Genomic DNA, 41,285 nt, shown 5'->3' on the forward strand with positions numbered 1-41,285 from the left:
CGATGACCTGCGGTTCCTGCCAGAAGCCCATGTGAGTGTAGCGACCGGCGACCATGCAGGCGTCGTAGCCGGCAAACTTGTCAGACAGCCACCCGATCTTGTTCCAGTTCATGATGCCGTCCCACCACAGGCGGTACTTCTCCACCGGCACCGAGCCGATGCCCTGGGCGATGCGCGATTCGATCTCGGCCTTCTTCTGCTCGAAGTAGTGCACGATCTCCGGCCCGCCGGGCAGGAAGTTGACCGGCGCGATGCTGTTGGTCCACTCGAAGAAACTGGCCGGCGACGGCCGGGCCTTGCACAGGCGCATGGCCTCCAGGCGCAGCTCGGCGGCCCGCTTGGTGTATTTCATGATGTCGGACAGTCGGTCCCAATCGTAGGGCTTGCCGGTGATGCCCTCGATGAATCGCACGCAGTCCTGCAGCTGCTTCTTCAGGAACGCCACTTTTTCGCGGAACTCCGGCCCGCTCATGTACTTCGCTGAGGACTTGTTGCCCCACACCCAGTCCATCGAGATATTGAAGATCGGCACCTTCTTGCCGAAGGTGCGGTACAGCTCGTTGTCCCATTGCTGGCCGGTGCTGCAGAAGGGGTAGGCGCTGATGATCATGTCCGGCGCCGGAATGCGCGAGCCCAGTGTGCGTGCGTCGACGTTCAGCAGTGTCTGGGCCTCAACAGTGGAACTCTGATTCATCACACCGCAGCCAATGTGCGTGCGGGCATAGGAACAGAGCTCGCGGTCATAGCCGAGCGTTTCCATGTGGGCCTGCGGCGCGGCCGATTCCTTGCGCGCGGCCAGCAGGGCAGCAGCGGCCTCGCCGTGGCACCAGGCGATGTCAGCGGCCTGCAGGATCGGGTTGAGCTGGATGCCTTCGGTCCAGCACACCAGCCGGCCCTCCTCCTTAGCGCGGAAGAGGTCTTCCCAGTAGGCATTGACCATCTGGTTGTTCAGCTTGGTCGCCTGCAGACGGTTTGCCTTCTTGGCGATGGGCGGCTCGGCACCCAGTATTCTCTGTTCGGGGGTAATGATCGCGCTCATGTCTATTTCTCCGGATCTCGCTCGTTGGGGGTCAGGCTGCGACGGCTCTTGCAGCGCGCTGTACCTTGATCATCTCGACGAAGGACTCGACCTTCGTACGCACGTTTTCCATCGCCACGCCATCGTGCTCGGTCTCGATCATGAGGTGCGGCACCTCGTTGCGTTCGAAGGCTGCCTTGATGCGGGGATAGGCGAAGTAGTGCGGTTCGCAGAACTTGACCAGCAGGACCACCAGTCCTTGCGCACCGCACCGATCCACGGCGCCAAGCAGCCATTCCTCCCAATCGACCTCCGGATCGATCCGGGTCGGACACGGGACGTTGTCGTTCTTGCGGATGTAGGCCGTCGCAAGGGCGACGATCGGGTCACCGATCCCCGCGTCTACATCGGTGGAAACATATCGATAGCCGGTGTAGAGGTCATCGTCGACGATCGTCGCGCCACAGTCCTCGATCAGATCGAGAATCTCGGGTCGCGGGGCGTGGCACAAGTGCCCCGACACGAAGATCGCCACCTCGTCCGAGCGGGGCGCCGTCGACGTCTTGAGGGAAGCGATCAGCTCGCGCAACAACGCGTTGTGCGTTTCCTTATCCATCACCATGCTCGACTTGACGATGTGCTGCATCTGCGAGGCACGGAGCTGAATCTGACCCGTCCTGCGCATCTGGTACAGGTCACGGATCAGGCGACGGTTTTCGTTGAATACGCTGATGCTGTGACGCAGTGCCTCCTCGGTCACGACGACGCCGAGCACCTCTTCGAGGTCGGCGACGAGCTCACGCAAGGTCTTGACCGAGCTTTCGAGTGACCAGGGCTGGCGCAGGGAGGCGATCAACTGATGAAAATGGATCGTGGTCTCCGGCCGCGAAATCCGGATCACGTCGGCGGCACTCAGCAACTGGACGCAGTGGTCGGTAAACATGATCGCATCAAGAAAGCCGAGCTGATCCTCAGTGACCTGGTCCACGATGCTGCGGGTGTAGCCGCAGAAGAATGGGTACATCGCGCCGCCACCGCTCGTGATCGCGTCGGGCATTTCCTGGACGATTACCGGCAAGGCGCCGGTGGCGTGAATGATCTCCGCCGGGAAATGCATCGGAAGAGTCCCCACCGCCTTGACGCCGCGCTCCTGCTTCCACGCCTTGACGTGTTCGTAAGGCCGTTGCGCCGCTTGCGCAAATTTATCCAGAACCGTGTTCATCAGTTTTCTCCTGCTCTCGACAGTCAAACGGGCACGCCCCTCACACCCCTGCGCAGCGTGTTTCGACATGCGGGGCGCTAGTGAGTTACGCTCATTAACTCCAGATTAGTGAGCATTACTCATTAAGTCAACATAGCGGAGCCAAAAGTTTGTTCAGCGAAAGGCGTCACCATCTCGTAACACTACATATCACCCAATAAGAGGCTTCCGAGTGCAGCGATCCCAGCAGATGGCACGCCCGTGCTGCATGCGTCACCCGCAGACAGCCAGGGCACAGATTGCTTGACATATATGGTATCCATGCTTACTGTTCGCTATAGAACAGCTTTTCGCCTGCGGACAGCGCGGCAGCCCCGGCTACGCGCGACTCACTGCGAAACGACTGACTGCAACCACGAATCAGGCAAAAGGAGAAGGTGATGGGATACAGGTCCGTGTTCCGTGAAGGCGTGTTCGACGGTCAGGTTGTAATCATCACAGGCGGAGGCAGCGGCATCGGACGCTGCACCGCTCATGAGCTGAGTGCCTTGGGCGCGACGGTTGCGATCGTAGGTCGCGACCCGGAGAAACTCGCAACGGTGAAGGGTGAAATCGAGGCGGAAGGCGGACGTGTGAGCACGCATGTCTGCGACATCCGCGAGGAGTCGCAAGTCATCGAAGCGATCGATGCGGTGCTGGCGACCCACGGCCGCATCGATGCGCTGGTGAACAACGCCGGCGGTCAATACCGAAAGGCCTTGAAAGAGATCAGTACAAAAGGCTTCGAGGCAGTGGTGCGCAATAACCTGACGGGGGGCTTCATCTTCATGCGGGAAACCTACAACCGCTGGATGGAGAACCATGGCGGAGCCATCGTCAACATCATCGCCGACATGTGGAACGGCTGGCCGAACTACGCCCACTCCGGCGCAGCGCGGGCGGGGATGTGGAATCTGACTGAAAGTGCGGCGTCCGAATGGGCCCCTTCCGGTGTGCGCATCAATGCGGTGGCGGTCGGCGGCGTCGCAAGCAGCGGCTTTGATACCTACACACCCGAAGCGCAAAAGGAAATCCTAAAATTCCCCACCAAGATCCCGATGCAACGCTACGGGACCGTTTCCGAAATCTCCGCCGCCATTGTCTATCTGCTCTCCCCCGCTGCAGCATTCATTACAGGCAGTTGCATCCGTGTTGACGGCGGCGCGCCAAACGCACGCGTCTGTTACAACGATTTCACGCCCCACCACAAATCCAGACCGTTCAACGGATTCCATCTCGACGCTGAACCGAAGCTGCTTGTCGACGGCCCGAAAACGGAGACGGACACCGACAGGCGCTAGATACGGCCACACAGGCACGGCCGCGGGCGCGCGTGCCCACGCCACAGGACACGCAATGCCACCTCAAGAAACGAAACGGAAAGGAAGTGAACATGCTCGCTCAGCGCCCCATTTACGATCAGGAACACAATCTCTTTCGCGACACGGTTCGCCGTTTCGCTGCGGAGGAAATTGCGCCCCATTTCGCACGCTGGGAGGAGGCAGGCATCGTCGATCGTTCTTACTGGGCGAAAGGCGCCGAAACCGGACTCCTCTGCCCTCAGGTACCTGAAAGCTATGGCGGACTCGGCGGTGACTTCCGTTTCAATGCGGTGATCATCGAAGAGCTTTGGTACGCCGGCTTCGCGGGACCGGCTGCCGATTTTTCCGTGCATAACGACGTCTGTTGCGGCTATCTCATGTCCTACGGGACGGAGGAACAGAAGCAAAAGTGGCTACCGCGGATGATCTCCGGCGAGACCGTTTGCGCCATCGCGATGACCGAGCCGGGCACCGGCAGCGATCTGCAAGGCATTCGCACCCGGGCCATGCGTGAGGGCGACGAATATGTCATTTCCGGACAGAAAACCTTCATTTCCAACGGCCAGATGTGCGATCTGGTGATCGTCGTGACCCGAACGAACCGCGAAGGCGGCTCGCGCGGCATGAGCCTGATCCTCGTGGAAACGGACCGTCCCGGTTTCCGTCGCGGCCGCAATCTGGACAAACTCGGGCACCTGTCTGCCGATACGTCGGAATTGTTTTTCGACGACGTCCGCGTCCCGGTCGAGAATCTGCTCGGTGCCGAGGGTGGGGCGATGGCTCAGTTGATGACCGAGTTGCCGCAGGAGCGCCTGACCATCGCGGTCCAGTCTATGGCGGCGGCGCAAAAGGCCTACGACATTACCGTGGATTACGTCCGTCAGCGTACGGCCTTCGGCAAGGCGATCGCCGAAATGCAGAATACCCGCTTCAAGCTCGCCGACATCAAGGCGGAACTCGCCGTCGGCTGGGCTTTCATCGACCAGTGTCTGGCGAAGCACGTGAAGCACGAGCTGACCCAAGTTGATGCATCGATGGCGAAACTGTGGGCGACCGAGATGCAGGGGCGGATGGTTGATCAGTGCGTGCAGTTTTTTGGTGGGTACGGCTTCATGCGCGAGTACGAGATCTGCCGGCTCTATGCCGACGCCCGGGTCATGCGGATTTACGGCGGGGCCTCTGAAATCATGCGCGAACTCATCTCGCGCAGCCTGTAAGCAAGGACAAGGAAGCCGTCCGACACCGCTTCCTTGCCCTCACGACGATCGTCGGATCGTTTCCGACGGCCGGAGCCATGACCCGTCCGCTCTTGACTTGCATCGACAGCCTTGTCGTCGGCGTTGATACCTTGTTACGCTAATCGACGATCCGCTGCCCGCACAAACCTTTAGCGCATCATGGGCAAGCCGATTGCCTTGACCCGATCATGGCCGTTGCTGCGTGATCCGCGCTGGGCGATGAAAGCCCACCCACGGTTTCGCCACATCCCCACCTCCTTGGCAGTACTCACTGTGCAAAACAGACCTTCGACCCGCTGACCACACGCGGCGGAGTCCCCAAAACACGAAAGGCGGCATCGACAATGACACTACCTGACGCACAACCCCGCACACGCCTCCACACGCGAAAGTTTGTCTATCAGTGCTACCTCCGCGATGACGGTCTATGGGATATCGACGGCGAACTCAGCGACGTGAAGGATTACCCATATATGCTTCACTCCGGCGAGATTCCGCCACACGAACCCGTGCACAACATGCACATACGCCTGACTGTCGATGATTCGCTGACGATCAAGGAAATCGTCGCCAGGACAGCACATGCTCCATTTCCGGACTGCATGCAGACCGCCGGTCCGATGCAGGCGATGGTCGGCGTTACGATCGGGCCAGGCTGGCGCAAGGAAATCGAACAACGCATCGGCGGCGTGAAAGGATGCACTCATCTCCGCGACCTGCTATCCAATGCAGCGACCGCAGCGTACCAGTCGGTTTCCGCACATGCGCTGCATGCGCACCTCAATGACAGGAACTCGGCCATGACCCAAGGCGAGAGACCGCATTTTCTCGACAAGTGCATGGTGTGGGCACTCGATGGGCCGGTGGTCAAGGAATACGAGCCGCATTTCTACGTCTCGCCTTCGTCAGAGCAAGGAAAATAGCGCAGGCAGGCGACCGATCCAGCGCTCGGCAAACCTCCCCGCTTGTCTGAAGCGGCGGCGCGCATCGAATGGTTCCGATGCGCGTCCGGAGCCTCATCCGCGCTCGCACTTCAAGCCCGTCGCTCCGTCATGCCACTAGCCGCTCCGCCTCTCCGTCAAAAATCGGCGTCGCTACCGGCTTTGTTGAAAGCAGGAAGTACGACAGTGCGGGAACCAGTACCAGTGCGCCAAACATGTTCACGATGAACATGAAGGTCAGCAGGATTCCCATGTCGGCTTGGAACTTGATCGGAGACCACGCCCAGGTTACGACCCCTGCACCGAGCGTGACACCCACCAGTGCGACGATGCGGCCGGTGAATTGCAGTGTCTTCTTGTAGGCCATCGCGAGACTGAGCCCGCTGCGCTGATACGCAAGCTGCGCGGAAAGCAGGTACAGCGCGTAATCGACGCCGATCCCCACGCCCAATGCGATAACGGGCAAGGTCGCAACCTTGATGCCCATGCCCAGCAAGACCATCAGGGCCTCGCAAAGAATCGACGTAAGGACCAGCGGAACGACTGCGACCAGCACCGCACGCCAGCTGCGGAACGCGATGTAGCACAGGGCCATGACCGCCACATAGACGTAGAGCAGCATCGTGCGGTTGGCCTCCCTGACGGTAATGTTGGTGGCAGCCTCGATGCCGGAATTTCCCGCCGCGAGCAGGAACTGGCGTTCATCGACGCTGTGCTCGGCCGCAAATTCACTCGCCGCCTGCACGACGCGCTCCAGCGTCTCGGCCCGATGGTCTGCCAGATAGGCAACCACCGGCATGATCGAGCATTCCTTGTTTGCGAGATCGGGATTGTTGATCAGGGACTGATTGCCGGCGAAATTGACGGTCTCCTGATTGCGCGCGACGGTCAGCCACTTGGAACTGCCGTCGTACAGGCCGGCGGTGACCACGCGCACGGAATCGGCCAGCGACACGGTGGTCTGCACGCCGGGAACCTGCCGCAGTTGCCAGCCGAGACGATCGGCCTCGGTGAGAGCTTTGTAATCGACACAGCCATTGGGCGGCGTTTTCAGGATCACTGCGAATTGGTCGCTGGATAGCGAGTAGTTGCCCGTGATGTAGGCATTGTCGCGGTTGTAGCGGGATTCGGGCCTGAGTTCGGGGGCCCCCGCGTCGAGATCGCCGATCTTCAGGTTAAGACTGACGACAAATCCGCCCACCGCAAGCACTGCGGCGACCAGGATCACCTTTGACGCCCAGCGCCGCTCGGTAAAGTGTTCGAGAAACAGCCAGAACTTGCCGAACCCCTTGCCGCGCGACTCCTCCCGCTCGAGGCGCAGGCTGCGCTCGGCCGCCGTACTGCTGACGCCGACATAGGAGAGCAGCACCGGCAGCAGCACCAGGTTGGTCACGATCAGGATCGCCACGCCGATGCTCGCCGTGATCGCCAAGTCCTTGATGACCGGAAAGTCGATCACCATCAGCACCGCAAACCCCACGGCGTCCGCCAACAGCGCCGTCAGGCCCGCCAGAAACAGCCGCCGGAACGTATATCGAGCGGCCACCAGCCGGTGTGTCCCCCGCCCCACGTCCTGCAGGATCCCGTTCATCTTCTGTGCGCCGTGGGATACGCCGATGGCGAAAACGAGGAAGGGCACGAGGACCGAGAACGGATCGATTTCGAAGCCGAGCGCCGACACCAGCCCGAGTTGCCACAGCACGGCAATCAGCGAGCAGACCACCACCACAAGCGTACTGCGCACACAACGCGTATAGGCAAAGATGATTGCCGTGGCAATCAGGGCCGAAGCGACAAAATATGTCGCCATCTGGGCGAGGCCATCCATCAGATCCCCGACCAGCTTCGCGAACCCGATGATATGGATCTTGAGCTTCGGACCATCCATCGCATTTTCGTACTTGGTCCGGATGCTCTCTTCCAGTGTGTGCGAAAAGCTGCGGTAATCGAGCCGCGCCATGGTTTGCGGATCGCGATCGAGCAGCGGGACGACGATCATGCTCGATTTTTCATTATTCCCGACCAGATTCTGGGCGGTGCTCGAACGGGCGATGTTCTGGCGCAGCTGCGCGATGCTCTGCGGCGATCCATCATAGTCGTCGGCCATCACCGGGTCGCCCTGAAACCCCTCCTCGGTGACTTCGACCCAGCGCACAGCCGGCGTCCACAGGGACTTCACCCCCGCCCGGTCCACCCCGGGGGTCAGAATCAGTTCGTCGCTGATCTCGCGCAGCGTCGCGAGGTACTTGGGATCGTAGATATCCCCCTCAGTATTCTCCACCACCACCCGGATGGCATTGCCGAGACCGCGCAGGTCGGCCTGGTTGGCCAAGTAGTTCTTAACGAACGGATGATTCTGCGGAATCATCTTCTCGAAGCTGGCATTCAGCACCAGTTGGGTAGCGAGAAAATATCCCAGCACCGCCGTAGCGATCAGGCAAACCAGCATGACCGCCAAGCGGTTGTTGAAGAGAAGTCGTTCCAGCCAGCTCCCCGAGCTCGAATCGAAATCCTTCAAGCTCGGCACAACCGGCATTACGTCAGGGTTATTCGTTCCAACGGCCATGGCGGATTCTCTATCTCGTGTTCGGGGGGACAGCGCCTACTTCTTGAGCGGCTGAATGTTGACGCCGCGGGTTCCGACGAGCACCAATGCATGTGTACCGACCGGGGCCACGGCGCTTGCCGGCAGCGCCTGTGCCATTGGCGAGGACGTAAAGGACCGACCGTTATCGGCAGACATGAGCACGTCGCCGCGCTGACTCACGAGAGCGATGCGGCCGTCTTCGGTCAGCGTCGCCCCGGTGATCGTCACGTTCAAACCGGTCGTCACCTTGTGCCACTGCGCACCGCCGTCCTCGCTCCGAAACACATTGCCGCGCAAGCCGAACACGACAACCGACTGTTCGCTTCCGGTCAGCCCGAAGAAGGTTCCGGGGTAGTCGACCGACACCGAACGAAAACGCTGCGCTTCCTTGTCAAGCTTGAGCACCATGCCGCGCTCGCCTGCGATGTACAGGCCCTCTCCGGTACGCTGGATCGAGGAGAAATGAAGTTGCTCCGGATTTTCGGTGCGATCGAACCACGGGGTCCAGGTCTTGCCGCCGTCGCTCGTCTGGAAAATCAGGTTGAACACGCCCACCGCATATCCGTCGGTCTCACTGTCGAACCACACGGACAGGAAGGGCTTGTCAGCCCCCTCCTCGGCAAAACGCAGCGCCGCCGCCCGCAGTTCTTCCAGCTGCCTGGCATCGATACCCTTACCCTCAAAGCTGGCGTAGTACTCTTGCATGACTTGCCCGAGCGCTCGTCCGTCGAGTTGCTTGACCCAGCTTTCTCCGCCATCGGTTGTCGCCAGCACCACACCGTCGTGTCCAACCGCCCACCCTTTTTGCGACGTCGGAAAGTGCACCGCCGTCAGGTCCGAACTTACCGGCACCTCGGCCTGCATCCAGGTCTTGCCCGCATCATCAGAATAAAGAATGTGGCCGCGCTGACCTGCGACGACCAGCCGCGCGCCCGCACGGGCCACCGCATTCAGCAAGCTTCGTTGCGCAAGCGCGCTTTTCGTTGCCGGTCGGTCCAGTGGATCCTGAAACGCCCATGATGGACACGCGACGGTCATCAATACGAGCACGCTCGACAGCGTCCGGATTCGCTCACGAAATTTCATTGCATTCCCTCCGGGCACCGATGTCCTCGCCACCCCGACTCATTCGTGCCCCCGACGACTAGCGAGACGCCGCCGGGAGCCCATTCCGGAAAATCAGCGGATTCCGCCACCAGCCAGGGCTTCCGGCGCCCATTCGCGGTCGGGAAGCGGTTGCACCTGGCGCATACCGTTGGTTTCGGCAGTGTAGAAATTTACCGCGTAGATACCTGAGATCAGGTCATAGAAACCATGCATATCAGCCGTCGGCGCGGGGATTTCATAGCTCGGCGTCATGTAGGCGAAGCCGGCGCGGTAAAGCTGACCGCGCAAGTCGTATTGATCGCTTGCGACCGCTACCCACGAGTCCTCGTCGAGGTAGAGCACGCGCTTGCTGTAGATATGACGTTTACCTTCGGCGAGCGTCGCTTCAACGACCCACACCCGATGCAGCTCCCAGCGAACCTCATCGGGATTCAGGTGCATCGGCTTGAAGAGATCATCCGCCTTCGACTGGTAGGCCATCTTGTAGGTGTTGTAAGGAACGTAAATTTCCTTCTTGCCCACGAGCTTGAAGTTGAAACGCTCCATCGAACCGAAGAACAGCCAGGTGTCGTCATACGTGGCGCTGCCGCCCATAGAGGGGTTGGGCGTATCGAATGCGAGCGACGGCGCCAGCTTGGTGCGACGCTGCCCCGGCAGGTAGGCCCAGGCCCGGCGCCCCTTCTCCGCGGCATTAATGGCGTCATGAATCATGATGACTTCGCCACTGCGCCGTACAGGCTCCTTGTACTCGCTCTTCACGCGCAGCAGCAGATCGGACGGTTTGCCGTCCTCCCAGTAAGGGTAGTCGGCCGAATACGTTCCGCCGGATGTCAGCGTCGGTCGGCCGGACGAATCGACGTAGAGTCCCTTGTAGTCGTACACCAGGCTACGGCCGCCGAAGCGGGTGAGGTGGTTCCACATCGCCTCGAAGCCGTCCTTGGGAATCGGGAACGGAATGCCGGCGTGGCAGCCTTCCAGCGACAAACCGCCATTTGTGGCCTTTGCCGTCGTCGCGCATTTCAAGGTGTTATCGGTGACGTACTTTGGAAAAGCCGCGGTACGATGGGTCGGATACACGTCGATGCGATACGACGGATACTTCTTCATCAACGCCTTGGTTCCATCCGTCAGCTTGTCGGCGTGCTGATCCATGTTCTTGGCGTCGATGGAAACGGTCGGCTTCTCATTCGCAAACGGATCGGGGCGAATGCCGCTGCCCTTCTGGTAGCCCTGCGGAGCGCTCGTGAGCCCTCCCCCATACGCGGGAATCGTGCCACCCGCATTACCGTTTTTTTCGGCCCCCACCAGCGTTAGCGTGCTGCCGAGCTTGGCCGCTTCGTCCGCAGTGACTGCCGCCGCCGCTACACCCACATATGTGGCTGCCGCGGCACCCATCAGCATGTATTTGATGTTCATCTGTCGTCTCCTGCGGAAATCAGAATGTTGTCTTGAAGGTGAAGCTCACCCAGCCACGATCTCGTAGCAGGGTGCTCAAGCCGTTGGCCGAGGTGACCTGGGTGGTGCCGGGAACGATGCCGGCCCTTTGTTTCACCTTGCCGAAATAGTCCACAAACTTCAGGTCGAAGCGGTACTTGGAATAGACGTCCGCACCGATCCCGATGCTGTAGTTGCCGTTGCCTTCATTGCCGCCCAGCTGCGTAGGGGCATTGCCGCTCAACGTTCCGGAGACGGACATCGGCAGCGACAGGTCTACACCGGGCAGTGCCTGGAGCCAGGACGGTGTGAAATTGAGCGCGAGCGCAAACACTTCCCGGGTTGCGCACTGATCCCACTTGTCCCGGAAGCGAGCCCCCAGCGCCGCTCGCCGACCTTCGTCGCACACGCCATAGCCTTCGCCGAAGAACATGTCGCGGTTGTCGGTTACCTTCTGCAGACGGGCATAGCTCAATTCCGCCGACCAGCTCGCGCTATCGAATAGTGCCGTGTCCGAGATCACGCCCAAAGCATTAACCACGGCATGCAGAGTCTCGCCACGCGCCTGGTAGGTATTGCCCTTCAACGAGGGGGCACCGTTCGGATACAGCACTGAAGCCAACGCGCCCGATGCCGTGGCGGAGCCGAGCGTCTGCGCAGTCAAGGGCATGTTCTTGCGATACGAGATCTCGGTACTGACGCTGATGCCCGCGATCTGCTTCGACAAGCTTATGCCGAACAGGTCGATATCCTCACCGAAGTATTCACGGTACTGCGATCCCGTGACGAAGATCGAGGGAATCTTGTCGGTGAAATTCCGATAATAGAGACCCATGCTGCCATCAAGCCACTCGGGGCTCCAGCTTGCACTGACACCCCAGTCACCCTGCCGCTTTGGCTTATTCACGCCCCCATTGATCAAGGCAGCGCTCGCACGGTCCGATCCGTACATAAGGAAATCGGCCGGCCCCAGATAGGTACCGCCCTCTGGAATGCGGGTGGGATCCCAGTCGAGAAAATACTGACCGGCGACTGCCAGGTCGTCCGTGACCACGAGCTGCGCGGAAACGTTGTTGAGCGGCAGGAACAGCTCCTTCGCTTCCACGCCCGGCGTTGCGAAGGCCTTGCGCAGATCGAGGGGCATCTGCGAATAGGAAACGCCGTGCAGCGCGCCGCTCAGTCCCAGCGACTCACCCCAGAACACAGTATGCTGGCCAGCCTTCAGCGTAAGCGGCATGTCCCCGAGGTCGAAGCGCCCGAAAACGAATGCGTCGAGGAATTCGCCCGACGGCCCGCGATAAAAGCGCTTGGTGAAACTGCTGTATTTGTCGTTGACATAGCTGCCAGCGATGGAAGACGGTAGATGCGAATTACGCTCGGACTCGCCATTCTGATACGCATTGTCGTACCAGCCTGCCGCGCTTACGCGGAAGCCGTAGTTTTTCCGATAGATGAAGTCGAACTCGGTCAGCAGATCGACTCGATTCGTGACGACATCGCCTTGGTCGAACTTCGACTCCCCTTCGTCGAAGTTCGGATTGTTGGCGACATTTCCAGCCTTCTCGACACGGACGCCGAGGTTGTAGCGCACGGTGTTGTCCCAACGCATCTGGACGTCGGGATTGTCGGTCTTGATCTCGGCCGCCTTGACCGACCCGATCAGACTCAACGCCGCAGCAATGGCAACCAACTTCGGAAGCCCCTGCCCTGCGGTCCTTGTCTCCTTCCGTTGCTTTCTAGGCATTTTTTTCACCCCTTCGGGCCATATCTTGATTAACAAGCGCCTTCCTCAGCTGCCACTGCTCGAAGACTCCGGCTTGCGCAGTTCGAAGATCATCGCATCGAGCGTGAAATCTCGTACGCAGCGATATCGTATTGCTACATATCATCTGTGTCAACATTAAAATCACGGTGCTCGCGAGCTTTCCGCGCCCATGCGATGCGGGCACACCCCCATCAAGCAGGTGCGCAGGTCACAAAGAGAAAGAAATCAGGGACGAAGCCGAGAGGGTTGCGCGCACGCCTGGCTGGCGTGCGCCCCTTGCTCCACGCCAGCGAAACTCAGGCGCCGCGCTGACGCAGAAGGAAAATACGATTTCAGGCGATCGAGGCGGACGTCCCATTGACGACGTCGACCAACACTTCGAACTCGAATTGCTGGAACGCATGACGCAAGCGCTCCGAGAGCACTGCTGGATCGCCCGAACGCAGCATGACCGTCAGAACAACCCGCGGACGACGACCACTTTCATCCACCCCCACGTCGATCGAACCGCTCTCGCCCACGATGGCGGCAGCTGTGTTCCTCGATACGCGAACCATTGCATCGACACGCAGCGCTGGCTTGGAGATCTTCCCCACCGCCGTCAACGGCATCTGATCGATGACGATGATTTCGACCGGCACCGCCGCCCGCTCCTGCACCCGCTCGCGACATAGCTGAAGCAGTTCATCGGCGGATACGGAACAACCGGCCCTCGCTTGTACGTAGGCGATCGGCATTTCCCCCTTTGCCGCGTCAGGTCGCCCGACGGCCGCCGCAGTCTGAACACCGGGATGACACACCAGGACCTCCTCGATGAGTCTCGGGTCGATGTTGTGACCGCCTCGAATAATGAGCTCCTTGGCACGTCCAAAGATCCATGCGAAACCCTGTGCGTCGAATGCACCCAAATCGCCGGTATTTGCCCAACGAGTGCCGCCAGGCGCCCCCTTGACGAAGAATTCACCATCGACACTCGCGTCGACGTAGCCAGGCGTCACACCTGGCCCGGTGACACACAGGACCCCGCGTTCGCCCGGCGCACACTCGCGCAAAAATGTGTTGCTCGCATCCACTTCGAAGGCCTTCACGGTGTGGAACGGCAGGCAGCTTCCGACCGAACCAACCAGCGGCTGCTGGCCGTCATTGCGATTCATCGTGACGACGCCGTGAATCTCCGACATGCCCCAGATCTCCCGCAGCCAGATTCCGAATCGCTTATGGAAGGCGCGCATCAGTTCGAGCGGTACGGTGCTGGCACCGCAATTGAACGTGACGATGGAATGACCTTCGGACGACACCTCAGGGACCGCCAACAGGGCAGCAGCCGTCGTAGGCGTTGCGAGGACCGAAGTCATCCGGTAGTGCCGGGCGATGTCCCAGAAATTCCGGATCACCCCCTGATTTCGGAACCCATCCGTTGTCAGGGTCAGCAGGGTCTGCCCGTAAAGCATTGTGCGCAGCGCGATTACGTTCAGGCCGCCGACATGGAAGTTTGGCATCGCGTGACCGACCACACCATCGCGCTCCGGTCCTATGACCGAGCCAACCATCCACGAATTGAGCAACTGACCGCGATGTGTCATGCGTACCAGTTTCGGCGCGCCGGTCGTACCGCCGGTCGGCAGATACATGACCTCCGCGTGAGGATCGTCCGTCGGTTCGAACACAAAGCGGTCGGCAGGGTAGGATTCGAGCGCACGCATGAAGTCGCTCGCCTGGTCGTCCGATTCGACTATCAGCACACGCCGCAAGGTCGGCACCTGCGCACAGATGGCCTCGAGCTTGTCCCACACCCCCGACCCGAATTTTGCGGTGCTGGTCACGAGCACCGTTGCCCGTGCCGCATTCATGATCGATACGACGACCCGCTCTTCCAGGTAGGGGTTGATCGGGCAGGCGATTCCGGCTGTCTGCGCCGCCCAGGTCGCAATCAGCGCCTCGGGCACCATCGGCAGGATCAGCGCAACCGACGGCCGTTCGCTGCCGGACACCGCACTGAATAGGTTGGCTGCCTGCACGATCCGTTGCATCATCTCGGCATAGGTGATGATCCGCGGCGGAACTGCAAGATCCGCGGACAGGAGCTGTATCAGCGCGGGCTTCGCGGGTTCGAGCGCGGCCGCTGCGCTGATGCACTCATAAGTCGTCCGACCGGGCAGGAGGTCTTCCGGCTGCACCTCCTCGATCGCCCGCTTGTCAGCATCGCTCCTCAGCCAGGCTCGCGCAATGCGCCCAGCCTGCGGTTCGCCACCCGGCAGCCACGGACCGCGCTCACCTGCGGCAGCATCCCCATCCGCCATAACCTTGTCTTGTAGCATATCGTCTCCTCCTAATACCATTCGCAAAGCCACCGGGGTCGGACTCACCTCAAGCCACGATCCCGAGCCAATCTCGCCCCCGTCCGGACGTCGATCGTGCCCTGGGGAAAACCAGCCACCTGCCGGGGCCTTCGGCCTAATACGACGCCGGCAGTTCGAGCACCTTTTCCGCAATGAAGCACATGATCAGTTGCTCGGTGATCGGCGCAATCCGCGTTACCGTGACTTCGCGCAGCAGGCGCTCGACGTGATACTCCTTCGCGTAGCCGAAGCCGCCATGCGTCATCAGCGACTGGAGACAAGCGTCGTAGCCGGCTCGCGCGCCAAGGAACTTCGCCGTATTGGCCTCCGCACCGCAGGTCTTCTTGTTGTCATATAGCCACGCCGCTTTCATTGCCATCAGGTAGGCGGCCTCGAGGGCCATCCAGCGTTCGGCGAGCGGGTGCTGAATTCCCTGATTCTGCCCGATCGGTCGCCCGAAGACGTGGCGCTCCTTCGCGTAACGCGTTCCCCGACGCAACGCGTCCTGGCCGATCGCAATCGCCTCGACAGCGATGAGGATTCGTTCCGGATTCAGGCTGTGCAACAAGTAACTGAATCCTTTTCCTTCCTCTCCGATGCGGTCCTCGTCCGGCACAAACAGGTCGTCGATGAAGATCGCGTTCGAATCGACCGCCTTGCGGCCCATTTTTGGGATCCGCTTGACTTCAATCTTGCTGCGATCCAGATCGGTATAGAAAACCGTGATGCCGTCGGTGGGGCGCTTGCAATCCTCAAGACGCGTCGTCCGCGTGAGCAGCATTATCTTATTCGCTACTTGCGCCGTCGACGTCCAGACTTTCTGGCCACGGACGATGTAACCGCCGGTCACCCGCTCGGCAAAGGTCTTGATTGCGGTGGTGTTCAAGCCTGCATCCGGCTCGGTAACACCGAAGCAGCACTGATCCTCGCCGCTGATCAGCCGCGGAATCCATCGTGCCTTCTGCTCCGGCGAACCAAATACGACGATCGGGTGCGGGCCGAACAGATTGATGTGGACCGTCGAGGCCGCGGTCATGCCGCCACCGTGCGAGGCAACCTCGTGCATCATAATTGCCGCTTCGGTCACGCCCAGACCTGCCCCCCCATACTCCTGCGGCATCGTGATACCGAGCCATCCGGCATCTGCCATGGCAGTGTGAAATTCGTGCGGAAACACACCATCTTCGTCCCGCTGCAACCAATAGTCGTCGGTGAAATCCTTGACGACGGCGCCAACGCCTTCGCGAATAGCCTCGTGATCAGAATTGAAAGAGAAATCCATGGCAGTCATTCCTTGTATCGGCACGGCGCTGTCACATTCGGCTGGCGACGTGAGGGCGTTGTCAGTAGGCGGATTCGCTTGCTGCAAGTGTCTTGAAGGCTTGTACGAGGTGAGGACGATCAAACATCTTTCCATTGATCCCGACCGTGCCCGCGTCCGGCGCAGCGGCAAATGCGTCAACTACTGTGCGCGCAAATGCGACATCCTCACTACTTGGCGTGTAGCATCGGTTGATGATTTCGATCTGGTCGGGATGAATGGCAATCCTTCCGACAAAGCCTCTTCGCCGCGAATCGATGCAGTCCTGCTCCAGGCCCTCGGTATCGCGATAATCGGTGTAGAGCGTATCGACAGCCGCGACATCGGCCGAGGCTGCGGCTACGAGACACAAGGACCGCGCCATCAGGTACACATGCGAATAGGCTCCATCGCATTCCCGATTCGTTGCCGCTCCTAGGGCCGCCGAGAGGTCTTCCGCACCCCAGGTCATCGCCACGAGCCGCGGTAGCTGCGTCGCGTAGCCATCGAGATTGAGCATTGCCTTGGCGGTCTCAGTTGCAACTACGAGAATTCGCACAGACCCCAACTCCAGGCCGGCGCGGGTTTCGAGCGCATCGAGATAGGCGCCCAGACGGATCACGTCGGCAACTCCGTCGGCCTTTGGCAGCACGATCCCGTCGAGCCCCGACCTAACGACAGCCGCCAGATCCAGAAGGGCTTCCGGAGTACTTAAAGGGTTAATCCGTACGAAGCCCTTCCAGCGGTGCTGGCCCTGGAGTTTTTCGAGGTGTGAGGCCGCCAATTGTCGCCCAAGCGGCTTGCGTGCAGTCGCCACAGCGTCCTCAAGGTCGAAAATCAACGCATCGGCATTCGAGTCACGCGTCTTTTCCAGCTTGCTTTCGCTGTCCGCCGGAACGAATAGCAGGGAGCGCAGTTTCATGCGAGCCCCTTCTGCATCAGCGCCTGCCGCAAGCAACTCGTCACTTCTTCATTGCGCTGATTGAAGCCTTGATGCCTGAATGTGACGATGCCCTGGTTCGGTCGCGTCTTGCTTTCCCGCCTTTCCACGACGGTCGTCACCGAACGAATGGTGTCGCCAGCAAACACCGGCTTCGGAAACTTCACGTCGGTCATGCCGAGATTCGCGATTGTGGTCCCAAGAGTAGTGTCTTGCACGGTCAGACCGATCACCAGGCCGAGCGTGAAAATGCTGTTCATCAGCGGGCGGCCAAACTCGGTCTGTGCGCAGTAGTCCGCATCGATATGAATCTGTGCCGGATTGCAGGTGGCGCCGCAGAACCACACGTTATCGGCCTCGGTTACCGTCCTTCGAATCTCGTGCTCGAACACCCGTCCCGGCTCGAGCTCATCAAAATATTTACCCGCCATGACTCCCCCGCGATTGTTCAAGCTGCTGCAATGCGTTGTCGAGCAACGCAAATCAGTACGCACAGCTATGATACGATGCCATACCATCGACGTCAAGAGTCACTGATGCCGGCATTTCGGGTGAAAGCCGAGCTTTGATCTGCAGGCCAACGAATCTTCGGTATTCCCTCGATGGCACTGCACAAGCGAAACAGGCTGCGCACCATCGCTGCGACGACATCCACCACCTTCGTGTCGAGCAATCCTGCCTCCACATCCAGCAACCCGTTGACGCGGAGGTAAGCGGTGCAGCGCATCCGGCGCAAGCACGGCCTCGCCACTAGGTATTCTTGCATACCGTACGCTTTGGTATTATCTTTAGTCATCCAGCTCGGCCTTGTCGCCATCCGGAGGATTCGCGCACAGGATCGGCGGCGGGCATGGATGTCGCTGGGGGCTCCCCACGCAACCTGTTGCTGGAGAGATTTTCAATACGGTCGAGACAGCAAGGAACAGGATTTCGAAATGTCACAACGAGAAGTAGTGATTGTGGGTGCAGCGCGGACAGCGATCGGGACCTTCGGGGGATCGCTCAAGGACGAGAAGTTGGGCCGCCTCGGAACGATCGCGACCCGGGCCGCCGTGGAACGCTCCGGCGTCGCCCCGAACGAAATCGGCCACGTGGTGATGGGCAACGTAATCCCAACCGAGCCGAGCGATGCCTACCTGTCTCGCGTCGTGTCGATGGATGCAGGCCTGCCAAAAGAGGTGCCCGCATTCAACGTGAACCGGCTATGCGGCTCAGGCCTTCAGGCAATCATCTCGGCGTCGCAGGCGATCATGCTCGGAGACACCGATATCGCCATCGGCGGCGGTGCTGAATCGATGAGCCGTGCCCCTTTCATCGCCCCGGCGATGCGTTGGGGAGCGCGCATGGGTAACACCCGATTCGAAGACTATATGCTGGGCATCCTGCACGACCCGTGGAAGAGAATCCATATGGGGATTACCGCGGAGAATGTGGCGGCGCGCTATGGTATTTCGCGTGCAATGCAGGACGAGCTCGCACTGGAAAGCCAGCGTCGCGCCGCGAAGGCAATCGCCGCCGGCTATTTCAAGGAGCAGATCGCCCCTGTCGACATCACGACGCGGAAAGGCCTAACGCTGTTTGAGACGGACGAGCATGTGCGTGCCGATATGACCGCTGACGGGCTCGCAAAGATGAAGCCTGCCTTTGCCGAGGGAGGATCGGTCACAGCCGGAAACGCATCCGGGCTCAACGACGGCGCTGCCGCCGTGGTTCTGTCGGACGCCAACCGCGCCAAAGAGCTCGGCCTGAAGCCGCTCGCACGTCTCGTCGGTTACGCCCACGCGGGGGTGGAACCGGAATACATGGGTATCGGCCCGGTACCGGCGACGCGCCTGGTGCTGAAACGCACTGGCCTGAGGGTTGAAGACCTCGATGTAATCGAATCAAACGAAGCCTTCGCCGCGCAGGCTTGCGCCGTGGCCCGGGAACTAAATCTCGATCCGGCAAAGGTGAATCCGAATGGCTCCGGCATCTCGCTCGGTCACCCGGTCGGCGCAACCGGCGCGATCATCACGGTCAAGGCGATCTACGAGTTGCAGCGTATCAAGGGTCGTTATGCACTGGTTACGATGTGCATCGGCGGTGGCCAAGGCATCGCGGCGATCTTCGAACGGGTCGGCTGATTGCAGCCACTTCCCTTCTTTGTATGGTTCGGGTGCGCCACGCAGTCTCGCAGGTGAGCCCCATTGAAATGTAAAGGTGAAACCGTGATTGATCGTGAGTATCTGGAGCCGGGGCAGTTCGTCGAGAGCGACACGCCGGAAATCATTGCGTTCGCCCAACAGGCCGCCGGCCAGGCGCAAGACGATATCAGCCGGGCCGTGTCGCTCTATGAAGCAGTGAGGGATCGCATCACCTACGATCCCTATGACAGGCTGGGCCATGCGGAGTCATGTTCGGCGAAGCGGGCGCTCATGCGCAACCGTGGCTATTGCATCCCCAAGGCCGCACTATTGGTTGCATGTGCCCGCGCCCTTGGCATTCCGGGACGATTGGGGTTCGCAGACGTACGCAATCATCTCGCTTCGCCGCACCTGATCGAGGCCAACGAAGACGATGTGTTTCGCTGGCATGCCTACGCCGAACTGCATCTGGAAGGGAAATGGGTGAAGGCGACCCCCGCCTTCGATATGTCACTGTGTAACCGGGTTGGAATCGAACCTCTGCAGTTCGATGGACGCATCGACTCGATCTTCCATCCCTACGACCGACGCAATCGCAAGCATATGGAATATGTGCTTGATCGCGGCCATTTCGCAGATGTCCCGTTCGAGGCGATACTCGCCACTTGGCGAACTCATAGCCCCCGGCTGCTCGACGAAAGTTATGGCAGCAGGGCGAAATCGTTCCTCGAAGAGGTTCGACTCCGGTCGTAGGCGGCCACCGGCGCGCGACGAGTTGACCGACGCGTTTGCGTGCTAGAGCACGTTGGCCATGTCCGATCCCGAGTCGACAAATGCCTCCGTGAGCATCCCGTTGCGTCTCAGCCAGATTCCGAGCGCAGGAAGCAGAAGAAGGTACTCGCAACAAAGGGCACAAGGAAGCAGACGGGCCTCTAGGAACGCGCCGCTCTACCGACTAAATAATAGTGGGTGGCGTGGCGCGCGCGCCTGGGCGGCGGCTCGCTATCGCAGCGAAATCGGTATCGACCCACCGGAGGGGTTTGCTGAAGTCCGCGAGCACGACCTTAAGTACACATTCGGTAGGCGGCTTCGTGCTGCTGGGGTCGGGTTCGAGACTCGTCAGGTTCTACTGGGCACTCAAACGGTTCGGTGACGACGCACTAATCGGCCGCCGAGCTCCGCGAGCTGATCGCAGCGGCGGAACTGGTGTGCTTCGGCCGTGCCGACGCACGGACCCTGACTCTCATCGTGAGCAATGCGAGATGATGGCGAAGGAGTCGGCGCTGGAGAAGAAGCTGCTGCCGGGCCGCGTGCTCACGGTCTGCTTGCCGGCATTGATGAGGTCCGGGTCGACGGCGTCTTAGGTCAGAAATGGTCCGATGCCGAGCAGGCCGTTTTCGGACTGGAGGGTGACGTGCATCCCTTTGGTAATGAAGTTGGCAACCAGGGTGGGTATACCGATGCCGAGGTTCACCTAGGCTCTGTTCACATATAGCGATATGAAATTACCGCACAAACGATTCGGACGAATGCCATGTAGCTGCATGCGAGCTTGTCGTAACGTGTGGCGATCCGACGGTAATGCTTGATGCGGTTGAAGAAGCGCTCGATCAGGTTTCGCGCCCGGTATACACAGCGGTCGTATTGCCTGGGCGCGATACGGTTGGAGCGAGGCGGGATGACCGCTTGCGCACCGGATGCTTCGATACTCATGACCAAGGCGTTGGCATCGTATCCTTTGTCCGCAACAAGGGCGGCGCACGGCATATCGGCGATCAAATCGTGCGCACAATCGATGTCGGCGACCTGTCCCGCGGAAGATCTGCCCGCAGTTCTGCAAGATGCGATGGGCCGTGTCGACGGCCCCGCGGGCCTCGACGCGCCGGACGGTCGTAAGCACCTCCTGCGCCCCAATGGCGGCAATAGGCTTTCCCCCGAGCCACGGGAATAAGTCCTTCTCGAGGCGCTGGACGATCTTGTCGGCGTGGGTCTGCCGCCAACTGGCCACCTGCTTCGCGACCCACTCGCGTGCGACGACCTCGAAGCTGTTTGCGACCGCCTCGGCCCGCGCATCATCCACCAAGCTGTTCGCGCAACGCCCACCGGAGAGGGACGTCGCCGCGATGCCCACCAGAGGCACGGCAACGGTCTATCTCATTTGAACAAACCCAGAACGACCTCGACTACTACGGAGCCATTACCGACCGACCGTGAGTCCATCGAACAGGACAGGGAGCCTCACCGCGGACGTGCTCCGGATTCCGCCCCGCCGTGACGAACCTGACCGACTCATAGATTCGAATATTCGGCGGCAAGTGAACCATGCTCGTCGTGAAAGCGATTCAGCGCCGCACACACCTTGTCGTTCGCCTCCCGCCGCCGCTCTTGTTCGAACCCCTGCGGAGTGCGCTCCACTCCCATACTGCCCCGGCACACCGACGGACTGTCCATGTCAGGCTGAGCACCTTCGTCTCGTCCAACTTAAACCGTGCGCGGGCTAGCCTCGCCCGCGCGCGCGGCCGCAATGCCGCGTGGAGCCCTGGAACTCTTGCCTGTGCGACGCGGAGCATCTGGCGAGCAAACAGGAAGTCACGCAGCCTCGGGCTGCGTGCAGACGTGCCCTTCAGCCCGCTACTGTGCTCGGGCAGTGCGACCTTCGCGCTTCGAACGGCCTACGTGCTTGACAAAACCGCCATTTCAGATAATACATTGGGATAATCCCGCATTCCTCCGTGAAATCGCCACACGCACACTCTGGCTGGGATGGTTGAGGAGGGAGCGAGAATGGAAAGCAGTGGGAGAATGCGGCAGCGAGAAGCGCACCGTCCGGCACTCTTTCTGGACTACGACGGCGTACTCCATCCTGACGACTGTGAGCGGCTTGAGCGCTCGCTGCTGGCTCGCGGCCGACGGCGACAACGAGCGCAACTTCGCGCCCCAGGAATGTTGTCACCCAAGGAGGCGACCCAGTTCTCCGGGATTCCGAAGCGAACCCTCCAGCGCATGCGGTCTGGCGGTCAGGCCCTGGCGCTCTCGATACGCGGCGGGAGGTCAGGCGTTCGCTACCCGGCGTGGCAGTTCGAACCCGGTGTCCTGCGGGTTTTGCCAGACATCCTGGCGGCTTTCGGGAAGCACGGGGCGTGGCAGGCGCAAGACTTCTTGACGTACGCGGAGCCTTTGCTGGTCGGCCGCATGCCCTTGGACGAGATTCGCGCGGGCCGCGGCGCTGATGTGCTTCGGATTTTGAGTGCTGCAACCGACGGGGGCCAGGGCGCGTACTGAGCGATATCCTCGGAATGGCAAGGCGAACGCGTCCGTTCCCTAGGCCACGACATGCCTTTGCGCACCCATCTCGCGACGCGATGAGGCGCAGGCGCTCTTGCTTCCCACGCGGGCGTCGCTTCCTCCCGGACACCCGCGGGGAGACACCCACCTGCTCGACCTACCGAGCGTACCCGTTTGCCCCAGTTCGCCCCGTCCGTTACACGTGGACTTCCCTCGCCCCGTTCCACTCCTCGAGGAAGCGCTCCACGAACTCTTCCATGAACCGGTGACGCTCCTGCGCGAGCGCGCGTCCCGTCGCGGTGTTCATCCGGTCCTTGAGAAGCAGGAGCTTCTCGTAAAAGTGATTGAGGCTGGTCCCCTTGGCGGCCTTGTAAGCCTCCGCGGTACCGTGCAGGACCGGCGGCACATCCGGGTCATACATCAGGCGGCCGGCATGTCCACCGTAGGCGAAACAACGGGCGATACCAATGGCACCGAGCGCATCAAGCCGGTCCGCGTCCTGGACACATTTCCCCTCCAGGGTTTTCATCTCGGCACGAACGCCAGCCCCCTTGAAGGAGATGGTCGCCACGATATCGACAACGTGGCGGATGACTTCCTCGGAAGCCCCTTCCTGCCTGAGCAACTGCTCCGCCTGACGCGGTCCGATGGCGTCATCGCCTCCATGGAACTTCCAGTCGGCGATATCGTGGACAAGTGCGGCCAATTCAACCACCTCTTGGTCTGCGCCCTCGTCATTGGCAATGCGCCCGGCAAGCTTCCAGACCCGGTTGATGTGGTGCCAGTCGTGGCCGGAGCTCTCCTCTGCGAACCTCGCGGCGATATGGGCCGCGACGCGGGAGACCAAGGTATTTTTCTCGTTTTCCATGCTGATGGTGCCTGTGGCTGAGCCGGCCACTGGTGTGACCGCTGCTCAGGTCGCCGACAACGGCGAGCTGAAGGGATTGATGTTGCGCACGCCGGTGGACTCGAAATCTTCCGTGTTGCGCGTGACCACCGTCAGGTCGTAGATGAGGGCGATGGCGGCAATCTGCTTGTCGACGGGATGCTGGGCGCCCGGCGACATGAGCTTTCCCCACACCTGCGCGCAGTCGAGGTCGAAGCCCAGAATTCGGTCCGAGTAGTCGGAAACCACCGAATCCAGCCAGGTCTCGAGGCGGCGTGCCTGCTCGCGGTCACCTCGGTTTCGGACAGTCTCGACGCCGCGACGAATCTCGCCGATGGTCTGCACCGATAGATAGATGTCCTCCACCGCGAGAGTGGCAAAAAAGGCGGTCACACCCGGATTGGCCCGCCCGCCTTTGCGCAGCTCGCTGATGACGTTGGTGTCGAGCAGGTACATCAGCCCTGCCTGAAGTTGAAGTCTTCGTCGGTGCCCACATCCGGCATGTCGGCCAGGACGTCCTTGAAGCTCCGCCGGCCCGGTCGCGAAAGGGCCACCCGCAAAATTTCGCGGTGCTCTGCTTCAGCGCTACGCCCGTGCCGCGCCGCCGCCTCCTTCAAGGCCTGCGCGACCTCGGGCTCAACGTTGCGTACAACAAGATTGGTCGCCATGGCGCTCTCCTGACGATTGCAATGCTTGCATTTTAGCGCCGAATGCAATCATTGCAATCACCACCGACGGCCCCGCTTTCCCGTCGAGGCCCTTCAAAAATCAAATGGCCTACAGCTAGGCGGGAACGAAAATGTAGGTCGCCGCGCGGATTCAGACTCAGTGCCGATACCAGGTGAACGGGAAGCTTGGCGGCTAGCGCAACCTCGACCGGTGACCCAAAGGGGAACGGAGACGACCAAAGCCTCAGCAATGGGACGATAAAAATTATTTGTTGCGTCGCATCAATACGTGGGCGTATCGTTCACCTGTCTCCTCCACCCTCCTCCTTGGTGTGGATTTAAGCCCGGGCCCCGTTGCTCGGGCTTTTTCTTTTCAGGCTCTGAAGCGACTCGAGAAGTCGTGCAGAGGCGCCGGCCAACGCCGGCCAACACATGTCGGCGCTGTCGGTGCGCCCGACGCGGCTCCTCGAGCCCGTCCTCCACCGCCCCCCTGACTCTCAATCCTCCGTGAAATGCACAACAGCGAGAACGGGACATAGTCCCTCACCCTAGTCGCGGTGGTCGGCGAGTTAGACCATCACGCCTACGACCTCGAGGAGCACGTCCCATGTCGAGAACGCTGACACGCGAAGAGCTGTACGAATTGGTATGGAGCAAGCCAAAGACCGCTGTGGCCAAGGAGTTCGGGCTGTCCGACGTCGCGCTCGGAAAAGCCTGCGCAGCTGCCCGCGTCCCGGTTCCACCTCGCGGTTACTGGGCGGCACATGCCGTGGGCAAGCCAGTGCACCGGATTCCTTTGCCCCGCCGAGGACTCGGAGAGTCCGGCACCCGGCATCTTCCGCCACATCACCGCAGTGATGGACAGCCGCCGCACCTGACACCAACTTCACCTGGAAAGTAGAACGGGACCGTGAGGTCCCGTTTTTTTGACGCTTGCTGAGGCCGCGGTCACAGACCGCGGAAGCAAATTAGCCAGACTACTATGCCGCACCCGATAGACCAAAATATGGCCAATCGTCAAATAAAGCATAAATTGGCTTGGTGGCCACTTTATGCTTAACGGCACATTTCTCCGGAACATCCCGGACTTGTTCTTGGTGGTGCTGGGGCGATCAGTAACTAACCCCGTATGAAACCGCAATCGTAGTCGCGGGTGGCTTTAAGTACAAGTGCAGTTCGCGCTATTGACGCGGCATCGGAGATGCATCACGCCTACGCCACTCCCGACAGTGGCCACGGGAGGCGAGCGCGGCCATGAGCGGTGCTGTATTGCGTTCCGGCCAGTCGTCGAACACGTTCACAACGAGCGCCGACGAGGAATGGAGCGCCTTCAACTCATAGTTCAGCGTACCCAGCGACGGGCATCCTTCAGGAGCAACAGCAGTTGCTGCTCACGCAGCGGCGAGGCGATGAACCCGAACCGGGTGTAGAACCGCGCCGCGTCTTCATCGATGGGGTGGGTCAGCATCGCCCGGATGCCGGCTTGCTCGGCAATCAGCATCGTGCGTCGGATCGCATCCTGCAGCAGACCGAAGCCTATGCCTCGCCCCTGATCTTGCGCCGAAACCGCCAGCCGCGCCAGGATCACCACCGGCAACGGGTACTGCGCCATCCCTTTTCGGATGCGCTCCGGCGCGTCCAGCGTATCGATCTGGCCGACGGTTAAACTGAAATAGCCTGCTACCCGGTCATCATCGGCCACGACGAAGGTCTTGGCTGAGCCGCTGCCCTGGGCCTGCCGGGCGTGACGCAGCAGCCAGTCGTTCAAGGCCAGTTTGCCACAGTCGAATCCGTCCAGCCGATGTTGAATGCTCAGGGGTTCAGGTCCGCGCAATGTCACTTCGCATCCCAAGGCGCCTTGCGCGAAAACAGATCACGCAAGCCTTCATTGGGCTGCTCCGGTTGTTCCAGCAAATCCATCAGGGCTTGGTACTGACTACCGAAGACCATGAACAGGCGCTGGTCCAGCAAAGTCTGCTCGGCGGCCAAGCAGGCGCTGTCCAGGATGAAGTCGGTCAGGGATTTATGCGCCACCTCGGCGGCGCGGCGCAACACCACTTCCTGTTCGTGAGTGGCGCGTAGCCCCAAGCGGGCAGACCGGGCGGAAGGAGAGGATGCGATAGCAGCCATCACGGCACCTCGTTTGTCAGATCAACTGACTCAATGTTAGTACAAACGACGCACATCGTCTAGTTCTGGCGGGCGACCGGTTGCCTTAGTTGACGATGAACCGGCGTACGTGGCGCCGACAGATGGCGAAAATGGAGCGCGAAATGGGAAACCTGCAAGGGCAACTGAAGCTGGTCGAGAAGTCGTACGGGCAGGACGTGCTGCTGCTCGTGCTGGCGCGGGGCTACCTCGGCAAGTTGATCGACAACAAGGCGGTGTTCCGCTTTCTGTCCCAGCGCCAGCCCGACGTGCTGGCCGAATTCGAGAACATCGTCCAGACGGTAACACTGGACGGAAAATGAATGCGCCGAGTTGCCGATGCCAGTACACCATCGCACGCAGCGTCGCCGCCTGACGATGAGCACGACGAAGCGGCGATGGCCGCACACCGCAACGCGCCGCAGCCCGATCCCGCCTGCCTCTACGGCCTGATCGGCGACGTCGCCCGCGCGGGCAGCGACGGCACGGAAACCAACGCCTACGCCATCGCCACAAACTTCATGGCGTATTTGTCCTGCGCCGTCGGGCGTGGCGTGTACCTGCCCATCGGCAACACGCGGCACCACGCGCGGTTGTTCTACCTGCACATCGGGCGTTCTGGCCGTGGCCGCAAGGGCGACGCGGTGTCGCTGGTGCTGCGCATCGACGCGGCTTTGCGGGCAATCGATGATGCCTTCGCGCCTCAGGTTCACCGAGGCGGGCTGTCCACGCGCGAAGGTCTGGCGGCGCTGATCCACGGCGGCTATCGGCAAGGGCGGCAGGACGTGCCGGCCATCGAGGACAAGCGGCTGTGGGTGGTCGAATCCGAATTCGCCAACGTACTGCATCAGGGACGGCGCGATGGCAACACACTGTCGGCGGCGTTGCGCGACTGTTGGGATGGCGTCGATCTCAAGCCAGCCACCAAGTCGAATCGGCTCTACGCCAGCGATCCGCACGTCTGCTTGAGTGGCGCGATCTCGCCGGGTGAACTGACCGGCCTGATGAGCGCCCGCGAACTCACCAACGGCTTCGCCAATCGCTTCCTCATGATCTGGGCCGAGCGCACGCGGATGCTACCGTTCCCGAGGGAAACGCCGCAGGCGGTGGTCGAGCATCTGGCGCGCCGAACGCTGGAAGTTCTGACCTTCGTCCACGCCGACCGACACGACGAGTGCGAACACCTGCGGATGGAACTGTCGCCGCAGGCGCAGTGGCGCTACGCGCAGCTCTACCGGGGCGAACTGCACGATGGCATCGACGATGGTGCGATTGGGGCGTTGCTGGAGCGCCGCGCACCGATGCTGCTCCGGCTGGCCATGCTGATGGCCCTGACCGATCTACAAACCCGCATCGACGCCCAGCACATCGACGCCGCGATGGCGTGGATTCGGCACGCCACGGCGTCCGTGCGCTTCGTGTTCGTCAGCGCCGCCGAGGAGGTGAAGCTGGCGCAGGTGTTGGAACTGTCGAACCGCGTACTGGCGTTCCTGCGCGAGCGCGGCCAGGCCACGCGCAGCCAGATCAGCGCTGAATGCTTTCGGGGCAAGGTGTCGAAGACGCGGATCGACGCCAGCCTGGAGCACCTGCTGGCCAGCACGCCGCCGAAGATCACCGTGCAGTGGGTCGAGCGCGCCGACGGAGCTCCGGGCGCGCCGCTGCGGGTGTACCGGCTGGCGGCGGGGTAGCGCGGGGATTTTTCGCTGATTTCGCCGAGGCGGATCGGCCGCAAGTGCTTGTCACGGCACTAATTTCGGCGATTTCGCTAATTTCGCAGGTGCTTTCGTCGATTGCTCTACCATCTGAAATCAGCAGGGTCGCCCAAAGCATGCGGTGCGATTCGCACCTACAGATTCGGAGGCAGGCCAGATGCAGCAGTTGCGATGCTACGGCGATGACAGAAACAAAGGGTTCTGCGTGCATTGCGGCGGGCCAAGCGAAACCGTCGATCATGTCCCGTCGAAAGTTTTTTTGGACGAGCCGTATCCGGAGAATCTCATGGCGGCGTCAGCGTGCCGCAAATGCAACAACGGCCTTTCACTCGACGAAGAATATCTGGCCTGCCTGCTCGAATGCGTCATCGCCGGAGATACCGAGCCCGAAAAGCTGCACAGGGCCAAGATCACCCGTATCTTGCGGGACAATTCCTCGCTCTCGGCCCGATTGCAACGGGCGCGAACGGATGGCGCAGAAGGCCCTGTCTGGGCACCCGAAAACGATCGCGTGAATCGCGTCGTCCTCAAACTGGCTCGCTGCCATGCAGCGTTCGAACTTAACGAACCACAACTCCAAGAGCCATCACATCTCGGATTCAAGCCGCTGCCGCTCATGACGGAAGACGAGCGCGAAACCTTCGAACGTGATCAAGACGCGTTCGATGTCTGGCCCGAAGTCGGAAGTCGGGCGATGCAGAAAGTGCTCGTGGCGGGCACCGATGCTTTCGTCGAGGGCTGGCTGGCCGTACAAGAGGGAAACTATCGCTTTCGTATCAGCCAAGCCAACGGGCTGACCGTGAAGATCGTGCTTCGGGAATATCTCGGCTGTGAAATCGTCTGGGAGTGACCCGGCAGGCAACGTTCGTCGTGGCGGATAGGTTGCGAAGTGACAGGTCAGACGGATGAAACCGTCTTCGTGTCGACCAATGCTTGCAAATGATCGTGCAGCAACCTCGGGATTTGCCCGCCTGCGAGGAGCACACCGGCTTCCATGTTCTGTTCCATCGCGTGGCCGGTCAGGTTTGCGCTGGTGATGAAGCACACATCACCGTCCGCGACAGCGACCTTGGCGTGAACCCGCCCATCCGCGAACGGGGCAGTTCGTTCGCGCCAAGCGTAGAGCTTCGCGGAGGGAACCAGCGTCCGCATCTTGCCGATCACGTCGAACGAGATGCTGCCTCCGTGATCCTGCGACGATTCGAGCAGCATGGAGATGCTCACACCGCGTGCGCTGGCGTCGTTAAACGCCTTCACGATGGTCGAGACGTCGTAGGCCACGAAGCTGGTGACGAACAGGATTTGCTTGGCCGCGCCGATGACTTGCAATAGCGCCTGCTCCGTTCGACGGGCAGAGACGAAGGGCGTCGTCGGCCCCGTCCACCACGAGTTCGGTGGACTGGTGCCTCGATACGTTCTCGAAGGCATGGCCTGCTGCGAGCAGCATCGAGGCCAACTCGTCGGAACCGACCGACGTGGACCGCCACGCATCGACGAGCCGATCGACGACGGCTCTTGCTGTGGCCGTGCCGACGACATCCGACAGGGAGGCGTTCGCCTTCACGTCCTCGATCTTCCGAACTCTTCCCGCCAGCGCCCGAACCTTCTCCGGCGAAACGAGACAGACCACGGCTGTGACGGCTTCCAGCAGTCTTTCCATGTCACAGCCCCGCGAAGCACGCGGCATTCCCTCGGTCGAGGGTCTGCACCAGCAATCGAAGAAGACCCTTGGGCAAGTCATGGGAGAGCTAACCGAAAACGTCCTTATGCCGAATTCACCCGCTGCGGATGAAGTCGGGGAAGACGATGACCCTGGCGACTTCGATGAAATTCGTTTCCGGACCCGATTCAATATCGAGGTTCCCGTCGAACATCATGAGGACACATTGGTCGCCCTTCGTGCACTGGTCGACCTGCGCAATGAACTCGTTCATCACTTTCTCGAGAAGCACGACATCTGGACGGAGAGCGGATGCGTGGAGGCCCAAGCGTATCTAGATGCCTGCTATGAGCAGGTTGATGAGCGCTATATGGAACTACATGCCTGGGCGAAGAGCAGCGTGGAAGCGCGCGAGTACATGGCGAGCTTGATGCAGACGCCGGAGTTCATGGATTTTATCCTCCATGGCATCCTGCCCGCGGGCGCCGGAGTCGAATGGGAATGCAGCACCATCGTCAAATTGCTTCGTAAAGCCGAGACTGCCCTCGCACAGGACAACTGGACGTCATTAAGTGACGCCATCGCGTCCATTCAGAAGGAGCATCCCGAACACACGCCTCGGCGCTACGGCTGCAGCAGTTGGCGTCAGGTGCTGCACGAATCGCGGCAGTTCCTTGTGCGCAAGGAGCGGACGGACCCAAACCGCTCGACGAAAATCTGGTATCGGTCCGAGGACAAATAACAGACGCGAGGCTACTGCTGTCACTTTGGGAGAGGTGTCACCGAAGCGACCGTAAAAAGTCGGCCACCACCCGCTCGGCCGAGAGCTCCTATACTCGACGTCGCATGGGCGATGACACGATTCGTGGAGTCACTGCCCCTGCTGCCCGGAGCGCTGTTCATGAACGACACCACCGACCGTCCCATCGACCGCGAGACTCTCTACGGCGAGGTTTGGGCGGAGCCCGTCAGCGTTGTCGCACCGCGGTACGGGCTGTCCGATGTCGGACTTGCCAAAATTTGCCGCTCGCTCGCGATACCGTTGCCGAGCCGTGGCTACTGGGCCAAGGTGAAGGCCGGCAAGGTCATGAAACGCGCGCCACTTCCGCCCCTCACCAAATCTACGCGTGCTCCCCTCCGCCTGAAAAAGCTTTCATCCGGAGAGCAGGCCGCACGGGAAGCAACTCGACGCATCGCGATTGACGCTCGCAAGGGCCTCACCGAGGTAACTGTGCCCGACGACCCTGGCCCGCCCCATCCGCTGGTCAATGCCGCCTCCAAGCGTCTGCGACGGCGTGACGGTTGGCCGGAAGGCTCGCTGGTGCGCTCCGCGCCGAAGGAAGTGCTGAACGTCGCTGTCACGCGGGATGCCCTGGACAGGGCTCTACAACTCGCAGACCGGTTGTTGAAAGCGCTGGCAACCCACGCCTTCGATGTCGAAATCGACAGCGGTCGCGGCGTGACGCTCCTGAAGTCCCGGGAAACCGGCACGAAGATGGAGCTTTCGCTGACCGAACACGTCCGACGTACCCGACACGAGATTACGTCCGCAGAAGAACGTGCGAGAAAGCGCTACCACGACCGCTCCCTCTGGAATAGCGCCGTCCCTTTCCCCCACGTCCCGCAGTATGACTACCATCCAACCGGAAAACTGACCCTCCAGGTCGGCCGCTGGCCGTCAAGGACGTGGAACGACACCCCCAGAACACAGCTCGAGAACCGGCTCGAGGAGATAATCGCCGGCATCCTCGTCCTTGCGAGCGAAACTCACGCCAGGGAGCTCGAACAAGCACGCCAAGCCGAGGAGCGGCGGCGGGCCATTGAGCGCTACGAGTTCCTGACACGCCGCCGAGCCGATGAAACGGAACGCTTCAAGCAGCTCGAGGCGGAAGCGACCAACCTGGAACGGGCGTTAAGACTTCGGGCATACGCCGATGCGGTCGAACACCGTGAGCGAACCGAAGGCGGCCTCACGGCGGAGTTGGACGACTGGCTTCACTGGGCGCGCGCCAAGGCTGACTGGCTCGACCCGCTCATTCAGGTTTCCGACCCGATTCTCGATGCGCCGGAACCGAAGCGCCCAGGATACTGGTGAGCGTGCGGCCCTGCCTCTCAGTTCGTCGACAAGGGCGAGCTGAACGGATTGATGCTGCGCACCCCGGTCGACTTGAAATCTTCCGTGTTGCGCGTAACGACCATCAGGTCGTAGATGAGGGCGATGGCGGCAATCTGCTTGTCGATGGGGTGTTGGGGGCTCGGTGACATGAGCTTGCCCCAAACCTGTGCGCAGTCGAGGTCGAAGCCCAGAATCCGGTCCGAGTAGTCGGCGACCACATTATCGAGCCAAGCTTCGAGCCGCTCGGCTTGCGCCCGGTCCCCGCGGCCGCGGATGTTCTCGAGTCTTCGACGAATCTCGCCGATGGTCTGAACCGACAGACAGGTGTCGTGGACAGGTCCGCTCGCGCCGGCTCTCGCAGTACCCGCAGCATCGGCGATATAGCGCGCATCGCAAAGTTATGCTCGTTAGTTCGCGGTTTAAAGACACTGTGCTCGAAATAACGAGCACTACCTTGACAAGTCGCCGCTCGACCGTCACATTGTTCGTAATTTCGAGCACAAGGTTGTAGAGCCTCGTTTTTACGAACATGAAAGTCAGCCAGTCCGCCACCCTTTCACCCTATCAGCTGGAGCAGAGCGCGCAGCTCGGCCACCGTTTGGCACGACTACGCCTCGCCCGCCGCATGAAGCAGACCGATGCTGCCCTGCGCGCGGGATTGTCGCGCAACACCGCCTATCGGCTCGAGCGGGGCGACCCTGGACTTGCCATCGGCCAAGTGCTGCGTTACCTCGACGCAATTGCCCCGGGCAGCACCCTGCTGGACCTCCTCTCTGAGTCAGACCCTGCGCTGACCGCCCTCAAGGCACGCGAGCAATCCAAGCGCGTGCGGGACTTGACCGTCGCCGAGCGTGACGAACTGGACTTCTGATACCGATGACGGCTAAAGAGACCAAGCTGATGGTCTTCGCGCACCTGGGCACAACTTGGGCGCCTTGTGGCCAACTCGCACTCACAGAGGAAGGCGACCGCCTGCTGGCGTCGAGCTTCGCGTATGGCCTGAACTACATCAACCGCAGCGATGCGCTCGAGGTGGACCCGGTGAGTTTGGGCCTCTCCGACCCGAAAACGGTGCGCGCCAAGCGGCTCCTGCCGGCGAACCAACTCCCGTTCTTCGGTGGCATCCGGGATGCTGCCCCCGATGCTTGGGGACGCCGGGTCATCGAGGCCAAGCTGAAGGTGCCCGCCAATAGTCTCCCGGAATCTCTGTACCTCCTGCACGCCGGCAGCGAGCGCGTCGGGGCGCTGGATATCCGCAGCAGCATCCACGATGGCCCCTCTCCCGGCGCGAGTGGGTGGCACACGCTGGAGCACTTGGTGGAAGCCGCCGAACGCATCGACGAGGGTCAGCCCGTCCCTGCACATCTGGAGGGCATCTTCGTTGACGGCACCGCCTTGGGCGGCGCGCGTCCCAAGGCGTCGGTACGCGACGAAGCCGGCGTACTCTGGCTGGCCAAATTCGCGAGTCGGCACGACGCGTTCGACGTGCCCGGCATCGAGTGCGCAGCGCTCGAACTAGCCCGTCATGCTGGACTGACTGTTCCCCCTGTACGCACCCTCCTGCTGGGCAATCGGCGCGTCATGCTCATCCGGCGATTCGACCGCTACTGGGCCGCACCCGGCGCCGTGGTCGACCCGAGCGCAGAACTGCTTTTCTCAGGCGCGGGCCACGGCTGCGCAGAGCACCGAATGGGTTTCGTCAGTGGGCTGACGCTAGTGGCCTGCGACGAGACCGAGTCATACACCAAGTCTTACGCGGACCTCGCCGAGGCCATACGACGGTACTGCCACCCGGCGGTCATTCGCCGGGACAACGAAGAGCTGTTCAAGCGCATGGTCTTCAACATTTTCGTGAGCAACGACGACGACCACCTTCGGAATCACGGTTTTGTCCGGGACCCCCGGTTGCCCGGCTGGCGATTGAGTCCCCTCTACGATGTGCTGCCACGACCCAGCCTTGCGACCGAGCGCTTCCTGCACTTGGGCATCGGGCCGCAAGGCCGACTGGCGACCCTCGACAATGCACTCGCCGCGCATGACAGGTTCACGCTTTCACGGGTAACGGCAAGTCGGTTGATGGGGGAGGTCTGGCGCGTGGTGCGTCAGTGGCGCGTCTACTTCAGCGACGCTGGCGTACCCGCTGCGGAGCAGGACAAGATTGCCCCAGCGTTTCGACACATCGACGACATCTCTACGGCCGAACTGCGCAAGTCGGTTCCGTAATACCTGCGGTAGCTGGCCACACGCAAAATTTCGCGGTGCTCTGGCCGACCCGTGCAAAAAATCCCGAACTGTGAGCTCGGGGCAACGTCCCCCGGTTGTCCCATAGAGGCAGGTTCGGTTCGATGGCGCCATCCACACGCCCTCGGTCTCGAGCCCATCAGGACGCAATTCGGTACCCCATCGCCCTGTACCCGCGCTGGCGCTTGTCCCACATCCGCAACAGAGCCGGATGGGCGATATCGACGATATCGATGATACGGACGTCCGTCTTGCCCTCGTGCTCCCGATGTAGCCGACCGGCGTACTGCTGAAGCGTCCCCTTCCAGGAAATGGGCATCGCCAGCAGCAGGGTGTCAAGGGGCGGGTGGTCGAAGCCTTCTCCCACCAGCTTCCCTGTGGCAAGCAGAATCCGTGGAGTCTCCGCAGGAAGCGCTTCGAGTGCGGACATCACTGTGGCGCGCTGCTTTCGCGACATCCTTCCATGCAGCATGAAGAGTGCGGGTGCGACCTCGGACAAGCCATCGTATATTGCTTGAATGTGGTCGGTGCGCTCAGTCAGAATCAGCACCTTCCTGCCCTGTTCGAACGCTTGGCGCGCCTCGTCGACAATGATTGCGGTGCGCCGAGGGTCGTTCGCCAGGCACCGGAACACGTCCTGAATACCCGCTTCATCGGGAAGTTCGAGGAAACCCGACAACATCTTGGGGATGACCTGGAGGTCCCTCGGGGCACCTTCGGGCGTGGCGGCGATGTAACGGATGGGGCCGCACTGCATGAAGATGATGACACCGATGTCACCCTTCCTGGTCGCCAGAAATGCGTCCAGCCGGGCCTGCCACTGCTTCAGAAGCTCTGTGCGATGCACCAGAATCAACGTATTAACGCCGCGACGGGCAATCATCGCGGCCGCCGTCACCGTCTTGCCAAACGCCGTCGGCGCGCAGAGCACACCTGTGTCGTGATGCAGCATCGCCGCAACCGCCGCCTCCTGGTCGATGCGCAAAATGCCCGTAAAGGAAATGTCGATGGGGGTCCCAAGATAGCGCTCGTCATGAAGCTCCAAACGGACGCCGTTTTCCTTCAGCAGCTCGCTCACCGCATCGAGGCAGCCACGCGGCAGGCCGATATGGCGCCGAAAATTCTCCGCACACCCGATGACCCGCGCGATATTCCACACCGAGAAGCGCATGGCCTGTGCCTGATAGAAGGCCGGGTTCGGAAAGGCCGCGAGTCGAATCAGCCGATTAGCCAGCGGCTGGGGGAGTGCCGCCTTCTCGAGGTAGATGAGGTTCGCCAGCGTCACCTCCAGCGATTCAGGAAGGGGACCGGCAACGGTCCGCGCGCTCGGCGCAGGCTTCTGCCACGGCTTGGCGTTGGCTTCTTCATCGACGAAGGTGACGTCAAGCGGATGGACGCCGTCCGTCGCCCTAAGGATGGTTGCCTCGATGTCCTCCGGGGCCATCCGCGCAAGCGTCGCGAGGTACGCCCACTGCTCCGGATAGGGTCGCAGTTCTTCATCGACAAAAACCGTGCAGCCACGCTCCCGCGCCTTCTTCTGTAGCGGTAGCGCAATCAGGTTGCCAAGGCCACCTTTCGGCAACGTATCCTGATTCGGAAACAGCCGGTCGTAGGAGGCGAGCCGCAGTTGCCGCGTCGAAGCACACGTGTGACTGATGAGCGCCGTGCCCAGCCGGCGCGCATCCCTCGCGGGTACACGCGCACGGAAGAGAATCCAGACGTGCGCCCCTTGTCCCGAGCGCGAGATTTCCAGCGCCGCCGGGACACCCAGTTCGCGACAGGAGCGAACGAACGCCTTCGCATCGTCCTGCCAATCAGCTTCATCGAAATCGACCGCGAGGAAGTTGCAGGTGTCGTCGCCGAGCAGAGGGTAGACACCCAGCGTACGTCTGCCGGCCAGATGCTCGTAGATGACTTTGTCCGTGACCGGGAGCAACTGGCGATGGGCACAGTCACCGCACTTCATTGCGGGCTTCTGGCAGACCCCCGGTCTTCGGTCGTTCGCGCACGCTGGCGAGTACCCCGACTTGCCGGACGAGGCACTTTCCCATCGGACGGGGAAAACATCGGTTCGCCCCTGGAAAAGGCGGCGGAACAGTGCCAGCTTTTCCTCCGCCGACGTCGGTGTCCCGTCGCGCACCGATTCCGCCGACGCATCAGCCCTAGGCGCCCGCCACTCGATGCCATGCGCCTTAAGCAACGCTACCAGCCGAGCGTTTTCCGCCTGTAGCGCAATCAGGGCGTCGGTGAGCTTGGCGTCGTTCATAGCACTCAAGTTTAAGCGCCTCTTGACGCTCCCGCACGAGGGGCGTGAGGAGGTCCGCGAATAACGATGAGCTCCCGCCACGCACCGTCCTCGCCGAGGAGAACGAGCCGCTCACGTGACCCGCCGTAACATGGGCCTTCCGCCGTTGTCGGCCGCATCGCCACGCCGCTGGCTCACTTCAACTTCATCGACCGCGTCCGATAGCGTACCCGCCGCCATTTCCCAACTCGCTCCGTAACGCCGGCTTACGTTAAGCAGTACCAGAACGATTGCCCCCTGCAGCCATTTCATCACCTGTCCCCCTATGCTGCACACGGTGAAGGCATGCTCCTGCGGCGATTTCCGGATGAGCGGAACGTGGGTTTCCTTCAGCACGAAATGCCTGTTAACCACTCGCGGGAACGAAAATGTAGCCGCACTCCCCATCCCCATAGGCCTTGCTTCGACCAGCGAGCACATACTGGGCCGTCAGCGCGCACAGGGCGGCATCGACCGCATCGATGGATTTCAGGGGCGTCGGGTCAATGCCCGCATCCTGCAGCAGTTGTCGGCGCTGCACGCGCTTGCGCTTCGCCGAGGCCTCGGCGGTGCCGAGCATGGCGCATGTGACGGCATGCGGGAACGTCTCGAAGCAGACCATCCCGCCGGCGTAGCGAACGTCATTCAACAGTGGGTGCGTGGCGCCCAAGGCCTGAAAGACGCGCTCGCCGCAGAACATCCAGCCGTAGAACCCGGATGCGTTTGCCGCAGCGCGTTCTCGCGTCGGGGTCGGGGTCGGGGTCGGGAAGGAGAATATCCGCTCCTTGGCGAGCGCCCTTTCCGCCAGCCGGCCCGACTGCGGCTGCGCCCATCGGCAGGGCGAGTCGATGCCGACTGCTACCGCACCAAGCTCCTCGCACGTGCGCGCCAGATGTTCCGGGTCGCCGCTACGGATGTTGCAGAGAATATCGTTGCCGCGCACGACGACCAGGTGGCAACCCTTCCGCGCACCGCCGATGTCGATGCCGGCCACCGTCAGCGGGCTATCGAGCACGAAGCGGGGAGACGTCAGCGCCGCGCGCAATCTGCCAGCCGCCGGAGGATGCTCAGTTCGGTGCGTGCTGCGTCACGCATGGCAAGCCTCGCTGCGGCCAATTCATCGTCAGTCAGCGCACCGACCTCCGGCGCCGGCAACTCCATTGTTGCGACGGCGTAGTCGAGCCACGTTTGATAACCAGCGGGCATCGCCGGCACGCCGGAGGGAGCGTCGATGATTACGGCGTGCTTCAGCAGGCACTCGAGCACGGTTTCATCGCTCCCCTCCGACATCGAAAGCCAGGTCGCGCACAGGCCATCTGAGTAGCGAGCCCAAAGCTGTGCCGCCACTTCCGGGGAAACCTCGAATCCTGCGTTCGCCGCGGTCGCCACCAGGCGTGCGATATCGTCCGGGAACTTGGCCGCGAAGTCCGGCGCAACCTGTTCGGGTAACGGAGCGACCTGTAGCTTTTTCATCCGACTCCCGTCCACATCTGCTGATAGCGGCGCCCGGCGTTCATTCTAGGGCGGCATGACCAATCAATTCAGGAACGGTGGCCACCGAAGGTCCAATGCGCCGCGCCAGCCACCCGAACGAAGTTGCCTGACGCTTGTGCGATACATTCCCATCATAGACATTATCCATCGGGCGGGCGCGATGACAGCCGGCTCCGCTAACATCCCCAACACCGCCCGACGACCGCTCGCTCCGCCCCCAATGACCGACGAAGGACTCCGTCAACGCATGGACCGGACCGCGCAGTTCCAGGTAGCGGACAGCATATCTTGGCCAATCGGTACGAAATAATGCAACTAATCGCCAAGAAGTAATCCCTGCGGCAAGGACATTTCTAAGCTTCGCGACGAACACGGACGCGTTGCGGTGAGCAAGATGGCCCAAGATTGCCCCCGCATTACCGCAATCCATTGTGAAAACTCCTCCAATCCCATGCGTAGTAACACGGCCCCTCGCCCGCGATCACAGGGCGGCAGGAATGGTACATGTTCCGCCCGAAAGCCGTCCGCGCCGGCTCGGGGATTTCGGCACCCTGCACATAGGGCGTCCCGTCGTCAGTCCGGATAGGGACATCGAACGGTTTCGGCCACGGCGGAAGAACGGCGGCCGACCAAGTCACCATGCACTGCGCGGCAAGGGCAATGCGCCACCAGTCGGACGAAGGGTCGAGCCCGCCCTCGCAGCAGACCTGCCCGCCGTACTCATCTGAAGCCTCAACACTGATGCGTCCGTCCTGAACCGCCGCGCCCCACTCTGCGATGAGCCGCGGTGCCTCGACCCCACGAGGCACAAGCTGCGTCGCACATCTAAACGTGCCTTGCGTGAAATTGGCCGCGTCCGGCGAAAAACTCGGCCACAGGGCTGCCATCGCCCGCGCGACCTCGATTCCCCATGCGAGCCGAAGCTGAATCATCAGCCATCGATTCTGTGTGTCTGAGCGAATCTGACGCGGCACGACGCCAAGGTACGCTGTCCGATCAGGAGCCGCCACCAAGAGCTCCAATTCGAGCCACTAAGTCAGAAAACAGGCCATAATGGTCCAAATCTGAGCCTTTAAGGCAAACCGTTTCCAGAACCGAGGAGTCCCATGTCTTCCCCTCTGCAAACCCCGGAGGAAATCGAGAACCAAATCGGTGAAGACCTGCGCACCCGCCGACTGCAAAGGAACCTGACGCAGGCGACGCTCGCCGAACGCGCGGGCGTGAGCGTCAATGCGCTCAAACGGCTCGAATCCGGCCAAGGGTCGTCCTTAAGAACGCTCATCTGTGTCGTTCGCGCACTCGACCGCGCAGATTGGTTCCGCACGATCGCGCCTGTTGCCACCATCAACCCGCTCACCCTGGTCCGCGGGAGCCCGGTACGCCAGCGGGCAAGCCGACAAAGGCAACGTCCAAGTGGGGGGATGGGTGGCGGAGAGAAGGCGTGATGTCCAATCGACACAGACTCACGTGCTACGCTTGATCATGGGTTCAAGGGAGGCAACGGTGGCCCGCACAGTGAAATTTACGACGGTCGTGGACGGCGACCTGCTCGAGCGGGCGAAGGTCATCGCTGCCCAGGCCGATACCTCAATCAATGCCCGGTTCAACGCCGAACTCCGCTGCCTGGTCGAAACTTTCGAGGCTGCGGAAGCGTCGGGCAATCAGAATCTCCGAATCCTGCTCGATTTCTCCCTAGGGCGGATGGAAAGCCAGGCAGCCATGGAGGGGCTGGGCATCGAAAGCGAGGAAGGCCTCTTCCTACTCATGGCGCAGGCGCGGCTCCCGGATGCCGTAATTCAGGGGATGGTCGACCGCCTCGACTCGCTACCGTCCTGAAGGGGGCGCTCGTTGCGATCGCCGCCCAACATTATTCTGCCGCCTGACGCCGGCCCCCTCATCATGCTTGCCGATGCCCTTGAGCGGCTATTCCAGGCAAGCCGACGTCTCAGACGACGCTGGCCCTTCTCCAAGGTGTCCTAGCAGATCGCCACATACACACGAACAAAAAAATCGTCGGACGAGTTGATGGTCGTTGCAACGAGCGTGTCCTCGACAGTCGTATTCGAGCCCGGCTTGACCTTGCGTTTGGAGCGACCACGGGTTGATCGAACACCGCCCATTTTCGACATTGCACGACGAACGACAGACAAATGTCGTCCCTCCCTTCGGACTGCACTTGCAGAAGGCACGATCCTGAAATCCGGTTCATCACCAGCGCGACGTGGTATCGCTATTTGCTTCGCGTGACCGGCCCGCAGCGGCTGAAACGTGGTCCGAAAACCGTCTGCGAGCACTCCGTCACTCCAGCTGGTGAGCTTCGACCAGCGCCATCGCCCCCGACAGAGTCCCCATCGAGACCTCCCGAGAGACGTTCCGAATGTCGCGCCAGCAATCAACACGCTTTCGGGATTCCGGCTAGCGCGCACACAAGGGTGCAGCGTTCGGCCGCTCGATCGACTCGAGCGACAGATCGATGTCCAACTCGGGCCAGTACAGGTGACCGGGGGTCGGTCGGACGACGCGGCCAATCAGTTCGCGTGGCACTGCACGGAACCACGGAAACTGGTCGTAGGGTAGATGAAGACGTTGGCCGTCCAGCACCAGCGAAATCCCCTGATCCGTAATGGCCGTCACCGCCACGCCGCCTGAATTCGCCGTCTCACCGCTCGTCATCGAGAGCCCTCCTTCGCGTCCGCCCGCGGTTCGCCAACACCCACCTACACCGGGAGGCCGTAGAACAGTTGCTTGAGAATCGTCTCGACCCTGCACAACCCGTCTTCCGACTCCAGCATGCTGCGGGGTGTTCGACCGCCCAACAGCGGATGTGGCATCGTCAGGAAGTTTTCCGCGAGCGCCCCGTCGTTCCAGACAAATCTCGCCAGCGCCTCAACTTCTTCCCGTCGGCTCACGGCCACGCTGCACGATGCGTCTTGGCATGGCGTCAAATCCGTCCTCCCGTCAGGCACGTCCTCGACCGTGGCGTACCGAAGCATCGTTTGCATAAGCGCGGCGTCCGACAGCCCGGCAACAGGCACCCAGTCTGGACACAGGGCCTCGCCGTACCGACGCCAGAGTGCCGCCGCGCTCTGCGGCGAAACGTGATAGCCGCCCGACGTGGCCACCGCCACGAGCCGCGCAACGTCCTCGGCGTGCTCCTCCCGCGGATCAGGATCGGGCTCGTCGGTGCGTAGCCCCACAACCAAACGTTTCATGTGTCGATGACCTCTTTGATCCCGGCCGCCCCGCTCATGCCCCTTCGATCGTCCGTCCGCCACGCGGTTCATCCCGGTAGCGCTCCCCCGGAGGAGGCCGGCCTTGCGGTCTCCATATGCCGTGCGTAATGTACGGTAACGGCCTTGCAGGTTAGGCGTGCCCCATACTCGTAGCGCTCCGGTAAACCAATTCACGTCCCCCCCACCTCTCCCGCCCCCTATGAC

At 61.4% G+C, this 41,285-nt stretch carries 42 protein-coding genes and 1 pseudogene (1 of these 43 running past the window's edge); 14 read left to right on the plus strand and 29 right to left on the minus strand.

The genetic code is table 11. The annotated features are described in order from the left end of the window. Window positions 1-1,039, minus strand: partial view of a 2-hydroxyacyl-CoA dehydratase subunit D gene (locus GPA27_RS03340; protein ID WP_169137817.1) — the 5' portion only. The gene continues 326 nt to the left of window position 1, outside the view; only the first 1,039 of its 1,365 coding nucleotides appear in the window; its start codon is at window positions 1,037-1,039; its stop codon lies beyond the left edge, outside the window. 31 nt (window positions 1,040-1,070) lie between these two features. Further along, complete coding sequence (locus GPA27_RS03345) at window positions 1,071-2,240, minus strand: 2-hydroxyacyl-CoA dehydratase subunit D (protein WP_169137819.1); 1,170 nt, start codon at window positions 2,238-2,240, stop codon at window positions 1,071-1,073. Between the two features lie 419 nt (window positions 2,241-2,659). Here GPA27_RS03345 and GPA27_RS03350 point away from each other — a divergent pair, with 419 nt between their 5' ends. The 3 genes from GPA27_RS03350 (at window position 2,660) to GPA27_RS03360 (ending at window position 5,741) form a co-directional block, all read left to right on the plus strand. Beyond that, on the plus strand, window positions 2,660-3,559 hold the full coding sequence (locus GPA27_RS03350) for an SDR family oxidoreductase (RefSeq protein WP_169137821.1): 900 nt from the start codon (window positions 2,660-2,662) through the stop codon (window positions 3,557-3,559). A gap of 92 nt (window positions 3,560-3,651) precedes the next feature. Continuing rightward, on the plus strand, window positions 3,652-4,797 hold the full coding sequence (locus GPA27_RS03355) for an acyl-CoA dehydrogenase family protein (protein ID WP_169137898.1): 1,146 nt from the start codon (window positions 3,652-3,654) through the stop codon (window positions 4,795-4,797). A 365-nt stretch (window positions 4,798-5,162) separates the two neighbouring features. After that, window positions 5,163-5,741, plus strand: a complete 579-nt coding sequence (locus GPA27_RS03360; RefSeq protein WP_169137823.1) for a DUF2889 domain-containing protein — start codon at window positions 5,163-5,165, stop codon at window positions 5,739-5,741. Between the two features lie 127 nt (window positions 5,742-5,868). On the opposite strand, the gene GPA27_RS03365 is transcribed toward GPA27_RS03360, so the two are convergent. From GPA27_RS03365 to GPA27_RS03405, 9 genes are all read right to left on the minus strand, one after another. After that, window positions 5,869-8,325 carry an efflux RND transporter permease subunit gene (locus tag GPA27_RS03365; protein WP_169137825.1) on the minus strand — a complete coding sequence of 819 codons (2,457 nt, stop codon included), beginning with the start codon at window positions 8,323-8,325 and terminating at the stop codon, window positions 5,869-5,871. Window positions 8,326-8,361: 36 nt separating this feature from the next. After that, a complete protein-coding gene (locus tag GPA27_RS03370) occupies window positions 8,362-9,432 on the minus strand; it encodes a WD40/YVTN/BNR-like repeat-containing protein (RefSeq protein ID WP_246260924.1) in 1,071 nt (356 codons plus the stop codon). A 93-nt stretch (window positions 9,433-9,525) separates the two neighbouring features. Next, window positions 9,526-10,869: a DUF1329 domain-containing protein gene (locus GPA27_RS03375; protein ID WP_169137827.1), complete on the minus strand. Its 1,344-nt coding sequence runs from the start codon at window positions 10,867-10,869 to the stop codon at window positions 9,526-9,528. A 19-nt stretch (window positions 10,870-10,888) separates the two neighbouring features. Beyond that, window positions 10,889-12,667, minus strand: coding sequence for a DUF1302 domain-containing protein (locus GPA27_RS03380; protein WP_246260925.1), 1,779 nt, complete (start codon window positions 12,665-12,667; stop codon window positions 10,889-10,891). A gap of 317 nt (window positions 12,668-12,984) precedes the next feature. Next, window positions 12,985-14,970, minus strand: coding sequence for an AMP-binding protein (locus GPA27_RS03385; RefSeq protein ID WP_169137829.1), 1,986 nt, complete (start codon window positions 14,968-14,970; stop codon window positions 12,985-12,987). Window positions 14,971-15,106: 136 nt separating this feature from the next. Next, entirely contained in the window at window positions 15,107-16,273 is a 1,167-nt protein-coding gene (locus GPA27_RS03390) for an acyl-CoA dehydrogenase family protein (protein WP_169137831.1), read from the minus strand. 61 nt (window positions 16,274-16,334) lie between these two features. Continuing rightward, a complete protein-coding gene (locus GPA27_RS03395; protein WP_169137833.1) occupies window positions 16,335-17,213 on the minus strand; it encodes an HpcH/HpaI aldolase/citrate lyase family protein in 879 nt (292 codons plus the stop codon). Further along, window positions 17,210-17,749, minus strand: a complete 540-nt coding sequence (locus GPA27_RS03400) for a MaoC family dehydratase (RefSeq protein WP_373322717.1) — start codon at window positions 17,747-17,749, stop codon at window positions 17,210-17,212. Before GPA27_RS03400 ends, GPA27_RS03395 begins: the two co-directional genes overlap by 4 nt. A 5-nt stretch (window positions 17,750-17,754) precedes the next feature. Further along, on the minus strand, window positions 17,755-18,027 hold the full coding sequence (locus tag GPA27_RS03405) for a hypothetical protein (protein ID WP_169137837.1): 273 nt from the start codon (window positions 18,025-18,027) through the stop codon (window positions 17,755-17,757). Between the two features lie 139 nt (window positions 18,028-18,166). On the opposite strand from GPA27_RS03405, the gene GPA27_RS03410 reads away from it, so the two are divergent. Continuing rightward, window positions 18,167-19,354: an acetyl-CoA C-acyltransferase family protein gene (locus GPA27_RS03410; RefSeq protein ID WP_169137839.1), complete on the plus strand. Its 1,188-nt coding sequence runs from the start codon at window positions 18,167-18,169 to the stop codon at window positions 19,352-19,354. Window positions 19,355-19,438: 84 nt separating this feature from the next. Beyond that, a complete protein-coding gene (locus GPA27_RS03415; protein WP_169137841.1) occupies window positions 19,439-20,107 on the plus strand; it encodes a transglutaminase-like domain-containing protein in 669 nt (222 codons plus the stop codon). Between the two features lie 607 nt (window positions 20,108-20,714). Here the strand turns inward: GPA27_RS03415 and GPA27_RS29445 are convergent. From GPA27_RS29445 to GPA27_RS03450, 8 genes and pseudogenes are all read right to left on the minus strand, one after another. Further along, window positions 20,715-20,828, minus strand: coding sequence for a CoA-transferase (locus GPA27_RS29445; protein ID WP_373322715.1), 114 nt, complete (start codon window positions 20,826-20,828; stop codon window positions 20,715-20,717). Window positions 20,829-20,839: 11 nt separating this feature from the next. Then, on the minus strand, window positions 20,840-21,121 hold the full coding sequence (locus tag GPA27_RS29450) for a transposase (protein ID WP_246260935.1): 282 nt from the start codon (window positions 21,119-21,121) through the stop codon (window positions 20,840-20,842). Window positions 21,122-21,179: 58 nt separating this feature from the next. Further along, a pseudogene (locus tag GPA27_RS29455) lies at window positions 21,180-21,494 on the minus strand (tyrosine-type recombinase/integrase); the annotation flags it as partial. Between the two features lie 1,341 nt (window positions 21,495-22,835). Continuing rightward, window positions 22,836-23,507 carry an HD domain-containing protein gene (locus GPA27_RS03430; protein WP_169137847.1) on the minus strand — a complete coding sequence of 224 codons (672 nt, stop codon included), beginning with the start codon at window positions 23,505-23,507 and terminating at the stop codon, window positions 22,836-22,838. 45 nt (window positions 23,508-23,552) lie between these two features. Then, on the minus strand, window positions 23,553-23,981 hold the full coding sequence (locus GPA27_RS03435; RefSeq protein WP_169137849.1) for a type II toxin-antitoxin system VapC family toxin: 429 nt from the start codon (window positions 23,979-23,981) through the stop codon (window positions 23,553-23,555). Next, a complete protein-coding gene (locus tag GPA27_RS03440; RefSeq protein WP_169137851.1) occupies window positions 23,981-24,193 on the minus strand; it encodes a FitA-like ribbon-helix-helix domain-containing protein in 213 nt (70 codons plus the stop codon). Before GPA27_RS03440 ends, GPA27_RS03435 begins: the two co-directional genes overlap by 1 nt. A 1,342-nt stretch (window positions 24,194-25,535) precedes the next feature. Next, on the minus strand, window positions 25,536-25,961 hold the full coding sequence (locus GPA27_RS03445) for a GNAT family N-acetyltransferase (RefSeq protein WP_246260926.1): 426 nt from the start codon (window positions 25,959-25,961) through the stop codon (window positions 25,536-25,538). 68 nt (window positions 25,962-26,029) lie between these two features. Beyond that, window positions 26,030-26,323 carry a type II toxin-antitoxin system TacA family antitoxin gene (locus tag GPA27_RS03450; protein ID WP_169137854.1) on the minus strand — a complete coding sequence of 98 codons (294 nt, stop codon included), beginning with the start codon at window positions 26,321-26,323 and terminating at the stop codon, window positions 26,030-26,032. A 122-nt stretch (window positions 26,324-26,445) separates the two neighbouring features. Between GPA27_RS03450 and GPA27_RS03455 the strand changes: the two genes are divergently transcribed. The 3 genes from GPA27_RS03455 (at window position 26,446) to GPA27_RS03465 (ending at window position 28,903) form a co-directional block, all read left to right on the plus strand. Then, complete coding sequence (locus GPA27_RS03455; RefSeq protein WP_256222760.1) at window positions 26,446-26,664, plus strand: plasmid partitioning protein RepB C-terminal domain-containing protein; 219 nt, start codon at window positions 26,446-26,448, stop codon at window positions 26,662-26,664. Further along, entirely contained in the window at window positions 26,665-28,029 is a 1,365-nt protein-coding gene (locus tag GPA27_RS03460) for a YfjI family protein (protein ID WP_211164815.1), read from the plus strand. Window positions 28,030-28,210: 181 nt separating this feature from the next. Next, a complete protein-coding gene (locus GPA27_RS03465) occupies window positions 28,211-28,903 on the plus strand; it encodes a hypothetical protein (protein WP_169137856.1) in 693 nt (230 codons plus the stop codon). Between the two features lie 47 nt (window positions 28,904-28,950). Here GPA27_RS03465 and drmC read toward each other — a convergent pair whose 3' ends face one another. Both drmC and GPA27_RS03475 read right to left on the minus strand, forming a co-directional pair. Further along, a complete protein-coding gene (drmC, locus tag GPA27_RS03470) occupies window positions 28,951-29,382 on the minus strand; it encodes a DISARM system phospholipase D-like protein DrmC (protein ID WP_246260927.1) in 432 nt (143 codons plus the stop codon). Beyond that, window positions 29,297-29,713 carry a hypothetical protein gene (locus GPA27_RS03475; protein WP_246260928.1) on the minus strand — a complete coding sequence of 139 codons (417 nt, stop codon included), beginning with the start codon at window positions 29,711-29,713 and terminating at the stop codon, window positions 29,297-29,299. The genes drmC and GPA27_RS03475 overlap by 86 nt, the downstream gene beginning before the upstream one ends. On the opposite strand from GPA27_RS03475, the gene GPA27_RS03480 reads away from it, so the two are divergent. Both GPA27_RS03480 and GPA27_RS03485 read left to right on the plus strand, forming a co-directional pair. Beyond that, window positions 29,712-30,455 carry an OST-HTH/LOTUS domain-containing protein gene (locus GPA27_RS03480; protein ID WP_169137857.1) on the plus strand — a complete coding sequence of 248 codons (744 nt, stop codon included), beginning with the start codon at window positions 29,712-29,714 and terminating at the stop codon, window positions 30,453-30,455. The genes GPA27_RS03475 and GPA27_RS03480 overlap by 2 nt on opposite strands. Before the next feature lie 159 nt (window positions 30,456-30,614). Beyond that, window positions 30,615-31,808 (plus strand): hypothetical protein, encoded by a 1,194-nt coding sequence (locus tag GPA27_RS03485; protein WP_211164817.1) that lies wholly within the window; start codon window positions 30,615-30,617, stop codon window positions 31,806-31,808. A 17-nt stretch (window positions 31,809-31,825) separates the two neighbouring features. Here the strand turns inward: GPA27_RS03485 and GPA27_RS03490 are convergent, their stop codons facing one another. Then, on the minus strand, window positions 31,826-32,047 hold the full coding sequence (locus GPA27_RS03490; RefSeq protein ID WP_246260929.1) for a PIN domain-containing protein: 222 nt from the start codon (window positions 32,045-32,047) through the stop codon (window positions 31,826-31,828). A 311-nt stretch (window positions 32,048-32,358) separates the two neighbouring features. Between GPA27_RS03490 and GPA27_RS03495 the strand changes: the two genes are divergently transcribed. Beyond that, complete coding sequence (locus tag GPA27_RS03495; RefSeq protein ID WP_169137859.1) at window positions 32,359-32,700, plus strand: helix-turn-helix domain-containing protein; 342 nt, start codon at window positions 32,359-32,361, stop codon at window positions 32,698-32,700. 5 nt (window positions 32,701-32,705) lie between these two features. After that, complete coding sequence (locus GPA27_RS03500; RefSeq protein WP_169137861.1) at window positions 32,706-34,052, plus strand: type II toxin-antitoxin system HipA family toxin; 1,347 nt, start codon at window positions 32,706-32,708, stop codon at window positions 34,050-34,052. Between the two features lie 157 nt (window positions 34,053-34,209). Here GPA27_RS03500 and GPA27_RS03505 read toward each other — a convergent pair whose 3' ends face one another. The 5 genes from GPA27_RS03505 to GPA27_RS03525 all read right to left on the minus strand — a co-directional run bounded on the left by GPA27_RS03505 (window position 34,210) and on the right by GPA27_RS03525 (window position 38,780). Next, on the minus strand, window positions 34,210-36,336 hold the full coding sequence (locus GPA27_RS03505; RefSeq protein ID WP_169137863.1) for a TOTE conflict system archaeo-eukaryotic primase domain-containing protein: 2,127 nt from the start codon (window positions 36,334-36,336) through the stop codon (window positions 34,210-34,212). A 111-nt stretch (window positions 36,337-36,447) separates the two neighbouring features. Continuing rightward, window positions 36,448-36,711, minus strand: a complete 264-nt coding sequence (locus GPA27_RS03510) for a hypothetical protein (RefSeq protein ID WP_169137866.1) — start codon at window positions 36,709-36,711, stop codon at window positions 36,448-36,450. A gap of 10 nt (window positions 36,712-36,721) precedes the next feature. Further along, the gene (locus GPA27_RS03515; protein WP_211164818.1) at window positions 36,722-37,399 is read right to left on the minus strand and encodes a DUF429 domain-containing protein; all 678 of its coding nucleotides are present in this window, start codon (window positions 37,397-37,399) and stop codon (window positions 36,722-36,724) included. After that, entirely contained in the window at window positions 37,384-37,827 is a 444-nt protein-coding gene (locus GPA27_RS03520; protein ID WP_169137868.1) for a hypothetical protein, read from the minus strand. Before GPA27_RS03520 ends, GPA27_RS03515 begins: the two co-directional genes overlap by 16 nt. A gap of 437 nt (window positions 37,828-38,264) precedes the next feature. Beyond that, window positions 38,265-38,780, minus strand: coding sequence for a hypothetical protein (locus GPA27_RS03525; protein ID WP_169137870.1), 516 nt, complete (start codon window positions 38,778-38,780; stop codon window positions 38,265-38,267). 174 nt (window positions 38,781-38,954) lie between these two features. On the opposite strand from GPA27_RS03525, the gene GPA27_RS03530 reads away from it, so the two are divergent. Both GPA27_RS03530 and GPA27_RS03535 read left to right on the plus strand, forming a co-directional pair. Continuing rightward, a complete protein-coding gene (locus tag GPA27_RS03530) occupies window positions 38,955-39,293 on the plus strand; it encodes a helix-turn-helix domain-containing protein (protein ID WP_169137872.1) in 339 nt (112 codons plus the stop codon). 58 nt (window positions 39,294-39,351) lie between these two features. Next, complete coding sequence (locus GPA27_RS03535; RefSeq protein WP_169137874.1) at window positions 39,352-39,684, plus strand: hypothetical protein; 333 nt, start codon at window positions 39,352-39,354, stop codon at window positions 39,682-39,684. Between the two features lie 579 nt (window positions 39,685-40,263). On the opposite strand, the gene GPA27_RS03540 is transcribed toward GPA27_RS03535, so the two are convergent. Both GPA27_RS03540 and GPA27_RS03545 read right to left on the minus strand, forming a co-directional pair. Then, a complete protein-coding gene (locus tag GPA27_RS03540; protein ID WP_211164819.1) occupies window positions 40,264-40,521 on the minus strand; it encodes a DUF2442 domain-containing protein in 258 nt (85 codons plus the stop codon). Between the two features lie 44 nt (window positions 40,522-40,565). Then, window positions 40,566-41,060, minus strand: a complete 495-nt coding sequence (locus tag GPA27_RS03545) for an MbcA/ParS/Xre antitoxin family protein (RefSeq protein ID WP_169137876.1) — start codon at window positions 41,058-41,060, stop codon at window positions 40,566-40,568. Window positions 41,061-41,285 lie beyond the last annotated feature (225 nt).

The organism is Aromatoleum toluolicum, assembly GCF_012911005.2.
Lineage (GTDB): Bacteria > Pseudomonadota > Gammaproteobacteria > Burkholderiales > Rhodocyclaceae > Aromatoleum > Aromatoleum toluolicum.

Excerpts from the sequence above, each read along its gene's own strand:
- GPA27_RS03400 (WP_373322717.1), bottom strand. The coding sequence starts at position 17,749 with ATGGTATGGCATCGTATCATAGCTGTGCGTACTGATTTGCGTTGCTCG.
- GPA27_RS03360 (WP_169137823.1), top strand. The coding sequence starts at position 5,163 with ATGACACTACCTGACGCACAACCCCGCACACGCCTCCACACGCGAAAG.
- GPA27_RS03365 (WP_169137825.1), bottom strand. The coding sequence starts at position 8,325 with ATGGCCGTTGGAACGAATAACCCTGACGTAATGCCGGTTGTGCCGAGC.
- GPA27_RS03405 (WP_169137837.1), bottom strand. The coding sequence starts at position 18,027 with ATGACTAAAGATAATACCAAAGCGTACGGTATGCAAGAATACCTAGTG.
- GPA27_RS03480 (WP_169137857.1), top strand. The coding sequence starts at position 29,712 with ATGTCACAGCCCCGCGAAGCACGCGGCATTCCCTCGGTCGAGGGTCTG.
- GPA27_RS03495 (WP_169137859.1), top strand. The coding sequence starts at position 32,359 with ATGAAAGTCAGCCAGTCCGCCACCCTTTCACCCTATCAGCTGGAGCAG.
- GPA27_RS03350 (WP_169137821.1), top strand. The coding sequence starts at position 2,660 with ATGGGATACAGGTCCGTGTTCCGTGAAGGCGTGTTCGACGGTCAGGTT.
- GPA27_RS03500 (WP_169137861.1), top strand. The coding sequence starts at position 32,706 with ATGACGGCTAAAGAGACCAAGCTGATGGTCTTCGCGCACCTGGGCACA.
- GPA27_RS03385 (WP_169137829.1), bottom strand. The coding sequence starts at position 14,970 with ATGCTACAAGACAAGGTTATGGCGGATGGGGATGCTGCCGCAGGTGAG.
- GPA27_RS03540 (WP_211164819.1), bottom strand. The coding sequence starts at position 40,521 with ATGACGAGCGGTGAGACGGCGAATTCAGGCGGCGTGGCGGTGACGGCC.
- GPA27_RS03525 (WP_169137870.1), bottom strand. The coding sequence starts at position 38,780 with ATGATTCAGCTTCGGCTCGCATGGGGAATCGAGGTCGCGCGGGCGATG.
- GPA27_RS03410 (WP_169137839.1), top strand. The coding sequence starts at position 18,167 with ATGTCACAACGAGAAGTAGTGATTGTGGGTGCAGCGCGGACAGCGATC.
- GPA27_RS03355 (WP_169137898.1), top strand. The coding sequence starts at position 3,652 with ATGCTCGCTCAGCGCCCCATTTACGATCAGGAACACAATCTCTTTCGC.
- GPA27_RS03460 (WP_211164815.1), top strand. The coding sequence starts at position 26,665 with ATGCGCCGAGTTGCCGATGCCAGTACACCATCGCACGCAGCGTCGCCG.
- GPA27_RS03465 (WP_169137856.1), top strand. The coding sequence starts at position 28,211 with ATGCAGCAGTTGCGATGCTACGGCGATGACAGAAACAAAGGGTTCTGC.
- GPA27_RS03345 (WP_169137819.1), bottom strand. The coding sequence starts at position 2,240 with ATGAACACGGTTCTGGATAAATTTGCGCAAGCGGCGCAACGGCCTTAC.
- GPA27_RS03375 (WP_169137827.1), bottom strand. The coding sequence starts at position 10,869 with ATGAACATCAAATACATGCTGATGGGTGCCGCGGCAGCCACATATGTG.
- GPA27_RS03450 (WP_169137854.1), bottom strand. The coding sequence starts at position 26,323 with ATGGCTGCTATCGCATCCTCTCCTTCCGCCCGGTCTGCCCGCTTGGGG.
- GPA27_RS03505 (WP_169137863.1), bottom strand. The coding sequence starts at position 36,336 with ATGAACGACGCCAAGCTCACCGACGCCCTGATTGCGCTACAGGCGGAA.
- GPA27_RS03430 (WP_169137847.1), bottom strand. The coding sequence starts at position 23,507 with ATGGAAAACGAGAAAAATACCTTGGTCTCCCGCGTCGCGGCCCATATC.
- GPA27_RS29450 (WP_246260935.1), bottom strand. The coding sequence starts at position 21,121 with ATGCCGTGCGCCGCCCTTGTTGCGGACAAAGGATACGATGCCAACGCC.
- GPA27_RS03475 (WP_246260928.1), bottom strand. The coding sequence starts at position 29,713 with ATGGAAAGACTGCTGGAAGCCGTCACAGCCGTGGTCTGTCTCGTTTCG.
- GPA27_RS03530 (WP_169137872.1), top strand. The coding sequence starts at position 38,955 with ATGTCTTCCCCTCTGCAAACCCCGGAGGAAATCGAGAACCAAATCGGT.
- GPA27_RS03440 (WP_169137851.1), bottom strand. The coding sequence starts at position 24,193 with ATGGCGACCAATCTTGTTGTACGCAACGTTGAGCCCGAGGTCGCGCAG.
- GPA27_RS03435 (WP_169137849.1), bottom strand. The coding sequence starts at position 23,981 with ATGTACCTGCTCGACACCAACGTCATCAGCGAGCTGCGCAAAGGCGGG.
- GPA27_RS03485 (WP_211164817.1), top strand. The coding sequence starts at position 30,615 with ATGAACGACACCACCGACCGTCCCATCGACCGCGAGACTCTCTACGGC.
- GPA27_RS03370 (WP_246260924.1), bottom strand. The coding sequence starts at position 9,432 with ATGAAATTTCGTGAGCGAATCCGGACGCTGTCGAGCGTGCTCGTATTG.
- GPA27_RS03520 (WP_169137868.1), bottom strand. The coding sequence starts at position 37,827 with ATGAAAAAGCTACAGGTCGCTCCGTTACCCGAACAGGTTGCGCCGGAC.
- GPA27_RS03395 (WP_169137833.1), bottom strand. The coding sequence starts at position 17,213 with ATGAAACTGCGCTCCCTGCTATTCGTTCCGGCGGACAGCGAAAGCAAG.
- GPA27_RS03390 (WP_169137831.1), bottom strand. The coding sequence starts at position 16,273 with ATGGATTTCTCTTTCAATTCTGATCACGAGGCTATTCGCGAAGGCGTT.
- GPA27_RS03455 (WP_256222760.1), top strand. The coding sequence starts at position 26,446 with ATGGCGAAAATGGAGCGCGAAATGGGAAACCTGCAAGGGCAACTGAAG.
- GPA27_RS03545 (WP_169137876.1), bottom strand. The coding sequence starts at position 41,060 with ATGAAACGTTTGGTTGTGGGGCTACGCACCGACGAGCCCGATCCTGAT.